The 41,211-nt window shown below is 69.2% G+C and carries 40 protein-coding genes and 2 pseudogenes; 22 read left to right on the forward strand and 20 right to left on the reverse strand.

Going from position 1 to position 41,211, the window contains the following annotated elements:
• Window positions 1-83: 83 nt before the first annotated feature.
• The 5 genes from RMT89_RS33235 to RMT89_RS33255 form a co-directional block, all read right to left on the reverse strand.
• Window positions 84-560, reverse strand: coding sequence for a MarR family transcriptional regulator (locus RMT89_RS33235; protein ID WP_315887458.1), 477 nt, complete (start codon window positions 558-560; stop codon window positions 84-86).
• Between the two features lie 95 nt (window positions 561-655).
• On the reverse strand, window positions 656-1,450 hold the full coding sequence (locus tag RMT89_RS33240; RefSeq protein WP_315887459.1) for an AIM24 family protein: 795 nt from the start codon (window positions 1,448-1,450) through the stop codon (window positions 656-658).
• On the reverse strand, window positions 1,447-2,097 hold the full coding sequence (locus RMT89_RS33245) for an AIM24 family protein (RefSeq protein ID WP_315887460.1): 651 nt from the start codon (window positions 2,095-2,097) through the stop codon (window positions 1,447-1,449). Before RMT89_RS33245 ends, RMT89_RS33240 begins: the two co-directional genes overlap by 4 nt.
• A gap of 1 nt (window position 2,098) precedes the next feature.
• On the reverse strand, window positions 2,099-2,731 hold the full coding sequence (locus tag RMT89_RS33250; protein WP_315887496.1) for an AIM24 family protein: 633 nt from the start codon (window positions 2,729-2,731) through the stop codon (window positions 2,099-2,101).
• A 77-nt stretch (window positions 2,732-2,808) separates the two neighbouring features.
• The gene (locus RMT89_RS33255; RefSeq protein ID WP_315887461.1) at window positions 2,809-3,141 is read right to left on the reverse strand and encodes a DUF6191 domain-containing protein; all 333 of its coding nucleotides are present in this window, start codon (window positions 3,139-3,141) and stop codon (window positions 2,809-2,811) included.
• 163 nt (window positions 3,142-3,304) lie between these two features.
• Between RMT89_RS33255 and RMT89_RS33260 the strand changes: the two genes are divergently transcribed.
• The 7 genes from RMT89_RS33260 (at window position 3,305) to RMT89_RS33290 (ending at window position 10,171) form a co-directional block, all read left to right on the forward strand.
• Window positions 3,305-3,655 carry a DUF3817 domain-containing protein gene (locus tag RMT89_RS33260; RefSeq protein WP_315887462.1) on the forward strand — a complete coding sequence of 117 codons (351 nt, stop codon included), beginning with the start codon at window positions 3,305-3,307 and terminating at the stop codon, window positions 3,653-3,655.
• Complete coding sequence (locus tag RMT89_RS33265) at window positions 3,652-3,948, forward strand: MTH1187 family thiamine-binding protein (protein ID WP_315887463.1); 297 nt, start codon at window positions 3,652-3,654, stop codon at window positions 3,946-3,948. Before RMT89_RS33260 ends, RMT89_RS33265 begins: the two co-directional genes overlap by 4 nt.
• 151 nt (window positions 3,949-4,099) lie before the next feature.
• Window positions 4,100-4,861 (forward strand): hypothetical protein, encoded by a 762-nt coding sequence (locus RMT89_RS33270; protein WP_315887464.1) that lies wholly within the window; start codon window positions 4,100-4,102, stop codon window positions 4,859-4,861.
• Window positions 4,858-5,538 carry a DUF4166 domain-containing protein gene (locus RMT89_RS33275; RefSeq protein WP_315887465.1) on the forward strand — a complete coding sequence of 227 codons (681 nt, stop codon included), beginning with the start codon at window positions 4,858-4,860 and terminating at the stop codon, window positions 5,536-5,538. The genes RMT89_RS33270 and RMT89_RS33275 overlap by 4 nt, the downstream gene beginning before the upstream one ends.
• A complete protein-coding gene (locus RMT89_RS33280) occupies window positions 5,535-6,182 on the forward strand; it encodes a TetR/AcrR family transcriptional regulator (RefSeq protein WP_315887466.1) in 648 nt (215 codons plus the stop codon). The genes RMT89_RS33275 and RMT89_RS33280 overlap by 4 nt, the downstream gene beginning before the upstream one ends.
• A 236-nt stretch (window positions 6,183-6,418) precedes the next feature.
• Complete coding sequence (locus RMT89_RS33285; RefSeq protein WP_315887467.1) at window positions 6,419-8,212, forward strand: cellulose synthase catalytic subunit; 1,794 nt, start codon at window positions 6,419-6,421, stop codon at window positions 8,210-8,212.
• A gap of 3 nt (window positions 8,213-8,215) precedes the next feature.
• On the forward strand, window positions 8,216-10,171 hold the full coding sequence (locus RMT89_RS33290) for a kelch motif-containing protein (protein ID WP_315887468.1): 1,956 nt from the start codon (window positions 8,216-8,218) through the stop codon (window positions 10,169-10,171).
• 161 nt (window positions 10,172-10,332) lie between these two features.
• On the opposite strand, the gene RMT89_RS33295 is transcribed toward RMT89_RS33290, so the two are convergent.
• The gene (locus tag RMT89_RS33295; RefSeq protein ID WP_315887469.1) at window positions 10,333-11,337 is read right to left on the reverse strand and encodes a glycoside hydrolase family 6 protein; all 1,005 of its coding nucleotides are present in this window, start codon (window positions 11,335-11,337) and stop codon (window positions 10,333-10,335) included.
• A gap of 176 nt (window positions 11,338-11,513) precedes the next feature.
• Here RMT89_RS33295 and RMT89_RS33300 point away from each other — a divergent pair, with 176 nt between their 5' ends.
• The 3 genes from RMT89_RS33300 to RMT89_RS33310 all read left to right on the forward strand — a co-directional run bounded on the left by RMT89_RS33300 (window position 11,514) and on the right by RMT89_RS33310 (window position 14,189).
• Window positions 11,514-12,023 (forward strand): MarR family transcriptional regulator, encoded by a 510-nt coding sequence (locus RMT89_RS33300; RefSeq protein ID WP_315887470.1) that lies wholly within the window; start codon window positions 11,514-11,516, stop codon window positions 12,021-12,023.
• A 56-nt stretch (window positions 12,024-12,079) separates the two neighbouring features.
• Window positions 12,080-12,412 (forward strand): DUF3817 domain-containing protein, encoded by a 333-nt coding sequence (locus RMT89_RS33305; protein ID WP_315887471.1) that lies wholly within the window; start codon window positions 12,080-12,082, stop codon window positions 12,410-12,412.
• Between the two features lie 76 nt (window positions 12,413-12,488).
• The gene (locus RMT89_RS33310) at window positions 12,489-14,189 is read left to right on the forward strand and encodes a methylmalonyl-CoA mutase family protein (protein ID WP_315887472.1); all 1,701 of its coding nucleotides are present in this window, start codon (window positions 12,489-12,491) and stop codon (window positions 14,187-14,189) included.
• An 87-nt stretch (window positions 14,190-14,276) separates the two neighbouring features.
• Here RMT89_RS33310 and RMT89_RS33315 read toward each other — a convergent pair whose 3' ends face one another.
• Window positions 14,277-14,903, reverse strand: coding sequence for a TetR/AcrR family transcriptional regulator (locus tag RMT89_RS33315; RefSeq protein ID WP_315887473.1), 627 nt, complete (start codon window positions 14,901-14,903; stop codon window positions 14,277-14,279).
• A gap of 204 nt (window positions 14,904-15,107) precedes the next feature.
• Between RMT89_RS33315 and RMT89_RS33320 the strand changes: the two genes are divergently transcribed.
• The 4 genes from RMT89_RS33320 to RMT89_RS33335 all read left to right on the forward strand — a co-directional run bounded on the left by RMT89_RS33320 (window position 15,108) and on the right by RMT89_RS33335 (window position 19,362).
• On the forward strand, window positions 15,108-16,088 hold the full coding sequence (locus RMT89_RS33320) for a tetratricopeptide repeat protein (protein WP_315887474.1): 981 nt from the start codon (window positions 15,108-15,110) through the stop codon (window positions 16,086-16,088).
• Window positions 16,089-16,740: 652 nt separating this feature from the next.
• Window positions 16,741-17,379, forward strand: coding sequence for a DUF6230 family protein (locus RMT89_RS33325; RefSeq protein WP_315887475.1), 639 nt, complete (start codon window positions 16,741-16,743; stop codon window positions 17,377-17,379).
• A gap of 128 nt (window positions 17,380-17,507) precedes the next feature.
• Window positions 17,508-18,068, forward strand: coding sequence for a DUF6114 domain-containing protein (locus RMT89_RS33330; RefSeq protein WP_315887476.1), 561 nt, complete (start codon window positions 17,508-17,510; stop codon window positions 18,066-18,068).
• Window positions 18,058-19,362, forward strand: a complete 1,305-nt coding sequence (locus RMT89_RS33335) for a hypothetical protein (protein WP_315887477.1) — start codon at window positions 18,058-18,060, stop codon at window positions 19,360-19,362. The genes RMT89_RS33330 and RMT89_RS33335 overlap by 11 nt, the downstream gene beginning before the upstream one ends.
• 261 nt (window positions 19,363-19,623) lie before the next feature.
• On the opposite strand, the gene pyk is transcribed toward RMT89_RS33335, so the two are convergent.
• The 3 genes from pyk to pta all read right to left on the reverse strand — a co-directional run bounded on the left by pyk (window position 19,624) and on the right by pta (window position 24,460).
• Complete coding sequence (gene pyk, locus RMT89_RS33340; RefSeq protein ID WP_315887478.1) at window positions 19,624-21,054, reverse strand: pyruvate kinase; 1,431 nt, start codon at window positions 21,052-21,054, stop codon at window positions 19,624-19,626.
• 74 nt (window positions 21,055-21,128) lie between these two features.
• Window positions 21,129-22,352 (reverse strand): acetate kinase, encoded by a 1,224-nt coding sequence (locus RMT89_RS33345; protein ID WP_315887479.1) that lies wholly within the window; start codon window positions 22,350-22,352, stop codon window positions 21,129-21,131.
• On the reverse strand, window positions 22,349-24,460 hold the full coding sequence (gene pta / locus RMT89_RS33350; protein WP_315887480.1) for a phosphate acetyltransferase: 2,112 nt from the start codon (window positions 24,458-24,460) through the stop codon (window positions 22,349-22,351). The genes RMT89_RS33345 and pta overlap by 4 nt, the downstream gene beginning before the upstream one ends.
• Window positions 24,461-24,700: 240 nt before the next feature.
• On the opposite strand from pta, the gene RMT89_RS33355 reads away from it, so the two are divergent.
• Together RMT89_RS33355 and RMT89_RS33360 are read left to right on the forward strand one after the other, a co-directional pair.
• The gene (locus tag RMT89_RS33355; RefSeq protein WP_315887481.1) at window positions 24,701-25,726 is read left to right on the forward strand and encodes an ATP-dependent 6-phosphofructokinase; all 1,026 of its coding nucleotides are present in this window, start codon (window positions 24,701-24,703) and stop codon (window positions 25,724-25,726) included.
• A gap of 61 nt (window positions 25,727-25,787) precedes the next feature.
• Window positions 25,788-26,171 carry a DUF3500 domain-containing protein gene (locus RMT89_RS33360; protein WP_315887482.1) on the forward strand — a complete coding sequence of 128 codons (384 nt, stop codon included), beginning with the start codon at window positions 25,788-25,790 and terminating at the stop codon, window positions 26,169-26,171.
• Here the strand turns inward: RMT89_RS33360 and RMT89_RS33365 are convergent.
• A complete protein-coding gene (locus tag RMT89_RS33365; RefSeq protein WP_399498510.1) occupies window positions 26,143-26,874 on the reverse strand; it encodes a helix-turn-helix domain-containing protein in 732 nt (243 codons plus the stop codon). The two genes, RMT89_RS33360 and RMT89_RS33365, sit on opposite strands and share 29 nt — an antisense overlap.
• A gap of 186 nt (window positions 26,875-27,060) precedes the next feature.
• Here RMT89_RS33365 and RMT89_RS33370 point away from each other — a divergent pair, with 186 nt between their 5' ends.
• Window positions 27,061-27,507, forward strand: a complete 447-nt coding sequence (locus RMT89_RS33370) for a PPOX class F420-dependent oxidoreductase (RefSeq protein ID WP_315887484.1) — start codon at window positions 27,061-27,063, stop codon at window positions 27,505-27,507.
• On the opposite strand, the gene RMT89_RS33375 is transcribed toward RMT89_RS33370, so the two are convergent.
• Window positions 27,504-27,932 carry a hypothetical protein gene (locus tag RMT89_RS33375; protein WP_315887485.1) on the reverse strand — a complete coding sequence of 143 codons (429 nt, stop codon included), beginning with the start codon at window positions 27,930-27,932 and terminating at the stop codon, window positions 27,504-27,506. The two genes, RMT89_RS33370 and RMT89_RS33375, sit on opposite strands and share 4 nt — an antisense overlap.
• Window positions 27,933-28,308: 376 nt before the next feature.
• Between RMT89_RS33375 and RMT89_RS46110 the strand changes: the two genes are divergently transcribed.
• Entirely contained in the window at window positions 28,309-28,584 is a 276-nt protein-coding gene (locus RMT89_RS46110) for a tetratricopeptide repeat protein (protein WP_399498512.1), read from the forward strand.
• Here the strand turns inward: RMT89_RS46110 and RMT89_RS33385 are convergent.
• The 5 genes and pseudogenes from RMT89_RS33385 to RMT89_RS33405 all read right to left on the reverse strand — a co-directional run bounded on the left by RMT89_RS33385 (window position 28,574) and on the right by RMT89_RS33405 (window position 33,369).
• The gene (locus RMT89_RS33385) at window positions 28,574-29,401 is read right to left on the reverse strand and encodes a carbohydrate ABC transporter permease (protein ID WP_315887486.1); all 828 of its coding nucleotides are present in this window, start codon (window positions 29,399-29,401) and stop codon (window positions 28,574-28,576) included. The genes RMT89_RS46110 and RMT89_RS33385 overlap by 11 nt on opposite strands.
• Window positions 29,402-29,406: 5 nt before the next feature.
• Window positions 29,407-30,261, reverse strand: coding sequence for a sugar ABC transporter permease (locus tag RMT89_RS33390; protein ID WP_315887487.1), 855 nt, complete (start codon window positions 30,259-30,261; stop codon window positions 29,407-29,409).
• A 10-nt stretch (window positions 30,262-30,271) separates the two neighbouring features.
• Entirely contained in the window at window positions 30,272-31,645 is a 1,374-nt protein-coding gene (locus RMT89_RS33395; RefSeq protein WP_315887488.1) for an ABC transporter substrate-binding protein, read from the reverse strand.
• Window positions 31,646-31,723: 78 nt separating this feature from the next.
• Window positions 31,724-32,185 (reverse strand): annotated as a pseudogene (locus tag RMT89_RS33400) (tetratricopeptide repeat protein); the annotation flags it as partial.
• 329 nt (window positions 32,186-32,514) lie between these two features.
• Window positions 32,515-33,369 (reverse strand): 5'-methylthioadenosine/S-adenosylhomocysteine nucleosidase, encoded by an 855-nt coding sequence (locus tag RMT89_RS33405; protein WP_315887490.1) that lies wholly within the window; start codon window positions 33,367-33,369, stop codon window positions 32,515-32,517.
• A gap of 46 nt (window positions 33,370-33,415) precedes the next feature.
• On the opposite strand from RMT89_RS33405, the gene RMT89_RS33410 reads away from it, so the two are divergent.
• Window positions 33,416-33,958 (forward strand): hypothetical protein, encoded by a 543-nt coding sequence (locus RMT89_RS33410; protein WP_315887491.1) that lies wholly within the window; start codon window positions 33,416-33,418, stop codon window positions 33,956-33,958.
• Here RMT89_RS33410 and RMT89_RS33415 read toward each other — a convergent pair.
• Both RMT89_RS33415 and RMT89_RS33420 read right to left on the reverse strand, forming a co-directional pair.
• A complete protein-coding gene (locus RMT89_RS33415) occupies window positions 33,955-34,641 on the reverse strand; it encodes a response regulator (protein WP_315887492.1) in 687 nt (228 codons plus the stop codon). The genes RMT89_RS33410 and RMT89_RS33415 overlap by 4 nt on opposite strands.
• Window positions 34,638-36,284: a sensor histidine kinase gene (locus RMT89_RS33420; protein ID WP_315887493.1), complete on the reverse strand. Its 1,647-nt coding sequence runs from the start codon at window positions 36,282-36,284 to the stop codon at window positions 34,638-34,640. The genes RMT89_RS33415 and RMT89_RS33420 overlap by 4 nt, the downstream gene beginning before the upstream one ends.
• Before the next feature lie 121 nt (window positions 36,285-36,405).
• Here RMT89_RS33420 and RMT89_RS33425 point away from each other — a divergent pair, with 121 nt between their 5' ends.
• A complete protein-coding gene (locus RMT89_RS33425) occupies window positions 36,406-37,815 on the forward strand; it encodes a cation:dicarboxylate symporter family transporter (RefSeq protein ID WP_315887497.1) in 1,410 nt (469 codons plus the stop codon).
• Between the two features lie 27 nt (window positions 37,816-37,842).
• Here the strand turns inward: RMT89_RS33425 and RMT89_RS33430 are convergent, their stop codons facing one another.
• Window positions 37,843-38,259, reverse strand: coding sequence for a hypothetical protein (locus tag RMT89_RS33430; RefSeq protein WP_315887494.1), 417 nt, complete (start codon window positions 38,257-38,259; stop codon window positions 37,843-37,845).
• Window positions 38,260-38,332: 73 nt separating this feature from the next.
• Between RMT89_RS33430 and RMT89_RS33435 the strand changes: the two are divergent.
• Both RMT89_RS33435 and RMT89_RS33440 read left to right on the forward strand, forming a co-directional pair.
• Window positions 38,333-38,569 (forward strand): annotated as a pseudogene (locus RMT89_RS33435) (MerR family DNA-binding protein); the annotation flags it as partial.
• Window positions 38,570-38,925: 356 nt separating this feature from the next.
• The gene (locus RMT89_RS33440) at window positions 38,926-41,148 is read left to right on the forward strand and encodes a UvrD-helicase domain-containing protein (protein WP_315887495.1); all 2,223 of its coding nucleotides are present in this window, start codon (window positions 38,926-38,928) and stop codon (window positions 41,146-41,148) included.
• The last annotated feature ends 63 nt before the right edge of the window (window positions 41,149-41,211 follow it).

Genomic DNA, 41,211 nt, shown 5'->3' on the forward strand with positions numbered 1-41,211 from the left:
GGGTCTTTGGCCGGTGCGGTGAGGGTGCGTGCCGGGCGCCGTGGGTGCTGTGCGGGACTTTCAAAACACCCCCTAGGAGGGGATCAGGGGCGGCCGCGCTGTCCGCGCAGGTGCTCCGCGATCGGCTTCAGCGCCTTGCTGAGCTCGGTCAGTGCCTCGGGGGAGAGCAGGTCGATGAAGTGCCTGCGCACGGACGCCACATGATGCGGCGCGACCTTCTTCATCGTCTCCAAGCCGTGCTCGGTGAGGACCGCGTAGAGCCCACGGCGGTCGGACTCGCAGTTCTCGCGGCGAACCAGGTTCGCGTTCTCCATGCGTGTGATCTGGTGGGAGAGGCGGCTCTTGGACTGGAGGGTGGCGGACGCCAGGTCGCTCATCCGCATCCGTACGTCCTCCGACTCGGAGAGGTTCACCAGGATCTCGTAGTCGTTCATTGTCAGGCCGAACGGCTGCAGGTCCTTTTCGAGCTGGTACGTCAACAGCCTGTTGACCTCCAGGTGGGTGCGCCAGGCGCACTGCTCCGCATCGGTCAGCCAGCGCGTGGCCGTCTCGGTCTCCATGAATGAAGTCTACCTAAAATGTTGAAAAGCGAACTAGTGAGGGCGGTGTGACAGTGCGCACGCGTTCGAAGTCGTCACACTCCGCAGACTACCGCTCACAGCCCGAAGCGACGCTGGAGGTCCCCCAGCTGTCCGGGAAGGCGCGGTGCGCCGGCTTGCGGTGAGCCACCTGTGGAACCACCGCTTCCGGGCACCCCCGCCTGGTGCGGAACCGTCCCCGTCGCCTGCTCGGCCATGAGTGCCTCGGAGGACTGCAGGAGCACGGTGCCGGCTCCCGCGAACTCGAACTGGTGCTCCTCTCCGGAGGCCCCGCCGAGGCCTGTCATCGCACGTAGACCGCCCATCAGGCCGGTCATATAGCCGTAGTCGTAGTGATGGCACGGGGAGGGGCAGTCGGCCCAGCCGACGAGCGCCTGTGGATCCACCCGGATCGGGGGCTCCATGAACACCACCGGACCGTTAGATGCAGCCACGAACTTTCCGGTTCCGATGAGTGTCAGAAAACCCGGCACGATCGACTGCTTCAGCGAAAGAGTTGGCTGAAAAGCGAGCAGGTTGCCTGAGCGAATGGTCAGGTTGCCGTCTTCGAGGTCGTACGAATTCACATCGAAGGCCCGGTCGGCGAGGAGCATCTTGCCCGAGCCCTCGGCCACGACCCAGTCGCTCGCGTGCAGAGGCGAATGGAACGACGTACGGACGAGACGGTCCAGCCGGCCGTGTCCGATGCCGTTGAAGTCGATCGTCCCGTAGTAGGCGATCATCTTCCCCTTCTGCAGGAACCACTGGCTCCCCTTGAGCTCGACGCAGAAGGTGTAGTTGTTGACGTTGTCGTCGGACGGCAGGGTCGTCGGGTCGTGGACCACGGGCCCCGCACCCGGGTAGGTGCTCACAGCTTCTCCTCCGAGGCCTGGACGTACACCGCACCGCTGCCGCTGAGCTCCAGCTGGAAGGCCTCTCCGGAGCCCCGGCCCACCATGTCCCGCCAGCCGAGCGCGGTCGACAGCTTGTTGCGCACGTCGCCGTGGTGGGCGACATAGGCCTGCGGGTCGACATGGACCGGGCGCTGGGGGGTGATGGGGATCTCCAGGACGCCGCCGTGCGCCATGACGGCGACCGAGCCGTGCCCCTTCAGGGTCGTGGTGAACAGTCCCTGGCCGGTGACCTGGCCGCGGACCATGCCCATCACACCGCCCTGCGAGCCCATGAACATCGTGCCCTGCTCCAGGGAGCCCTCGAAGGCCAGCAGCCGGTCCGCCTCGACGTACAGGGTGTCGCCGGTGAGGCCGATCACCTGGATGTGGTGGCCGCCGTGCCCGAACAGGACGGTGCCGCTGCCCTCGACGGTCATCAGCGGGGTCGCCTCATTGGCCACCCGGCGTCCGATCATCGACATCAGCCCGCCCTGGCCGCCCGAGGTGTTGGGCGTGAAGGACACCTCGCCCTTGTAGGCGAGCATCGCGCCCCGCTGGCTGAACAGCCGCAGGCCGGGCATCACGGTCGCCTCGACCATCTTGGAGTTGATCTCACGGAAGGCCATGTCAGACGTCCCCCGCGATCGTGTTCCGCTCGCTCGGCTGTACGTAGACCACGCCGTCGCCCTCGAACCGGATCTGGAAGGCCTCCCCGCCGCCCTCGCCCATCAGCGTCCGGAAGGTCACGCCGGACTGGAAGGACTGGCGGAGGTTGCCCTGATGGGCGATGTACGCCCCGGGGTCGACGGTCAGCGGGTACTGCGCGCTCACCCGCAGGACGACCGCCGGGCCGTCCGAGGTGATCGCCGCCTGTCCGTGCCCCTCCACGGTCGTGGTGAACAACCCATTGCCCTGCGAGGCCCCGCGCAGGCCCGTGAAGGTCGTGCCGGTGCGCAGGCCGCCGTCGGTCGCGAGCAGATTGCTCGACTCCACGTACAGCTTGTCCCCCTGGAGGCCGACGAGGTTGATCTCGGACGCCCGGTCCGCGAACCAGCAGGTCCCGTGCCCCTTCACCTCCATCACCGTCATCTGCTCGCCGGTGATGCGCCGGGTCACCATCCCCCGGATGCCCTCACCTCCGCCGCTGAGCTTCTTGAACGCCATCTGTCCGTCGTACGCGACCATCGAGCCGTTCTTCGCCTTCACGGCGTCCCCGGTCATCTCGACGGCGAGCACCTTGCTGCCTTGAAGTCGGAACATCGCCACGCAGCGAAGGTAGCCGCGGGGGGCTGGCGCCGAACAGAGCCCGTAGGCGGAGATGGACCCTGAATGTGCCCTTAGGGGAGGTGCGGTCCCGAATGGGCCCGGCTCAGCCGGATGACCGCCGTGCCCTGGGTCAGGTCGACGGCGGACCTCGGCGGGGCGCCGTCCTCCTCGTCGTCGCGCATCACGAGCGCGCTCTGCCGTTCCTTCAGCTCGTGCTGCTTGCCCGGCGACAGGGCGGCGTGCAACTGCTCGAAGCCGGTCGCGGAGATCTGGCCCTGCCGGGCCGAGTTCCGCCAGGGCAGCCGTCCGGCCCGTCCCGCGCGCATCAGCGCCTGGTCGACGAAGGCCACCACCGTCAGCACGATCACCAGACCCGGCAGGGTCATGAAGAAGACGAACTGCATGTGGGCTCCCCGGGTCGGCCGGCCCCAGTTTCGCCCGCGCCGGGCCGGACTGTCACCCCCAAACGGCCCCCCGGTCCGAACCATCCCCGGCCGTTTGCCACAATGGACGAACGTTTGTGCTTGCGTTCACAAACCTCGACGTCGATCCCACCGAAGGTGACCCGTGGACATCAAGACCGCCTCTGCCCTCCGCCGCCTCCGCCTCGTCTCCGTCCCGGAAGGCATTTCCTGGATCGTCCTGGCGGCCTGCACGATCATCAAGTACACGGTCGCCGAGGGCTTCGACGCCGCACCGGTGCTCGGCCCGATCCACGGCGTGCTGTTCGTCCTCTACCTGGTCTTCTGGCTGGACGCCTGGAACCGCGCGAAGTGGGACGTGAAGACGGGCGCGATGTACTTCGCGTACTCGATCATCCCGGGCGGCGGCTTTGTGGCCGAGCGCCGGCTGCGCCGGGCCAGCGAGGACGCGCTGATCGCGGACCGCGCTCGCAAGGAAGGCATCGTCAACGCATGATCGTCGCCTTCTCCGTGACGCCGCTCGGTGTCGGCGAGGATGTGGGGGAGTACGTCGCCGACGCCGTCCGCGTGGTCCGCGAGTCCGGCCTGCCCCACCGCACCGACGCGATGTTCACCTCGATCGAGGGTGAGTGGGACGAGGTCATGGACGTCGTGAAGCGAGCGGTCGCCGCCGTGGAGGCACGCGCCCCGCGCGTGTCCCTGGTCCTCAAGGCGGACGTCCGGCCCGGAGTGAGCGACGGACTCACCTCCAAGGTGGAGACGGTGGAGCGGTACCTCGCCGCCGAGTAGCCGGCCACCGCGCAGCACGTGAACCCCGGCCCCGCGCGGGGCCGGGGTTTTCTTGCGCCCCCTGTTTGAGCAGTCGCTCAAAAACGTGTACCTTCCTGTCCCAGTAGTTTGAGCAGTCGCTCAAACAACAGGCTGACCTGGGGGGATCAACATGGGTCACACCGGTCTCTATATAGAGGCGCGGATCCGCGCCGATCTCGACGACCTGTGGGCACGTACGCAGGAGCCGTCCCAGCACCAGCGCTGGGACCTTCGCTTCACCGAGATCGACCACCTCCCGCGCGCGGAGGGCGAACCGCGGCGCTTCCGCTACGCCACGCGCGTGCTGCCCTTCCTCACCGTCGCCGGCACCGGAGTCTCGGCCGGAGAGAAGGAGCGCCCCGACGGCACCCGCACCTCGGCCCTGCGCTTCTCCTCCCCGCACCCGCTCTCCCTGCTCGCCGAGGGCAGCGGCTACTGGCGCTACATCCCCGACGGCGACGGCGTCCGCTTCCTCACCGGCTACGATTACCGCCCCCGCTGGGGCGCGGTGGGCGCGCTCGCCGACCGGCTCCTGTTCCGCCCGCTCATGGGCTGGGCGACGGCCTGGTCCTTCGACCGGCTGCGGCTGTGGCTGGAGCAGGGCGTCACCCCCGAGCGCGCCCGCCTCAACTGGCTCACGGAGCTGACGCTCCGCGCGCTCGTCATCACCGTCGCCTGCACCGGCCTCGGCCTGGACTCCCTCCTGCGCCTGTTCGGCCCCTTCGCACCGGCGATGGCCTACTTCTGCCCCCTTCTGTTCGCCGTCGCCATCTGCGTGGCCCTGTTCAAGTCGCCGCTGTCCCGCACCCCGGCCGCCCGCCGCTGCCTGCGCCAGCCGCCCACACGCGCGCGTGCGCCCCGACTCCTGCGCACCCTGGAGAACCCGCGATGACCTCGATCTTCCGCACCGCGATGGGCGCCGACTTCGACCGCCTGCACCCGCAGCTCCAGCGCCGCTTCTCGGTGGGCCTGACGAGCGGGGAGGCCTGCACCGGCCGAGGCGTCATGGACCGCATCTGGCACGGCGGGGCCTTCGTGAAGCCGTTCCTGGCCCTTGGGACCACACGCAACATCCTCGTCCCGCGCGAAGGCCGCCAAGTGCCCTTCGTGATCGAGAATGTGCCGTACACCGACACCTTCGGGCGTGAGACGGTGAGCTTCGTGCGCACCTTCGATCTGCCCGGCCGTCCCCGCCGCTTCGACGCCCAGATGGTGCTGGCCCCCCAGGGCGACCGCGTCCTCGACTACCTCGGCACCCACCAACACCTCGCCACCGACCTGCACTTCAAGGCCGAGCCGGACGGCTCGCTGCTCATCCGCTCCGGCGAACACCGGTTCCGGGAAGGCATGGTGGACGTCCGGGTGCCCGAACTGGTCGGCGCCACCGCGGAAGTGCGCGAGTCCTACGACGACCGGGCGGGCCGCTTCCGTATCCAGGTCCGCGTGGTGAACCGCTGGTTCGGCCCCCTCTTCGGCTACGAGGGCTCCTTCCGTGCCGCCTACACCGACATCCGGCACCGCGGTGTGCGCCCGAGTCTGCGCCCGGTGCGCGAGGAGGCGCGCGCGTGAGCCCGGAGACGGCCAAGTCCCTGGAGACGAAGACCAAGCTCCTCGAAGGGGCGCTGCGCACGCTGACCGAGCAGGGGATCGCGAAGACCTCCGCGCGTACGGTCGCGGCGGCGGCCGGGGTCAACCAGGCGCTGGTCTTCTACCACTTCGGCTCCCTGAACGAGCTGCTGGCGGCGGCCTGCCGGTACGGCGCCGAGCAGCGGGTCTCCCGCTACCGGGCGCGGTTCGCCGCCATTGCCTCGCTCTCCGAGCTCCTCGCCTTCGGGCGTGAGATGCACGAGGAGGAGCGGGCGTCCGGCTATGTCTCCCTGCTGGGCCAGCTGCTGGCCGGCGCGCAGACCCACGAGAGCCTGGCCCCTGCCACGGCTGCCGGGCTCGATCTGTGGGTCGCCGAGATCGAGAACGTCCTGACGAGGGTCCTGGCCCAGGCGCCGTTCGGGGAGTTCGTGGATCCGGCCGGGCTGGCCCGGGCCGTGGCGGGGTCGTTCGTGGGGATCGAGCTGTACGAAGGGGTGGATGCCGAGGGGGCGGGTGCGGCTCTGGATGCCCTGGAACAACTCGGCCGGCTGGTGGCGGCGTTGGACGACCTGGGGCCGATGGCGCAGCGTGCGGTCCGGCACCATCTGCGGCGCACACAGCGCTGACGCCTCTCTCGCCCCCGCCGCCCCTACCGTCCCCCCCCCAGAGGGGGGACCCCCACTGAGGGCTCCGCCCCCACACCCCCGTATCGGCACGGAACGGGCCTCGTCCTCAGACGCCGGACGGGCTGGTGTACGCCACCCGCCCGATCAGACGCCCCCGACCCGCAACCCACCTGGACGCCCCCAGTTCGACACGCCCGCAAATCTCCACTTTTGTGGGGGTATCGGCGCGATCGTCGATGACTCCTAGATCACTGGAGGGCGCTGTGCGGCCGGAGGGCTATGACTACGACACCCACAGCCGACTCGCCGGACCGCTCACCGAGCCGGTCGGCGCGGCGTACCAGGTGCAGTACTCCTCGCTTCTCGCCCGCGAGCCGCACCGAATGCGCGCGATCCTCCTGATGACCCTGGCGCCGCTGCTCACCGGCGCCCTGCTCGTCTACCTCGTCTGGCCCACCCACTGGGTCGCACGCGAGGGCGGCGACCGCTGGCTGATCGGTCTCGACACCACCATGCTCATATCCATCGGGCTCATCGAGCTCTTCATGGTGGTCAACGTCGCCTCCGTCGCCCACGCCACCCTGGTGGCCCGCGACCCCGTACCGGTCGTCCCCGAACCCGGCACCCGCGTCGCCTTCCTCACGACCTACGTCCCGGGCAAGGAACCCCTCTCCATGGTCCGCGCCACCCTCGAAGGCGCGACCAGGATCACCCACCCCGGCCCCCTGGACGTCTGGCTTCTCGACGAGGGCGACGACGAACAGGCCAGAGCCCTCTGCGCCGAACTCGGGGTCCGCCACTTCACCCGTCTCGGCGTCCCGGAGTGGAACCGCCCCAAGGGCGTCCACAAGGCGAGCACCAAGCACGGCAACTACAACGCGTGGATCGCGATGCACGGCGGCGACTACGACTTCTTCGCCTCCGTCGACACCGACCACGTCCCGCTCCCGAACTTCCTGGAGCGGATGATGGGGTACTTCCGCGACCCCGACGTCGCCTTCGTCGTAGGACCGCAGGTCTACGGCAACTACCACAACCCCGTCACCAAGGCCGCCGAGTCCCAGCAGTTCCTCTTCCACGCGCTCATCCAGCGCGCCGGCAACCGCTACCGCGCCCCCATGTTCGTCGGCACCAACAACGTCGTACGGATCTCCGCCGTCAGACAGATCGGCGGCCTGTACGACTCCATCACCGAGGACATGGCCACCGGCTTCGAACTGCACCGGCACCGCAACCCCCGCACCGGGCACCACTGGCAGTCCGTGTACACCCCGGACGTCCTCGCCGTCGGCGAGGGTCCCGCCTCCTGGACCGACTTCTTCACCCAGCAGATGCGCTGGTCACGGGGGACCTACGAGACCCTGCTCAAGCAGTACTGGAGGGCGCCGTTCAGCATGCCGCCCGGCCGTCTCCTCTCGTACACCCTCATGCTCGTCTACTACCCGATGACCGCCGTCAACTGGCTCCTCGGCATCCTCAGCTGCTTCCTCTTCCTCTGGTTCGGCGCCTCCGGCACCCAGGTCGCCGCCTCCGTCTGGCTGATGCTCTACAGCGACGCCGCCGCCCTCCAGATCGGCCTCTACCTGTGGAACCGCCGGCACAACGTCTCGCCGCACGAACCGCAGGGCTCCGGCGGACTCGCCGGCATGGCGATGTCCGCGCTCTCCGCGCCGATCTACCTCAAGTCCTTCGGCGAGGCGCTGATCCGCCGCCCCAGCCGGTTCGTCGTCACCCCCAAGGGCGGGGACGCCAGCCCCGACCGGCTGCTCACCTTCCGGATCCATCTGGGCTGGGCGGCCCTGCTCGCCGTCTCGCTGGCCGCCTCGACGGTCCTCGGCCACACCCACGTCGCCATGCGCACCTGGGCCGTGCTCGCCATGGCGATCTCCCTGGCGCCGGTCGCGGTGTGGGTCTCCACGCTGCTCAAGGGGCGCCGCGAGCGCCAGTCGACGCGCTCGGTCCCACGGCCCGCCGACGGCACCGAGCCGGCTCTCGTGACTGCCCGCAGCAGCAGGACAGGAGGCAACTAAGCCATGGCCTACCAGCTCTCGCAGAAGACCAAGAAGACCGTCCTCGGCATCGGAGGCATCGCGGTCCTGGCCGGCCTCAACGCCCCGGCCGCGCTGGACTACGCGGGCGAGAAGTACCACGAGTACAAGATCGCCCAGCCCGGTTACCAGGCCCGGTACGGCTCCTGGACCCAGGTCGACATCCCCGAGGAGTACCGCACCAACGCCATCCACGCGGCCCTTCTGCACACCGGCAAGGTGCTGATCGTGGCCGGCTCGGGCAACGAGCAGAAGAAGTTCGACGCGGGCTCCTTCGACACCGTCCTGTGGGACCCCGAGAAGAACACCTTCAAGAAGATCCCCACGCCCGACGACTTCTTCTGCTCCGGCCACGCCCAACTCCCCGACGGACGCCTGCTGGTGGCCGGCGGCACCGCACGCTACGAGCTCCTCGACGGCGAGGTCGAGCGGGCCGGCGGCGGAATGCGGGTCAAGAACGAGAGCCCCGACAAGGCCGTCTTCCTGAAGAAGGGCACCCGCTTCCGCTCACCCGCGGGCGTCGAGTACGTCACCAGGTTCGACGTCACCGTCCCCAGGGCCAAGCGCGCCTTCAAGGTGACGTACAACGCGGCCGGAGCGATGCAGCCCTGGCAGACCAAGGTCACCGCCGGCGAGGCCCGCGTCTTCGTCGAGGCCGTCGAGAAGGGCCCCCTGTCCGTCACCGACAAGCAGGCGCAGTACGAGATCGTCGGGCTGACCGGCGAGGACGCGAGCAACACCTACGGCCTCTCCGAGAAGATCACCCTCGACAAGCAGGACTTCCAGGGCATCCGCGCCGCCTACGAGTTCGACCCCGTCGCCGAGAGATACATCCCGGTCGACCCCATGGACAAGGCCCGCTGGTATCCCACCCTGGTCGGCCTCGACGACGGACGGATCCTCGCCGTCTCAGGTCTTGACGACGTCGGCATCATCGACCCCGGCGACAACGAGATCTACGACCCGAAGACCAAGAAGTGGACCCGGGGCCCCAAGCGCTACTTCCCCACCTATCCCGCCCTGTTCCTCACCAAGGGCGGCAAGCTCTTCTACCCGGCGGCCAACGCCGGTTACGGACCCGACACCATGGGCCGCGAACCGGGCCTGTGGGACCTGAAGACCAACACCTTCACCAAGGTGCCGGGCCTGCGCGACCCCGACCAGACCGAGACCGCCGCCTCGCTCCTGCTTCCCCCCGCCCAGGACCAGAAGGTCATGATCCTCGGCGGCGGAGGCGTCGGCGAGTCGAAGAAGTCCACCCCGCGCACGGCCGTCATCGACCTGAAGAAGGCCAACCCCGCCTTCGAGGACGGCCCCGACCTCCCCCAGGGCACCCGCTACCTGAACAGCGTGATCATGCCGGACGACACCGTCTTCACGTCCAACGGCTCCGAGGACTACCGCGGCCGCAGCGCCAGCAACATCCGCAAGGCGCAGTTCTACCTCCCCAAGGACAACGTCTTCCGGGAGGCGGCCGCCCCCAAGGTGGGCCGCAACTACCACTCCGAGGCGCTGCTCCTGCCCGACGGCCGCATCGCCACGTTCGGCTCCGACCCGCTCTTCGACGACCAGCAGAACACCAAGCTCGGCCACTTCGAGCAGCGCATGGAGGTCTTCACCCCGCCCGCCCTGCACAAGAACGGCGCCGACCGCCCCGTACTGAAGGACGGACCGGAGCAACTCCCCGAGGACCGCCGGGCGACGTACCGCACCGACAACCCCGAACGCGTCGCGAGCGCCCGCCTGATGCGGCCCAGCGCGGTGACGCACACGACGGACGTCGAGCAGCGCTCCATCGCACTCGACATCACCAAGTCCGGGAACTCGGTCACGGTCACCGTGCCGAAGGATCCGGCGCTGGTACCGCCCGGCTGGTACATGCTCTTCGTCACCGACGCCGAGGGGACGCCGTCGAAGGCGAAGTGGATCCACGTGGCCTAGGGGGTGTTTTGAAAGTCCCGCACAGCACCCACGGCGCCCGGCACGCACCCTCGCCGCACCGGCCAAAGACCCAAGTACGTCCAGTACGAGGGCCTTCGTCCGGCACGCCGAGGGCACGCACCGAACACCGCGGGCACCGCACAGGACTTTCAAAACACCCCCTAGGAGCCCTGGGAGTTGCGCGCCAGCGCCAGCGCGTACTCCGGCCACCACCGCCCGGCGTCCGGACCGCCCTCGCACGTCCCGTCCGACTCGCCGGGCCGCTTCACCCACAGATAGGCGTCCAGTACGGGATCGCCGGTCTCCGTCGAGGGCGGGGTGCCGAGGGCGCGCCCCGGCGGGTTGCACCAGACACCGGGCAGCGGGCCGTTGCCGTTACGGCTGGTGTCGATGACGAAGTGCTTGCCGCCGAGGTCCCTGGACAGCCGGCGGCCGTACTCCTTGGTGACCTCGTTCGTCTGGAAGTTGGAGACGTTGAGAGCGAAGCCGTCCGCGTCCGCGATCCCGGCCCGCTGCAGCGGCTCCACCAGCTTCCCGGGCTCCTTGATCCAGGACGGGTTGCCGGCGTCCAGATACACCTTGGTGTTCGGCTGCTGCTTGAACCGGCGGATCGCCTCGCCCAGCAGCTGCTCCCGCTCGGCGCGGAACTCGCCCGGCGTGCAGCCGTCCACGATGTGCGCCACCGCGTCCGGCTCCAGTACGACCAGCGCCCTGCTCTCCCCGAGCGCCGCCGCGAACTTCCCGATCCAGTTCCGGTAGGCGTCCGCGTCCGCGGCCCCGCCTGCCGAGTGCTGCCCGCAGTCCCGCTGCGGGATGTCGTACGCCACGAACAGCGCGGTACGCCCCTGGGCGGAGGCCGCCGCGGTGGCCGTGCGGACCGTGGGCCCCGGGTCGATCTCGCCGGCCGGCCACAGCGCGGCGGGGCGGTCGGCGATGCGCTTGAGGAGGGTGGCGTCCTGGGTACGGCCCTCCCGCTTCCACCTCTCGATCTGCCGGGCGGCGGGGCTGTCGGGGTCGACCCAGAACGGGGAGTCGGGGAGTGCCGGGTCCGCCTTCCTGGAGGCGGCGCCGGCGACGGAGGCCTCGTCGACGTCGGGCGCGGACGTACAGCCCGCCGCGAGCCCGAGCACCGCGAGAGCCGCGAGGGTGTGGATCAGCCGGGGCATGCTGCTCCCTTGGTGGAGTGACGGTCGGTTGCGGTTGGTGACGATCGGTAATCAATCGTTGCATAACTGTGCGAACCGCTACGGAAAGGACATGGTCCGCCCTGGGCCGCGAGCCCCGGGACCGATGGGCGAGACAGGGCTGACCACCATATGACCGGCCGGTAAGGTCTGGTGCCGTGCCGAAGCCGCTCAGCCTTCCCTTCGATCCCATCGCCCGCGCCGACGAACTCTGGAAGCAGCGCTGGGGAAACGTGCCGTCCATGGCCGCGATCACCTCGATCATGCGCGCCCATCAGATCCTGCTCGCCGAGGTCGACGCGGTGGTCAAGCCGTACGGGCTGACCTTCGCGCGCTACGAGGCGCTGGTGCTGCTCAACTTCTCCAAGGCCGGCGAGCTGCCGATGTCCAAGATCGGCGAACGGCTGATGGTGCACCCCACCTCGGTGACGAACACCGTCGACCGGCTGGTCAGATCGGGCCTGGTCGACAAGCGCCCCAACCCCAACGACGGGCGCGGCACGCTCGCCTCCATCACGGAGAAGGGGCGCGAGGTGGTCGAGGCGGCCACGCGCGACCTGATGGCGATGGACTTCGGTCTCGGTGTGTACGACGCGGAGGAGTGCGCGGAGATCTTCGCGATGCTGCGGCCGCTGCGGATCGCGGCGCACGACTTCGAGGAGCAGTAGGGGTCGGCACGGGGGCGCCGGAAGATCGCCCGGGACGTGCCGTTACGCTCGACGGCATGAAATCCAGCGTGCTGACCCGCTACCGCGTCATGGCGTACGTGACCGCCGTCATGCTGCTCGTCCTGTGCACCTGCATGGTCTTCAAGTACGGGTTCGACATGGGCGAGGACGTGACCTTCGCGGTCTCCCAGGTCCACGGCATCCTCTACATCATCTACCTGATCTTCGCCTTCGACCTGGGCTCCAAGGCGAAGTGGCCGTTCGGCAAGCTGCTGTGGGTGCTGCTGTCCGGGACGATCCCGCTCGCCGCCTTCTTCGTCGAGCGCAAGGTGACCCGGGAGATGCTGCCTCTGGTCAACGGCGTGGCGGGCGCTCCCGTCAAGGCGTAAGCACACACCGTCGTGAGTGACTGCTCACGGCGGTTTCCCATCGACATTTACTAGGACGTCCTAGTAAATTCGAGGTATGGACGCTGACGCCATCGAAGAGGGCCGCCGACGCTGGCAGGCCCGGTACGACGCCTCGCGCAAGCGTGAGGCCGACTTCACCACGCTCTCCGGCGATCCCGTGGAGCCGGTGTACGGACCACGGCCCGGAGACACCTACGACGGCTTCGCGCGGATCGGCTGGCCCGGTGAGTACCCCTTCACGCGCGGGCTGTACCCGACCGGCTACCGCGGGCGTACCTGGACCATCCGGCAGTTCGCCGGGTTCGGCAACGCCGAGCAGACCAACGAGCGCTACAAGATGATCCTCGCCAACGGCGGGGGCGGTCTGTCGGTCGCCTTCGACATGCCGACGCTCATGGGCCGTGACTCCGACGACCCGCGCTCGCTGGGCGAGGTCGGGCACTGCGGCGTGGCGATCGACTCGGCGGCGGACATGGAGGTCCTGTTCAAGGACATCCCGCTGGGCGATGTCACGACCTCGATGACGATCAGCGGTCCGGCGGTGCCGGTGTTCTGTATGTACCTGGTCGCGGCGGAGCGGCAGGGCGTGGACCCCTCGGTCCTCAACGGCACGCTGCAGACGGACATCTTCAAGGAGTACATCGCCCAGAAGGAGTGGCTCTTCCAGCCCGAGCCGCATCTGCGGCTGATCGGCGACCTGATGGAGTACTGCGCGGCCGGCATCCCCGCGTACAAGCCGCTGTCCGTCTCCGGCTACCACATCCGCGAGGCCGGGGCGACGGCCGCGCAGGAGCTGGCGTACACGCTGGCGGACGGTTTCGGGTATGTGGAGCTGGGCCTGTCCCGCGGCCTGGACGTGGATGTCTTCGCGCCCGGGCTGTCCTTCTTCTTCGACGCGCATGTCGACTTCTTCGAGGAGATCGCCAAGTTCCGTGCGGCGCGGCGGATCTGGGCGCGGTGGATGCGGGACGTGTACGGCGCGCAGTCGGACAAGGCGCAGTGGCTGCGCTTCCACACGCAGACGGCGGGTGTCTCGCTGACGGCGCAGCAGCCGTACAACAACGTCGTGCGTACGGCGGTGGAGGCGCTGGCGGCGGTGCTGGGCGGCACGAACTCGCTGCACACGAACGCGCTGGACGAGACGCTGGCGCTGCCCTCCGAGCAGGCGGCGGAGATCGCGCTGCGTACGCAGCAGGTGCTGATGGAGGAGACCGGGGTCGCCAATGTCGCCGATCCGCTGGGCGGTTCCTGGTACGTCGAGCAGCTGACGGACCGGATCGAGGCGGACGCGGAGAAGATCTTCGAGCAGATCAGGGAGCGGGGCCTGCGGGCGCGCCCGGACGGGCGGCACCCCATCGGTCCGATCACCTCCGGCATCCTCCGGGGTATCGAGGACGGCTGGTTCACGGGCGAGATCGCGGAGTCCGCGTTCCAGTACCAGCGGGCTCTGGAGAAGGGCGACAAGAAGGTGGTGGGCGTGAACGTCCACACCGGGTCCGTCACCGGGGATCTGGAGATCCTGCGGGTGAGTCATGAGGTGGAGCGGGAGCAGGTGCGGGTGCTGGGCGGGCGTAAGTCCGCCCGGGACGAGGCGGCTGTGCGGGCCGCACTGGACGCGATGCTCGCCGCCGCGCGGGACGGTTCCAACATGATCGAGCCGATGCTGGACGCGGTACGGGCGGAGGCGACGCTCGGGGAGATCTGCGGGGTGCTGCGGGACGAGTGGGGGGTGTACACGGAGCCCGCGGGGTTCTGACGCCGCGACGGGCGGGGCTGGTCCCACCCGAGGGGCGCGGGGAACCGCGCGACCAGCCACGTACGGCCCGCGGACCGAAGCCGTCCGTCACCCCGCAGACGTTGCCGCCAACCCCGCCACCAACATCTTCGTAAAGCTCCGCACCCACTCCTCGTCCGCCGGTTCCGCGCTGACCAGGCAGCGGTGGACGACGGCCCCCGCCACCACGTCGAAGATGAGATCCACCGTGCGGGCCGCCTCCATCGGGTCCGCGGACGGGGGGAGTTCGCCGCGGGCCTGGGCTCGGGAGCGGCCCTCCAGGACCAGGCGCTTCTGGCGGTCGACGATGGACGCGCGGATGCGTTCGCGCAGTGCTTCGTCGCGGGTGGACTCCGCCACCACCGCCATCAGGCCGCTCTTCGCCTCCGGACGGGCCAGGATCGCCGCGAACTGCAGGACCACGCCCTCGATGTCCGCGCCCAGTGTTCCGCGGTCCGGCAGCTCCAACTCGTCGAAGAGTTCCGCCACCGCGTCGACCACCAACTCGTTCTTTCCCGACCAGCGGCGGTACAGCGTCGTCTTCGCGACCCCGGCCCGCACGGCCACGTCCGACAGCGTCAGTTTCGACCAGCCCAGCTCCACCAGCGCCTCCCGCGTCGCCGCGAGGATCGCGGCGTCCGCCGCTGCACTGCGGGGGCGCCCTGTGGCACGTGGGGCGGGAGTGCTGCTCTGCATCCCCAGACCATAACCACCGGCGGTTCCCGTCGACGCCGTGAGGGAGATCACCGGGGCGGGGTGGTCCGGAGGCACTCGGTGCCATTACGCTACGACTCGTAGCGAAACCACTGGCGTGGGGGTGGGGACCCCCCGGCAACCGAAAACACGACCGGCTTTCTCATCGCTTTTCATTCGCGCGCGAAGACGGGGGAGGATAGACGCATGCAGCCACGGAACATGTCCATGAGCGGAGTCGTCGACCTCGCCGCGGTGAAGGCGGCCCAGGAGGCCAAGGCGAAGGCGGAGCAGGCGCGCGCCGAAGCGGCCCGGCAGGGCGGCGGGGGAGGAGCCGTCTCGCCCGCCGATCTCGTCATCGATGTCGATGAGGCCGGTTTTGAACGAGACGTACTTCAGCGCTCCACCGAGGTCCCGGTCGTCATCGACTTCTGGGCCGAGTGGTGCCAGCCCTGCAAGCAGCTGAGCCCGGTCCTTGAGCGGCTCGCCGTCGAGTACAACGGCCGCTTCGTCCTCGCCAGGATCGACGTCGACGCCAACCAGATGCTGATGCAGCAGTTCGGGGTGCAGGGCATCCCGGCCGTCTTCGCGGTCGTCGCCGGCCAGGCGCTCCCGCTCTTCCAGGGCGCCGCCGGTGAGGCGCAGATCCGGCAGACCCTCGACCAGCTGGTGACCGTGGCCGAGCAGCGGTTCGGGCTCACCGGCCTGGCGGTCGACGCGGACGCCGAGCCCGGGAATGTCCCGCAGGCGGCGCCCGCGGCACCGGCCGGTCCTTATGACGCGCTGCTGGAGGCCGCCGTACAGGCGCTGGACGCGGGGGACTTGGGCGGGGCGGTGCAGGCGTACAAGAACGTGCTGAGCGACGACCCGGGGAACACCGAGGCCAAACTGGGCCTGGCGCAGGCCGAGTTGCTGCAGCGGGTGCAGAGTGCCGATCCGCAGCAGGTGCGCAAGGACGCCGCCGACAAGCCGGGCGACGCGCCGGCCCAGATCGCCGCCGCCGACCTGGACCTGGTGGGCGGTCATGTGGAGGACGCCTTCGGGCGGCTCATCGACACCGTGCAGCGCACCGCCGGTGACGAGCGGGAGGCCGTACGACTGCGGCTGCTCGAACTGTTCGAGGTCGTCGGAGCCGATGACCCGAGAGTGACGGCGGCGCGCAGGGCTCTGGCGCGCGCCCTCTTCTGATCGGGTCGGCAGCCCCGTTCTGACCAGTCACTAAACGCGAGGGCGTGTGTTGCCCGAGTGAAAGAACTGCCGACGGAGTGTCAATGCGGCCGCGCTTTACCAAATCTTGGTAATCGCGGCCGCTGTTACTGGCAGTAAATCGAGGGCGTAGTTCTGTCGGATTCTGTCCGGCCATTCATGGATATGTCCGCCCGCTTGACGCCACCCTGCGTTGCCGTCCGAGACCGACGGGTCGTTGTTCGGTTATCCGGCCGTTACTAGCGAGTAACGAACCCCCTTGTGCGGGCGGCGAGAATGCACCACGATCGGCGACGCTCGGTCCATTCCCGTACTACCCGACAGCCGGTCGGGCCACGGGAGTCCAGGGTCCCCACCGAGCAGAGCCGGCGGCAGTGGCGCCGGTTCTTGGGCAGGGGGGTCTTCGCCACCTGGCGAAGCCTGTCCAGCAAGGTTGTGCGTGATGCGTGTCAGGCGCGACCAGTGGTTGTCGCTCGGGGGTGATCGCCGGTGATTCGGGCGCGGTTCGCGCCGCCGAGCGCGGGCGCTCTCCTTCCCGAGGACGTAGCACTTCTCCCATCCCTGCCCGGCTGAGCCGTCGATTCCCGACGGGAGCAGTCAGGGCCAGGAGATGTACGTCCGAGAAGGAGGAAATATGGAGTCCCAGGTGCGTGGCGGGACCAGATGGAAGCGGTTCGCCGTCGTGATGGTGCCCAGCGTGGCCGCCACGGCTGCGATAGGTGTCGCCCTCGCGCAGGGCGCTCTCGCCGCGTCGTTCAGCGTGTCGGGCCAGTCGTTCAAGGTGACGACCAAGCAGCTCGACGGTACGGGCTTCAGCCAGTACGGCGCCCTCGACGAGGGCTACACGCTCAGCGGCAAGAAGACGGTTCGCCCCGTCGCGGTCTCGGCCTTCAAGTCCGCGACCATCAACAGCCTGTGCCAGTCGGTTGTCACCCCTGACATCCCGCTGCTCGGCAGCGTCAGCCTGATCCTGCGGGCGGGCCAGGACCCGGACAAGCCGGTCGAGGCCGAGAACCTGTACATCGACGTGGCCGAGCTTGAGGCCGACGCGACGTTCAAGGGCATCGACATCGGTGTGGCCGCCAAGGACGCCACCAAGGGTCCGGGCATGAAGGGCGGCAAGGAGCAGTCCAACCCGTTCGGGTTCGCTCAGCAGGCCGACTCGGTCGTGCTGAAGGACGTGAAGCAGACGGCGTGGGCGACCACCGCCGGAACCTTCAAGCTCAGCGGTCTGTCGATGAAGCTGTCGACGGGTGTCAAGGAGTGCTACTAAGCACTCACTGACGGGCGGGGGAGCCGGTGGCGCCCCCGCCCGTCCACACTCCGGCCGTGTCTTCACACGTCCGGCCCGAGCTTCACAACTCACCACCACAGCAAAGCCGTAGCAGGGAGCTGTTTTCCATGAGCGCCGAGACTCCTGCCGTACCCGGCCGCGACGAGCACAACCTCCGGGTCATCAGGCGGCACTTCCGCGCCTGGCGGGGCGAGAGGCCGTTCTGGGCCGGTCTGTTCGTCATCCTCGGCGGACTCCCCATCGCCTACTTCCCGTACGCGAACCTCCAGATCGGTCACCTGACGCTGGCGATGTCCACCACCGCGGGCGCCGGGTCGCTGATCATCGGCGTGCTGCTCGTCGTGCTCGGCGTCAGCCTCTGGTTCCAGAAGCATGTACGCACCTTCGCGGGTGTCGCGGCGATTCTGCTGGCGCTGGTGTCCATCCCCGTGTCGAACCTCGGTGGCTTCCTGATCGGCTTCCTGCTCGCCCTCGTCGGCGGCGCGATGGCCGTGTCGTGGGCGCCGGGTGCGCCGCCGGAGGCGCAGCCGGCCAAGGAGGCCACGGTGGCGCAGGACGACGCCCCCGAGGGCGCGGTGCCCGCTCCGCGGGACGCGGTGGACGAGCCGAACGATCTGTCAGGAACGAGCCCGGCGAACGGGGCGAACGGGAGGCACAGTGCCGGCTGACGAGGTGACCCACGGGACTGACGTGGATACGTCCCGTGCGAGAACCGGGCCGCGGCACGCGGCTCCCAAGAAGCCGCTGTTCACCAGGTTCCACATGCCGGCCGGCAAGGCGATAGCCCTGGCCGCGATGCCGACCGCGGTCCTCATGGGGATGGGGTTCACGCCGACGCTCGCCAACGCGGAGGACCAGCCGGCGTCCAGGAGTCTGACGGCCGACGAGTACAAGGACTGTGTGGCCGCCCTGGAGGGCGAGTCCGCGTCCCCCTCGCCGTCCGTGAGCGAGAGCGCGAGCGAGTCCCCCGCCGAGGACGACACGGCGGAGCCGACACCCACCCCGTCGGCCTCCACGGGCGGTGACTCTTCGTCGGATTCAGGTTCCGACGAAGAGGCCGAGCCCACGCCGTCCCCGTCGGAGACGTCGCAGAGCACGACCGCCGAGCCGCAGTCCGGTGCCGGCGGGACCGCCACGGCGTCCCCCTCGCCGTCGCCCTCCGAGTCCGACGGCAACCTGCTGGAGGACATCGGCGACGCCATCGAGGGCATCTTCACCCCCGGCGACGACGCCACGGCGAGCGCGAGCCCGTCGCCGTCGGCCACCCCGTCGGCCACCCCGTCGGCCTCCGAGTCGCCGAGCGCCGAAGGCTCCGACCCCGTGAAGGAGACCACCGACGAGGTCACCGGCACGGTCGGGGACGCGGTCAAGGACACCACCGACGCGGCGTCGGAGGCGGCCGAGGCCACCGGCAAGGCCGTCGAGGAAGCGGCCGAGGAGGTCACCGCGACCCCCAGCCCGTCGGCGAGCTCCACCACCGACCCCGGGGACTGCCCGGCCGCCACGGACGACAAGGGCGGTGTCGACAACACCGTCCCGCTGCCCGACGACCCGTGGTACCTGAACGCGAGCTCCCTGCTGCTCAAGGGCGCCGACTACCAGGGCATCGTCAAGGTGAGGACGGCCAACGGCACCACCAAGGACGTCCTGAAGTACGTCATCTCCGACGGCACCGACATCGGCGATCTGCACCAGACGGTGAAGGACCCGCAGTCGGGCAAGACGTACCACGTGCAGGCGGGCGCGGGGACGACGTCGACGATCCGCGACGGCAAGACGATCATGTACACCGAGTCCATCTCCGGCAATCTGCTGGGGCTGATCCCGGTGACGTTCAGCCCGGAGAACCCGCCGCCGCTGAACATCCCGCTGATCTACTTCACCAAGGTGAAGGTCGTGCAGGCCGGCCAGTTCGGCGGAACGCTGCACGTGCCCGGGCTGCGCCAGTTCACCACCGACTGAGCGCCCACCGAGGCCCGTTCGGGAGCCGCACAACGCCTGAGGGCGCCCCCTGATCCAGGGGGCGCCCTCAGCGCCTGTGTCACATGCCCGGCCGGGCGCACGTCGTCTGGCACGCACGCTCGCCGCGTTGCCGAACCGCCCACGTGGCTCCGCCACGAGGACGCTCCGGCGCCTTGCGATCGCACGCACCAGACGACGTGCGCTGATCCGACCGGGGATGTGACACAGGCGCAGCGCCGTGCAAGGCCCTTTACCGGGCCGTCAGTTGGCTTCGGCTCCACCGAGGTGGTGGACGCGGACCATGTTGGTGGTGCCGGGGACGCCGGGGGGCGAACCGGCCGTGATGATGAGGACGTCGCCCTCGTTGAAGCGGCCCAGCTTGAGCACCTCGCCGTCGACCAGGTCGACCATCTCGTCGGTGCTGTTCACGAACGGGACGACGTGCGACTCCACGCCCCAGCTGAGGGTGAGCTGGTTGCGGGTGGCCTCGTCGGTGGTGAAGGCCAGGATCGGCTGGGCGGCGCGGTAGCGGCACAGCCGGCGGGCGGTGTCACCGGACTTGGTGAAGGCGATCAGGCCCTTGCCGCCGAGGAAGTCGGCGATCTCGCAGGCGGCACGGGCGACCGAACCGCCCTGCGTGCGCGGCTTCTTGCCCGGGACCAGCGGCTGCAGGCCCTTGGCGAGCAGCTCCTGCTCGGCCGCCTGGACGATCTTCGACATCGTCTTGACGGTCTCGATCGGGTACGCGCCCACGCTGGACTCCGCCGACAGCATGACCGCGTCGGCGCCGTCCAGGATCGCGTTGGCCACGTCGGAGGCCTCGGCGCGGGTCGGGCGGGAGTTGGTGATCATCGACTCCATCATCTGGGTCGCCACGATCACCGGCTTGGCGTTGCGGCGGCACAGCTCGATGAGCCGCTTCTGCACCATGGGGACCTTTTCGAGGGGGTACTCGACGGCCAGGTCGCCACGGGCGACCATCACACCGTCGAACGCCATCACGACGTCCTCCATGTTGTTCACCGCCTGCGGCTTCTCCACCTTGGCGATGACCGGGACGCGGCGGCCGACCTCGTCCATGACCTTGTGCACGTCCTGGACGTCACTGGCGTCCCGCACGAAGGACAGCGCGACCAGGTCGCAGCCCATGCGCAGCGCGAACCGCAGGTCCTCGACGTCCTTCTCGGACAGCGCCGGCACGTTCACGGCCGCGCCCGGCAGGTTGATGCCCTTGTGGTCGGAGACGACACCGCCCTCGATGACGATCGTCTTGACCCGGGGGCCCTCGACGTCCAGGACCTTCAGCTCGACGTTGCCGTCGTTGATGAGGATCTGGTCGCCGCGCGAGACATCGCCCGGCAGGCCCTTGTAGGTGGTTCCGCAGATGTGCTTGTCACCCGGGACGTCCTCGGTGGTGATGACGAACTCGTCACCGCGCTCCAGCTCCACCGGGCCCTCGGCGAAGGTCTCCAGACGGATCTTGGGGCCCTGAAGGTCGGCGAGGACGCCGATCGCACGGCCGGTCTCCTGGGCGGCGGCCCGGACACGGTCGTAACGCCCCTGGTGCTCTTCGTGAGTGCCGTGGCTGAAGTTGAAGCGGGCCACGTTCATGCCGGCCTCGATCAGCGACACGAGCTGTTCTTGGGAGTCGACCGCGGGGCCGAGAGTACAGACGATTTTCGAACGGCGCATGGGGGCGATCCTATCGGTTTGTTTCGCTGCGGAATATTCCGTCTGGCGGAAAATACAAAGGGGCGGGATGCCGCTCAGGTGAGATTCCGTGAGCCATTTACAAGCGCGTACGTCTGAGTCGCAATCTCCAGTTCCTCGTCGGTCGGCACCACGGCCACGGCCACCCGCGCGGACTCCGGCGAGATCAGCCGCGGCTCATCGCTCCGTACGGCGTTCAGTTCGCCGTCCACCACCAGCCCGAGCTCCTCCAGGCCGGCGACGGCAGCTTCTCGCACGGGACTCGCGTTTTCCCCGACTCCCGCTGTGAAGGCGACCGCGTCCACCCGTCCGAGCACGGCGTAATAGGCGCCGATGTACTTCTTCAGGCGGTGAATGTAGATGTCGAAGGCGAGTTGCGCCTCTTGGTCACCCTCGTCGATCCTGCGCCGGATCTCGCGCATGTCGTTGTCACCGCACAGGCCGATCAGACCGCTCTTCTTGTTGAGAAGAGTGTCGATCTCATCGGTGGACATTCCGGCAACACGCATCAAATGGAAGATGACGGCCGGATCCATGTCTCCCGAGCGCGTACCCATCACCAGACCCTCCAAGGGCGTGAGTCCCATGGATGTGTCCACGCACCTCCCGCCCCGCACGGCGGAGGCGGACGCGCCGTTGCCGAGGTGCAGCACGATCACGTTCACCTCTTCCGGCGACCTGCCCAGCAGCTTCGCCGTCGCCCGGGAGACGTACGCGTGCGAGGTGCCGTGGAAGCCGTAGCGCCGGATGCGGTGCTCGTCGGCGGTCTTCACGTCGATCGCGTAGCGGGCGGCCGACTCCGGCATCGTCGTGTGGAACGCGGTGTCGAACACGGCGACCTGCGGCAGATCCGGCCGCAGTGTCTGGGCCGTGCGGATGCCGGTGAGGTTCGCCGGGTTGTGCAGCGGGGCGACCGGGATCAGCCGCTCGATCTCGGCGAGCACCGCGTCGTCGACGACGGTCGGCTCGGTGAAGTGCTTGCCGCCGTGCACCACCCGGTGCCCGATGGCGGCCAGCTCGGGAGAGTCGAGCCCGAGCCCGTCCTTGGCGAGTTCCTCCGACACGGCCTTCAGGGCGGCCTCGTGATCGGCGATGGGCCCGGTCCACTCCCGGGTCTCGGCGCCCATCGGGGTGTGCTTGAGCCGGGAGGTCTGCTCGCCGATGCGCTCGACGAGGCCCACCGCGAGCCGGCTGCCGTCGCTCATGTCGAGCAGCTGGTACTTCACCGACGAGGAGCCGGAGTTCAGGACGAGGACGCGGGTGCCACGCGTGGAGCTCACTGCTGGGACGCCTTCTCGATGGGGGACGACTGGGCCTGGATCGCCGTGATGGCGACGGTGTTGACGATGTCCTGCACGAGCGCGCCGCGGGACAGGTCGTTGACGGGCTTGCGCAGACCCTGCAGGACCGGGCCGACGGCGATGGCGCCGGCCGAGCGCTGCACGGCCTTGTAGGTGTTGTTGCCGGTGTTGAGGTCGGGGAAGATCAACACGCTCGCCTGGCCCGCGACTTCGGAGCCCGGCAGCTTGGTCGCGGCGACCGACGGCTCGACGGCGGCGTCGTACTGGATCGGACCCTCGATCCTCAGATCGGGCCTGCGCAGCCGCACCAGCTCGGTCGCCTCACGCACCTTGTCGACATCGGCGCCCGAACCGGAAGTGCCCGTGGAGTACGACAGCATCGCGATCCGCGGCTCCACGCCGAACTGCTCGGCGGTGGCCGCCGACTGGATGGCGATGTCGGCGAGCTGCTCGGCGTTCGGGTCGGGGTTGACCGCGCAGTCGCCGTAGACGAGGACCTTGTCGGCGAGGCACATGAAGAAGACCGACGACACGATCGAGGCTCCCCCAGAGGGGGGACCCCCGGGCTTGGTCTTGATGATCTCGAAGCCCGGGCGGATGGTGGCCGCCGTGGAGTGCACGGATCCGGACACCATGCCGTCGGCGAGGCCCTCCTGGACCATCAGGGTGCCGAAGTAGTTCACGTCCGAGACGACGTCGTAGGCCAGCTCCACGGTCACGCCCTTGTGGGCGCGCAGGGCGGCGTACTTCTCGGCGAAGGAGTCGCGCAGCTCGGAGGTCGCCGGGTCGATCAGCTGGGACTCGCCCAGGTCGATACCGAGGTCGGCGGCCTTCTTGCGGATCTGGTCCACCGGGCCGAGGAGAGTGAGGTCGCAGACACCGCGCCGCAGCAGCACCTCCGCGGCGTGCAGGACGCGGGGTTCGGTGCCCTCCGGGAGCACCACGCGCCGGAGGTCGGAGCGGGCCTGCTCGAGGAGCTTGTGCTCGAACATCATCGGTGTGACGCGGTCGCTGCTGGGGGCGCTCACGCGCTTGAGCAGGTCCCCGGTGTCGGCGTACCGCTCGAAGAGCCCGAGGGCCGTCTCGGCCTTCCGGGGCGTCGCCGCGTTGAGCTTGCCCTCCAGGGAGAAGAGCTGCTCGGCGGTCGGGAAGCTGTTGCCGTGCACCGAGATCACCGGCGTGCCGGGGGCGAGGCGGGCGGCGAGGGTGAGGACGTCGTCGCTGGGGACCTCGTTGAGGGTGAGCAGCACACCGGCGATCGGCGGGGTGCCGGCGCTGTGCGCGGCGAGCGCGCCGACGACCAGATCGGCACGGTCGCCCGGGGTCACGACCAGGCAGCCCGGGGTCAGGGCGCCCAGGAAGTTCGGCAGCATGGCACCGCCGAAGACGAAGTCGAGGGCGTCGCGGGCGAGCCCCGAGTCGTCGCCGAGGAGCGTCTTCGCGCCGAGGGCGTGGGCGATCTGCGCGACCGTGGGCGCGGACAGGGCGGGCTCGTCGGGCAGGACGTAACAGGGGACGGGCAGCCGGTTGGCGAGCCGCTCGGCGATCTCGTCACGGTCGGCCCGCGCGACCCGGTTGGTCACCATGGCGAGGACGTCGCAGCCGAGGCCGTCGTAGGCGCGGTAGGCGTTGCGGGTCTCGGCGAGCACCGACTCGGCGGTCTGCTTGCGGCCGCCGACGACGGGTATGACGGAGGCGCCGAACTCGTTGGCGAGCCGGGCGTTCAGGGAGAGCTCGTCCGGGAACTGCGTGTCGGCGTAGTCGGTGCCGAGGACGAGGACCACGTCGTAGTCGCGGGCGACCAGGTGGAAGCGGTCGACGAGGGTGGAGACCAGCTCGTCGGCGCCCCGCTCGGCCTGGAGCGCGGACGCCTCGTGGTAGTCCATGCCGTACACGGTCGCCGGGTCCTGCGCCAGCCGGTAGCGGGCGCGCAGCAGCTCGAAGAGGCGGTCGGGCCCGTCGTGGACGAGGGGCCGGAAGACACCCACTCGGTCGACCTGCCGGGTCAGGAGTTCCATGACCCCCAGTTCGACGACCTGGCGGCCGTCGCCGCGGTCGATACCGGTCACGTACACGCTGCGCGTCACGCGTGGTCTCCCCTTCATCCGTGTGGGCAAGGTGTCGGCTGGTCAATGTCATAAAAATCGCCCACCAAGGTGAGCAGAACCCTCTTGACAATACCTCTGTCGGTAGATAAGGCGCCCGTCAGGACCGAGGGCTGGAAAGGGTGGACCGGGACGCACCGGACGGAAGCGACATCGTCCTCGGGGACGTGAAACAATCGGACTGGCTCATTGGTGTCCACAGCGAGCAGGAGACACAGCACGATGCGTATCGGAGTTCTCACCGCAGGCGGCGACTGCCCCGGCCTGAACGCAGTGATCCGGTCGGTCGTGCACCGCGCCGTCACCCAGTACGGCGACGAGGTCATCGGCTTCGAAGACGGATACGCCGGTCTGCTGGACGGCCACTACCGCACCCTCGACCTCGACGGGGTGAGCGGCATCCTGGCCCGCGGCGGCACCATCCTCGGCTCCTCCCGCCTTGAGCGCGACCGGCTGCGGGAGGCCTGCGACAACGCTCCCGACATCGCCCGCGAGTTCGGCATCGACGCGCTGATCCCGATCGGCGGCGAGGGCACCCTGACGGCGGCCCGCATGCTCTACGACGCCGGCCTGCCGGTGGTCGGCGTCCCCAAGACGATCGACAACGACATCTCCTCCACCGACCGCACCTTCGGCTTCGACACGGCGGTCGGCGTCGCGACGGAGGCGATGGACCGCCTGAAGACGACGGCCGAGTCCCACCAGCGTGTGATGGTCGTCGAGGTCATGGGCCGCCACGCAGGCTGGATCGCCCTGGAGTCCGGCATGGCGGCCGGCGCCCACGGCATCTGCCTGCCCGAGCGCCCCTTCGACCCCGCCGACCTGGTCAAGATGGTCGAGGAGCGCTTCTCGCGCGGCAAGAAGTTCGCCGTCATCTGCGTGGCCGAGGGCGCCCACCCCGCCGAGGGCTCCATGGACTACGGCAAGGGCGCGATCGACCAGTTCGGCCACGAGCGCTTCCAGGGCATCGGTACGGCGCTGGCGTTCGAGCTGGAGCGGCGGCTCGGCAAGGAGGCCAAGCCGGTCATCCTCGGCCACGTCCAGCGCGGTGGCGTACCGACGGCCTACGACCGCGTCCTCGCCACCCGCTTCGGCTGGCACGCCGTGGAGGCGGCGCACCGGGGCGAGTTCGGCAGGATGACCGCCCTGCGCGGGACGGACATCGTGACGGTGCCGCTGGCGGAAGCGGTGACCGAGCTGAAGACGGTGCCGAAGGACCGGATGGACGAGGCGGAGTCGGTCTTCTAGACCCTGGGTTCTCACAGCTTCGGCCCAGGGGCGCTTCAGGTACGGCCGGGACGGTGTGCCCATGCACGCACACCACACACCACGCACCCCTGAGGCCGAACGCACCCGCCGCTGGTTCATGAACAGGTCGCTGCTGCTCGGCGGCGCGGCGGCTATGGCGACGATGACCGGCTGTTCGAGCGGTTCGAGCGGTTCGAGCGGTTCGAGCGGTTCCACCTCGCCCACCGCTTCCTCCTCGGCGTTCTACTACCGGGTGCGCAGCCCCGTGGTCCTGATCGAGTACGACGCGCAGTCGCCGCTGGCCTACGGCAATGAGAACGGGGGAGGGGCGGGCGGCCCCGGCGGAACGCCGACGCAGCAGCGCATCCACACCGTCATCCGCACCCCGAACGGCGGCGACTACGGCGTGGACCTGCTCAGACTGCACCTGGAGAACGATCACTGACCCTGGTCCAGAAGTGGTTCACGATCCGGTCCAGGAACTCCCTGCCGGACGCGCTGGAACCGCCACTGTCGCCGCCGCCCCAGTTCAGGGTGGCGACCATCTGCCCCTGGTACTCCCGGTGCAGCTCCTGGAGGGCGTCCTCCAGGAGCCGGCGGTCGAGCGGGACGAGCTTGCCGACCGGGCGGACGTACGCCTGCCAGCGCGTGGTCACCGCGCTGCGCAGCAGATCGCCGAGCTTGGTGTCCCGCCCGGTGACGGTGACGAAGTCCGGCAGGGAGAGCCCGAGCAGATCGACGAGGGCGGAGGTCTGACGCTCGGTGCCACGCCAGTCGTCGCTCTCCTCCATCCGCAGATAGGCGTGGAGCTCGTGCCCGACGGCACGGGCGACGTCCTCGGGAGCCAGCCCGCGGGCCATGCGGTGCTCACGCAGGGTCCGCGGACGGCCGAGCAGTTCACCGGGGGAGCACCACAACACGCCCGCGAGAGCGGTGAGTTCGGGATTGGAGGGGGAGGCGACCCCGCGTTCCCAGGCGATGACGAGGTCCGGGGTGACGTAAGGGAGGCCGTAGGACACCCGCATGCCGTAGGCGACATGTTCGGGACCCATGTTCAGGGCGGCACGGAGCCTTCGGGCGGCGGGGGCGTTGAAGGGCGGTGTCGGTGGGACGGCGGGCTGGTTCGGTTGAGCTGGGGGTCGGCGCACGGTGGCCAAGCTATGGCCGACGGCCGGTGGTGACTACGGTCTGTTCGGCCAGGATCACGGATTGTAGGAACGTACGGTTCCAGCCGCGGGGGTGGGGTGGCCGAAGATCGTCGGTTAGTGGGGGCGGAGGCGGGTGAGGATCACGCCGGGGCGCTCGCGCGGGCGCCCCGGGAAGGTGGTCCCTCGATGAACGGCAAGCTCAGCGGGCATATTCGTGAGCGTCTCCTGGCCCCGAACTTCTGGCACCTCGCGACGGTGGGTCCCGACGGCGCGCCCCACGTTTCGCCCATGTGGGCGGACATCGAAGACGAGTACGTCATGGTCAACACGTCGATCGGACGCGTGAAGATCGACAACCTGCGGCGCAATCCGTACGTCTCGCTGTCCCACATCGACCCCGAGAACCCGTACGACCGGGCCGAGGTCCGGGGGCGGGTGGTGCGGTTCGTGGAGGGGGAGCCGGCGGAGCGGGCGATGGATCGACTGGCGATGAAGTACATCGGGGAGGTGCGGTATCCGTGGTTGTTGCCGGGGGAGCGGAGGGTGATGGTGCTCATCGAGGCTGAGCGGGTGCGGAGGGTTGTGGGGGTGGAGGTGTTCCGGAAGGGGGTTTTGCCGGAGGCGGGGGATTAGGGGAGGGTCTCGGCTTGGGCGCGGGCTTGGGCGGCTTCAGTGGGGCCGTTGGCCCGGTCGAGGACGTCGGCGGCCTGTGCGTAGTGGCTGCGGGCATCCTCAGTACGTGAGGCCTCCTCGTAGGTGAGGGCCAGATTCATGAGTGTCCGACCCAAGAGGTACGTTCCCCGGTTGCCCTTGTCGAGGACGACCGTCGGGTCCCCGGCCCTCTTGATCTCGGCCACCAGCGACGCGATGCCCCGATGCCGGCGTCTGCGCAGCATCGCGGCGGCGACCTGGAGCGCGAGGGGCAAGTGACCGCAGAGGGCGGCCAGTTCGCGGAGGGCTTCCGGTTCGCGGGAAGGGCGAGGGTCGTTGCCGAGGGCTGTGGTCACCAGGGCGGTCGAGTCGTCCTCGGAGAGGGTCTCCAGGCCGACGATGTGCAACGGGAGCGAGTCAGGCCGGTCGCGGGACGTGATCAGTACCCGGTGGTCCCCGGTGCCGGGCAGGAGCGACAGGAACTGGCCTACTGCCGGTGGGCTGATGCGGACGATGACCGGTTGGGGTGGCTGCCGGGGAGGCCGGAGCCGGAGCGGTTCGCGGACCGGACACAGGCGCTGGCATGGCTGGACGGTGAGCGGGGCGGGCTGGTGGCGGCCGTGCAGTGGGCGGGCGAGGCACGGTATGCGCGGCAGGCGGTGAGATTGGCCGGATGCCTGGGGGCGTACCTGGAGTGGCGGCGGTATTTCGACGACGCAATCAGTGTTTCGCGTGTCGCGCAGGAGGCCTGCTCACCGGGGCGGGGACCGCCGTGGCGAGGCCATGGCGTGGAACAACCTCGGCAGCGCCCTGCAGAAGGCGGGCCGCGTGGGGGAGGCAGTCGAGGCCCATAGCAAGGCTTGGGGGATCTATCACGAGTACGAGGACTGGTATCGGGCTGGAACGGCCCTCCAGAACCTGGCCTTCGCCCACGAGGCCGCTCGACGCCCCGCCGAGGCCCGCGCCCACTACCTCCAAGCCGCCGACGCCTACTCCCGGGCCAACGCCCCCGCCGAAGCCGCCGAAGCCCGAGCCCAAGCCGACGAACTCACCCCTTGACCGCCCCACCCAAAGCAAACCCCCCACCCAACCGCCTCGCCACCCCCACATAAAGCAAAATCACCGGCGTCGAATAAATAACCGAGAACGCGGCCAACTGCCCATAAACCACCGTCCCCCGATTCCCGAAGAACTCATTGATGCTCACCGCTGCCGGCATCTGATCCGGTGTGAGCAGCAGCATGAACGGGACGAAGAAGTTCCCCCACATCATCACGAAGGAGAACACCGTCACCACCGCCACCCCCGGCCCCATCAGCGGCAGTACGATCCGCACCAGTGACTGGAACGACGACGCCCCGTCCGTCCAGGCCGCCTCTTCCAGTTCCTTCGGCACACCATCCATGAAGTTCTTCATCAGCCAAATGGCGAACGGCAGTTGAGACGCGGCGAAGAAGAAGATCGTGCCCTGCATCGTGTCGATCAGATTCACCTGGACGAACAACGCGTACACCGGGACCATCACGGCAGTGATCGGCAGGCACGTGGCGAAAAGTACCGTCAGCAGGAACGGGCGGTTCAGGCGGGAGCGGAAGCGGGACAGCGGGTACGCCGCCAGCGCCGCGCACGCCACCGTCACAAGCGTGCCGCCCCCGCACAGCAGCAGACTGTTCAGCAGCGGTGTGAACGTGATGTCCTCCGTCAGCACCGCGTCGAAGTTGTCCCAGGTCACGCCGTCCGGAACCTTCACCGTCAGGTCCGCGCGCGGGTCCAGGGACGACAGGATCACCCACGCCAGCGGGAGTACGAAGGCAGCCGCGACAGCCAGCAGACCCGCGTCGGCGGCCAGTCGGCGTGTGGTTCTGCGGGATCGCACAGGCCCTACACCTCCGTCCGTAGCAACCGCAGGTAGACCAGCGAGAACAGCGAACCCACCACCAACAACAGCAGCGCCACCGCCGTGCCGTACCCGATCATGCTCTTCTGGAATGCCTCCTCGTACATGAACAGGGGGAGGGTCTGGCTTTTCCCACCCGGGCCGCCTCTCGTCATCACCCAGATCAGGCCGAAGACGGACAGGGTCTGGAGGGTGATCAGCATCAGGTTCGTGCCGATGGAGCGGCGGATCATCGGGAGCGTGATGTGCCACATACGGCGCCAGCCGCCCGCGCCGTCCACTTCCGCCGCCTCCGTTATCTCCTTCGGGATTTCATTCAGGGCCGCCGAGTACACCAGCATCGAGAAGGCCGTACCCCTCCACACATTCGCGAACGACACCGCCAGGATGGGGAGGGTGAACAGCCAGTCCTGGGACGGGAGATGGAGCCAGTCCAGGACGGCGTTCAGGGTTCCTTCGCGGCGGAAGAAGGCGTAGAGCAGGAAACCCGCCACCACCTCCGGGAGCACCCACGCGGCGATGACGATCCCGCCCGTCAGGGTGCGGACCGGCTTCGACGCCCGTTGCATCAGGGCCGCGAGCGCCAGGCCCAGTGTGTTCTGGCCGATCAGTGCCGATACGACCGTGAAGACGAGCGTCAGCCATACGGCGTTCAGGAAGGCCTCGTCCCCGAACGCCGTACGGAAGTTCTCGAAGCCGATGAACGACTCCTCGGCCTGGCCGGTGAGTTGGAGGTCGGTGAAGGCGATGTAGGCGCAGTAGGCGATCGGGCCGGCGAGGAAGAGGAGCAGGAGGACGACGGCGGGTGCGACCGGGAGGGCGCGGGTGAGCGTCCTCATGCGCGGGGACTCATTTCTGGATCACCTGGTCGTCGGTGGCCCTCTTCAGTTCCTCGTCGTAGTTCTTCGCCGCCTCCTCCACGGACGCGTCGCCCGTCGTCACGCTCTCCATCGCCTCCTGGATGGCCGTGGAGACCTTCGGGTACGCCGGGTACGCGGGCCGGTAGTGCGTGCTCGCGACCAGGTCCGTGAAGAACTTGATGCCGGGCTGGGCCTCGGCGTACGCGGGGTCGTTCGCGACGTCCTCGCGGACCGCGATGCCGGAGTTGGCGACGTACCACTTCTGCGCGTTCGCCTTGGTCTGCATGGTCTTGATGAAGTCGAAGGCGAGGTCGGGGTTGGCCGCCTTGTCGGGGATCGCCCAGGTCCAGCCGCCGGACATGCTCACCTTGCCCGGGGCCTGGCCGTGCTGGGTCGGCATGGCGGCGAGGCCGAGTTTCTCCGACCACTCGGGCCACTCGTGGCCGCTGCCCTCCAGCCAGTCCTGCGGGAGCCAGGAGCCGTCGAGGTCGATGCCGAGCTTGCCCTGGGGGAGGAGTTCGCCCCGGACCCGGGTGCCGAAGTTGGGGTCGAGGGCGTCGGAGACGTCGGGGCCGAGTTTCTCCTTGTAGACCGTCTCGACGAAGGCGAGGGCGTCCTTGAAGCCCTGGCTTCCGGCGATCCACTTCTTCGACGAGGAGTCGTAGAGCGGGTCCGTCTTGCCGTCGTTGGTGCCGTACAGGAGCATTTCGAAGCCCTGCATGGTGGCCGCCTCGCCCGCGGGCTTGCCGGTGTAGACGTTCATGGGCGTGACGTCCGGGACCTTCTCCTTGATCGTGCGGGCTGCTTCGAGCACGTCGTCCCAGGTCTTCGGCTGCCAGGTGGCGGGGAGGCCGGCCTTCTTGAAGATGGCCTTGTCGTACCAGAGTCCGCGGGTGTCGGTGCCGTCCGGGACGCCGTACGTCTTGCCGTCCTCGCCCTTCGCCGCGGCCTTCGCGGTGTCGATGAACTGGTCCCAGTCCGGCCACTTGGCGAGATAGTCGTCGAGGGGTTTGAGGTAGCCGCTGGTGATGTCCGAGTTGATGAGGAAGGTGTCCTCGTAGACCAGGTCCGGGGCGGTCTTGGGGGAGCGGAGCATCTGCTGGAGCTTGGTGTAGTACTCCGAGTCCGGGGCCTTGACGGGGATGAACTCGACCTTCTTCCCCGGGTACTTCTTCTCGAAATCCTTCTTGATGTCCGCGAGGAAGTTGTCCATCACCTTGATGTTGTTGTCCGTGGACTGCTTGAAGGAGACCTTCACGGTGTCCGGGTCGTCTCCGGAGCCGGATCCGCAGGCGGTGAGGGTGGTCGCGGCGGCGAGGACGAGGGCGGCTGTTGTCAGAGCGGCGGTGGGGCGCACGGGCATGACGGCATGACCTCCTGCGGGCTCACGTCGTTGTGGCGCGGGGATGGCTGCCCGGTGAACGTAGGTGGAGTGGTCTAGTCAGGTCAATGCGTCTGCGGAGGATTGGGCTTGAGCGGCTTCGGCGGGGGCATTGGCTCGGGTGAACGCTTGGACAGCTCGGAGGTAGTGGGCGCGGGCTCCGGGAAGGTCGTGGATGTCCTGGTGGACGAAGGCCAGACCTACGAGGGCATGCCCTGCCCAGTAGCAGTCCTCGAACTCCTGATAGACCTCCAGAGCCTTGCCGTACGCCTCGATCGCCTCCTCCGCACTCCCCGCATCCAGAAGACATGCGGCGAGGTTGTGCCACGTCATGCCCTCGCCGTGGCGGTCCCCTGTGACCTGGCACAGGTCACGGTCTCGGATGTGGGCGTCGATCGCCTCCTCGACCCGGCCCACCTCTCGAAAGGCCATGCCGAGGTTGTTCCACACCGAAGACTCGCCGTGGCGGTTTCCGATGGCCTGGTACAGGTCCCGGGCGTGGTTGAGGGCGTGGATCGCCTGCTCGACGCGGCCTGCCTATCGAAGTGCGATGCCGAGGTTGTTCCACACTGCGGATTCGCCGGGACGGTCTTCGGTGGCCTGGTACAGATCACGGCGTGGTTGAGCGCGTCGATCGCTTCCTCGAAGTGGCCCGCCTCTCGGAGGGCCATGCCGAGGTGGGTCAACGAGCCGGCCTCGACTCCCAGGGCCCCGAGACGGTGGGCGCCCTCCTGCGCGGCACGCGCCACGGTGATCGCGTCGTCGAAGTACCGCCGCCAGCGCAGGTATACCGCGAGGCATGCGGCGGCAGCGTCGCCGTAGCCCGAGGCACCGGGCCATGGACCGTTCCCCTACCGCTCCCGGTCGACCCGCTTGCCGATAACAGGCCCGTTGAAGACCCCGCCCCGGAAATCGATGTGATCGCCGCCGTATTGGGGCCCCTCCTTGGATCCGGAGGAGGACCCGCTGGAACCCGCGCCGCGAGGCCGGTGCTTGCGCAGCACCCCCACCGCCACCGCCGCCGCCTGCGCAGCCGCCCGCTTCTGCGAACCGCCCTTGTCCGCATTCGACTTCCCGGGGTTCGCCCGGTCGCTGATCCCGCGGATCACCAGCGCGTCCAACTGCCCGCTGACATGCGCCGCGTGGACCGCGCCGGCGCCCTCCATCTCGATGGCGTTCGCGTCGTTGTAGTGGCGCTTGATGAACTCGGCGAAGGCCGACCTGTCGTCGGTCAGGACCACGTCCCCGCAGGCGATCGGCTTCAGATGCCCCTGTACCTCTTCCAGCCCCCGCAACGCCGACCGCGCCGCCTGCACCAGCCGGTTCGACCCGTGCCAGACCTCCGGACGGGCCTGGAAACCGGAAGGCGTCACCTTGCCCCCCTGCACCGCGTACACCTTCGTGCCGACGACGACGTCACCGATCGCGACATCGGGCTTCAGCGAACCGGCCACGCCCACGAAGAGCATCGCCTCCGGCCGGAGCCAGCCCAGGATCTGTGTCGTCAGCGCGGACGCGTTCACCGCGCCCTCGCCCAACTCCGCGACGGCCAGCGTCCATTCCGTGCCCGGCAGCCGCCCCCGCTCCACCCGCGTCCCGTCCTCATGGACCAACTCCTCGACATCCTCGCCGAGATGGGCGCGCACGGCGTCGTACTCGACAGCCAGCGCGGTAAGGACGACAACAGTCTGTGAAGTCTGCGGCACGCATTTAAGGTACTGCCAAGCACTGTCACCGGGGGAAGGAATATCCGTGGCCGAGCATGCGGAGCCAGACGTCACCGTCAGCCAGCTCCTCCTCGCCGAGTACCAGACCGTCAAGGACGAGCAGAAGACCCGTATCGGCTTCCGCGACAACCTCCTGTACGTCACCCTCGCCGTCGTCGCCGCGGTCATCGCCGCCGCCGCGCAGGCCGAGCGGTCCGCCATGCTGCTGGCCATTCCGCCGGTCTGTGTCGTCCTCGGCTGGACCTACCTCGTCAACGACGAGAAGATCTCCGCGATCGGGAAGTACATACGCGACGACCTCGGCCCCCGCCTCGCTCAACTCGTTCAGGCCGAGCGGGCGTTCGGCTGGGAGACCGCCCACCGCACCGACGCCCGCCGCCGCACCCGCAAGGCCCTTCAGTGCGCCATCGACCTGCTGGCCTTCTGTGTCGTGCCGCTCGCCGGGCTCGCCGTCTACTGGAGTGCCGGACAGACCTCCACCGGACTCCTCGTCGTGTCCGTCTTCGAAGCCATCGGCCTCGTGGGACTCGCCGCCCAAGTCGTCCTCTACGCACGGCCGTTCAGCTAAGGCCCGCTCACCCACCGATACCGCAGCTCCGGTCGCCCCACCGTCCCGTACTGCGGACTCCGCGCCGCCCTCCCCGCATCCACCAGATGCTCCAGATAGCGGCGGGCCGTGATCCGCGAAATACCCACCGCCTCCGCCACGCCTGTCGCGGTCAGCCCCTCCGCGCAGTCCCGCAGCGTCACGGTGACCCGCTCCAGCGTCGGCGCGCTCAACCCCTTCGGCAGCGCCGCCGGGCCCGGCGCACGCAGGGTCGCCAGCGCCCGGTCGACCTCGTCCTGGCCGCTCGCCTCGCCCGCCGTCGCGTGGAACTCGGCGTACCGCACGAGACGGTCCCGCAGGGTCGCGAAGGTGAACGGCTTCAGGACGTACTGGACGACGCCCAGCGACACCCCCTCCCGCACCACCGCCAGGTCCCGCGCCGACGTCACCGCGATCACGTCCGCGTGATGGCCCAACGCCCGGAGGGAGCGGGCTAGTTGCAGGCCGTGCACATCCGGGAGGTGGAGGTCCAGCAGCAACAGGTCCACCGGCGTACGGTCCAGCGCGCGGCGCGCCTCCGCCCCCGTGTGCGCCTTGCCGACCGCCGTGAATCCGGGGACCCGGTTGACGTACATGACATGCGCGTCGGCGGCGACGGGATCGTCCTCCACGACCAGGACACGGATCCGCTTTTCGGTGGTCATACGTCGCCTCCAGAGACCGCGCCCCCGGAAACTACGCCCTTACGCCGTACCGCGTTCCTCAGCGGCAGCCGTACCTCGAACTCCGCGCCACCCCCGGCGGCCCCGGTCACCGTCAGCGAACCCTCGTGCCGGCTCGCCGCCTGCCGCACCAGTGCCAGCCCCAGCCCCCGCCCGCCAGGCCCCGCCGGCTTCGTCGAGAACCCCCGCTCGAACACCACCTCGGCATACGCCGGATCCACCCCCGCCCCCGTGTCCGACACCCTCAGGACCAGGTAGGAGGCCTCCGCGTACGCCGTCACCGTCACCCGCGCCCGCACACTGCCCTGGGCCGCGTCCACCGCGTTGTCGATCAGGTTGCCGAGGATGGTCACCAGGTCCCGGGCGGGCAGCGACGGTGGCAGGAGTCCGTCGTCGAGCCGGCTGTCCTCCGACACCACCAGCTCTACGCCCCGCTCGTTCGCCTGGGCCGTCTTGCCCAGCAACAGGGCCGCCAGCACCGGCTCGCTCACCGCCGCCACCACCTGATCGGTCAGAGCCTGCGCCAGCTCCAGTTCGGCCGTCGCGAACTCCACCGCCTCCTCGGCCCGCCCCAGCTCGATCAGCGACACGACCGTATGCAATCGATTGGCCGCCTCGTGCGCCTGCGAGCGCAGCGCCTGGGTGAATCCGCGCTCGGAGTCCAACTCGCCCATCAGGGACTGGAGTTCCGTGACATCGCGCAGTGTGACCACGGTGCCCTGGCGCTCGCCGCCCGACACCGGGGAGGTGTTCACCACCAGCACCCGGTCCGCCGTCAGATGCACCTCGTCCACCCTCGGCTCCGACGCCAGCAGCGCGCCCGTGAGCGACGGTGGCAGCCCCAGGTCGGCCACCGATGTGCCGACCGCCGCCTCCGACACGCCCAGCAGCTCCCGGCCGCCGTCGTTGATCAGCGCCACCCGGAACTGTCCGTCGAGCATCAGCAGGCCCTCGCGCACGGCGTGCAGGGCGGCCTGGTGGTAGTCGTGCATACGGCTGAGCTCGGCGGCGTTCATGCCATGGGTGTGCCGGCGCAGGCGGGCGTTGATGACGTACGTGCCGACCGCCCCGAGCGCGAGCGCGCCGCCCGCCACGCCGAGCAGTGCGGTCAGCTGGTCCTGCACCCGCTTGCTGATCTCCTCGACCTTGATGCCCGCGCTGACCAGGCCGACGATCTTCCCGCCGTCCCAGATGGGCGTGACCGCGCGGACGGAGGGGCCGAGGGTGCCGGTGTACGTCTCGGTGAAGGACTCGCCCTTCAAGGCGTCGTCGATATGGCCGATGAAGCGCTGCCCGATCTCGTCGGGGTTGGGGTGGGTCCAGCGGATGCCCTTGGTGTCCATGATCGTGACGAAGTCGACCCCGGTGTCCTGCTGGACGTGCGACGCGTACGGCTGGAGGGAGGAGGAGGGGTCGTCGGTGCGGATCGCCTGCCGTACCGACGGGGAGTCGGCGACCGAGCGGGCCACGGCCAGCGCCTGGCGGTCGGCGGCGTCCTCGGCCTGGCTGCGGTCACTGACGTACGTGAACAGCGCGTACCCGGCGACGAGCACCGCTATCAGCACGGCCTGCATGGCGAAGAGCTGGCCGGCCAGGCTGCGGGGTCGGGGGACGGGGAAGCGCATGTCGTCAGTGTGCCTCCCCGGTTGAGCGTGAACTAAATGAACGGAAGGGTGACCGCCCTCACAGGGCGGGAGATAGTCACGGCATTCCTCAAATCCCCCGGACGTGAGCCGCACGCCGGTGATGCCGACGAAGACGTCAAGGAGGGCAGCCGTGGCCGCCAGTACCCCCGATACGGCCCCCGCAGCCAAGCGGGACCGCACGCACTATCTCTACATCGCGGTGATCGTCGCGGTCGCCCTGGGCATCACCGTCGGTCTGGTCGCACCCGACTTCGCGGTGGAGCTGAAGCCGATCGGTACCGGCTTTGTGAACCTGATCAAGATGATGATCTCGCCGATCATCTTCTGCACGATCGTTCTCGGCATCGGCTCGGTCCGCAAGGCCGCGAAGGTCGGCGCCGTGGGCGGTATCGCGCTGGTCTACTTCACGATCATGTCGCTGGTCGCGCTGGGCATCGGCCTGGTAGTCGGCAACATCCTGGAGCCGGGCACCGGCCTCGCGGTGACCGACGCGGTCAAGGACGCGGGCCAGGCCCAGGTCGACGCCGAGGCGAAGGACACCACCGAGTTCCTGCTCGGCATCATCCCGACCACGATCGTCTCCGCGTTCACCGGCGGCGAGGTGCTCCAGACCCTGCTCGTCGCGCTGCTCGCCGGGTTCGCGCTGCAGGCGATGGGGCAGGCCGGACAGCCGATCCTGCGCGGTGTCGAGCACATCCAGCGGCTGGTCTTCCGCATCCTCGCGATGGTCATGTGGGCCGCGCCGATCGGCGCCTTCGGTGCCATCGCGGCGGTCACCGGCTCGGCCGGACTGGACGCGCTGAAGAGCCTCGCCGTGCTGATGCTCGGCTTCTACGTCACCTGCTTCCTGTTCGTCTTCATCGTGCTCGCCGCGCTGCTGCGGATCGTCGCGGGCCTGAACATCCTCACGTTCTTCAAGTACCTGGGCCGGGAGTTCCTGCTGATCCTGTCGACGTCCTCGTCCGAGTCCGCGCTGCCGCGGCTCATCGCGAAGATGGAGCACCTCGGCGTCAGCAAGCCGGTGGTCGGCATCACGGTGCCGACGGGGTACTCCTTCAACCTCGACGGCACGATGATCTACATGACGATGGCCTCGCTGTTCATCGCCGACGCCATGGGTACGCCGATGTCGATCGGCGAGCAGATCCCGCTGCTGCTGTTCCTGCTGGTCGCCTCGAAGGGCGCGGCGGGTGTCACCGGTGCCGGACTCGCGACGCTGGCCGGTGGCCTCCAGTCGCACAAGCCCGCGCTGGTGGACGGCATCGGACTCATCGTCGGCATCGACCGGTTCATGAGCGAGGCGCGCGCCCTGACGAACTTCGCGGGCAACGCCGTCGCCACGGTCCTGATCGGGACGTGGACCAAGGAGATCGACCGGGGCCGGGTGGACCAGGTGCTGGCCGGTCAGATCCCGTTCGAGGAGAAGACGCTGCTCGACGACGGAGCCGCGGAGGAGGCTCCCGCGGAGGTTCCCGAGCAGGGCGGCGAGAAGGAGCTGGCGAAGGCCTGACGCAGGCTCCGACCGAACCCCGAGCGGTCAGGCACTCCCCCCGTTGGCCTGACCGCTCGGCTTGTTCGCTTCCTGCGCGGCCCACGGGTCGGTGATCTCCCGCAGCAGGATGAGCGCCTCGCGCAGCTGCTTCATACGCCGCTTGCCGAGGTGCTCCTCCCATTCCCGCTCGACTTCGGCCACGACGGCGTCGGCGACCTCCTTGGCCGTCCAGGCCCTCGCCGCGCCGCGCACCAGCCGGGCCCGCCTGTCGGTGGGGTCCGGCACCCGCGAGATGCCGGTGGCGGCCGCCCGGGACGCGGCGGACAGGGTCTGGACGATGCGCTTCCCTCCGCGCCCCTGGCCCCTCCCGCAAGCGAGGCTGGTGGCGACGGACATCGAGTGGACGAGGGGGAGCGGCGAGGAAGTGCGGGCACCGATGGCGGACTTGCTGATGAGGCTCACGGGGCGCGCTGCCGGCCCGTCCGGCGTTTGAGGCCGAGGCCGTTCAGGCCGAAGCGGGGGCGAAGGAAATCCCCTGCGGCAGATCAGGACGCTCCAGGACTTCGGGTTCGACCTGGAGGAGACCCGGCCGTTCGTGGAGTGTCTGCGGGCCGGGCACCCCGAGGGCGACGCGTGCCCGGCCTCGCTCGCGGTCTACCGGCGCAAGCTGGACGAACTCGACGCGCTGATCGGCGAGTTGCAGGCCGTGCGGGCGCAGATCGGGGTGCGTCTCGCACTCGCCGGGGATCCGAAGTGCGAACTGGGAGGGTAGCCGTGGTGAGTGAAGTGACCGACGCGGACTTCGAGGCGGAAGTCATCGGGTCCGACCTGCCGGTGCAGGTAGCTGGCCTCGCCTCCTGCGCTGCCACCCCGCGGCGCCGTGTTGATCAAGGGCTACGGGGCATCCGCCCTGCCCATGTACCCGCCCCACGGCGGGCGGCGAAGCCGCCCTGGGTCGCTGACCTGAGCGGACGTAAAGAAATCCCCCGAGCAATTGCGCTCGGGGGATTTCTCTGCGTATATTCAATGATTCGCGACTTCGAGAAAATGGGGCCGCGAAGAAGCTGGTAGACGCAGTATATCCGGGCGGGAGTGGAATTGTCAAACAGCGAATTTCCGGACGATGAAATGCGCCGCGAGCAGGAATTCATCGACGGCCTGTATGCGCGCGTCGACGCGCTGCGCGGTGACACGGAGACCTCCGTCCAGGACGCGCTCGCCCAGGGCAACACGCCCATGCAGGCCCGCCTGGAGCGGGACATCCTCGTCGCCGAGCGCTCGGGGCTGCTCGCCGCGCTCAACGCGGTCGACGGTTCCCTCTGCTTCGGCCGGATCGACCTCGCCTCCGGCGTCACCCACCACATCGGCCGGATCGGACTGCGCACCGAGGACGCGGCCCGCACCCCGATCCTCATCGACTGGCGGGCCGATGTCGCCCGCCCCTTCTACCTCGCCACCGGGCACACCCCGATGGGCCTGCGCCGGCGGCGGCACATCAGCACCAGCGGCCGTACGGTGACCGCGCTGCACGACGAGATCCTCGACCTCGGGGACCAGGAGCGCACGGGCCACGAGGACCCGAGCGGCGACGCCGTGCTGCTCGCCGCCCTCAACTCGGCGCGCACCGGCCGCATGGGCGACATCGTGCAGACCATCCAGGCCGAACAGGACGAGATCATCCGCGCCCCGCACCGCGGAGTCCTGGTGGTGGAGGGCGGCCCGGGCACGGGCAAGACGGCGGTGGCCCTGCACCGGGCCGCGTACTTGTTGTACGAACACCGGGAACTGCTCGCCAAGCGGGCCGTCCTGATCGTCGGCCCCAACCCCGCCTTCCTCGGCTACATCGGCGAGGTGCTGCCCTCCCTCGGTGAGACGGGCGTCCTGCTGGCGACGGTCGGCGAACTGTTCCCCGGCGTACGGGCCAAGGCCACGGACACCCCGGAGGCGGCGGCGGTCAAGGGCCGCGCCGACATGGCGGAGGTGCTCGCCGCCGTCGTACGCGACCGGCAGGCGCTGCCCGACCCCGTGATCGCGATCGAGCACGACCGCGAGATCCTGATGCTCGACGACGGCCTGGTGAGCGTCGCCCGCGAGCGCACTCGCGCGGCGCGGCTCCCGCACAACGCGGCGCGCGAGTACTTCGAGGGCCACATCCTCAACACCCTCACCGACATGGTCGCCGAGCGCATCGGCACCGACCCCTACGACGGTACGAACCTGCTCGACCCGAGCGACATCACCCAGATCCGCGACGATCTCGCCGAGAACCCCGAAGTCCGGTCCGCGATCGACCGGTTGTGGCCGGTGCTGACACCGCAGCGCGTCGTCGCCGACTTCCTGGCCGAGCCGGAGGGATACCTCTCCGACGCCGACGCGGCCGCCGTCCGCCGCCCGACGACCCGCGCGTGGACGGTCTCGGACGTACCGCTGCTCGACGAGGCCGCCGAACTGCTCGGTGACGACGACCGGGCGGCACGGTTGCGGGCGGAGCGGGAGCGGGAGACGCAGATCGCCTACGCGCAGGGCGTGCTGGACGTGTCGTACGCCTCGCGCACCTACGAGTTCGACGACAAACACGACGAGGACTCCGAGGTGCTCTCCGCGCACGACATCATCGACGCCGAGCGGTTCGCCGAGCGGCAGGAGGAGGACGACCACCGCAGCGCCGCCGAACGGGCGGCGGCCGACCGCACCTGGGCGTTCGGGCACATCATCGTCGACGAGGCGCAGGAACTGTCGCCGATGGCATGGCGCCTGCTGATGCGGCGCAGCCCGACCCGCTCGATGACCCTGGTCGGCGACCCGGCCCAGACGGCGGAGGCGGCGGGCGTCGGCTCCTGGTCCGGCATCCTCCAGCCGTACGTGGAGGATCGCTGGGAACACACCCGCCTGGGTGTCAACTACCGCACCCCGGCCGAGATCATGGACCTCGCGGCGGCGGTCGTCCGCGCCGAGAACCCCGCCTTCGAACCACCGAGCTCGGTGCGCTCGACGGGCGTACGGCCATGGATCCGCGCGACGGACGACCTTCCCGGTGCCGTGGCCAGGGCGGTCCCGGAACTGACCCCGGCGGAGGGCCGCCTGGCGATCATCGCCCCCCGCGCCCTCCACCGCCGCCTCGCCGCCCACCTGGACGGAGTGACGGCGGACACGGAACCGGACCTCACCCGGACCGTGGTCCTGCTCGACCCACGCCAGGCCAAGGGCGTGGAGTTCGACTCGGTCCTGGTAGTGGAACCCGGCAGCTACGGCACCAGCGACCTCTACGTCGCCTTGACACGGGCGACGCAGAGGCTGGGGGTGCTGCACACGGGCCCGCTGCCGAGGGGACTGAACCAGGGGGTGTTTTGAAAGTCCTGTGCGGTGCCCGCGGTGTTCGGTGCGTGCCCTCGGCGTGCCGGACGAAGGCCCTCG

This window comes from Streptomyces sp. P17, from assembly GCF_032436805.1.
Taxonomy (GTDB): domain Bacteria; phylum Actinomycetota; class Actinomycetes; order Streptomycetales; family Streptomycetaceae; genus Streptomyces.

What these genes read in the sequence shown, in the direction of transcription:
- RMT89_RS33235 (WP_315887458.1), bottom strand. Translation starts at nt 560, where the DNA reads ATGGAGACCGAGACGGCCACGCGCTGGCTGACCGATGCGGAGCAGTGC.
- RMT89_RS33245 (WP_315887460.1), bottom strand. Translation starts at nt 2,097, where the DNA reads ATGGCCTTCCGTGAGATCAACTCCAAGATGGTCGAGGCGACCGTGATG.
- RMT89_RS33250 (WP_315887496.1), bottom strand. Translation starts at nt 2,731, where the DNA reads ATGTTCCGACTTCAAGGCAGCAAGGTGCTCGCCGTCGAGATGACCGGG.
- RMT89_RS33255 (WP_315887461.1), bottom strand. Translation starts at nt 3,141, where the DNA reads ATGCAGTTCGTCTTCTTCATGACCCTGCCGGGTCTGGTGATCGTGCTG.
- RMT89_RS33265 (WP_315887463.1), top strand. Translation starts at nt 3,652, where the DNA reads ATGATCGTCGCCTTCTCCGTGACGCCGCTCGGTGTCGGCGAGGATGTG.
- RMT89_RS33270 (WP_315887464.1), top strand. Translation starts at nt 4,100, where the DNA reads ATGGGTCACACCGGTCTCTATATAGAGGCGCGGATCCGCGCCGATCTC.
- RMT89_RS33275 (WP_315887465.1), top strand. Translation starts at nt 4,858, where the DNA reads ATGACCTCGATCTTCCGCACCGCGATGGGCGCCGACTTCGACCGCCTG.
- RMT89_RS33285 (WP_315887467.1), top strand. Translation starts at nt 6,419, where the DNA reads ATGACTCCTAGATCACTGGAGGGCGCTGTGCGGCCGGAGGGCTATGAC.
- RMT89_RS33290 (WP_315887468.1), top strand. Translation starts at nt 8,216, where the DNA reads ATGGCCTACCAGCTCTCGCAGAAGACCAAGAAGACCGTCCTCGGCATC.
- RMT89_RS33295 (WP_315887469.1), bottom strand. Translation starts at nt 11,337, where the DNA reads ATGCCCCGGCTGATCCACACCCTCGCGGCTCTCGCGGTGCTCGGGCTC.
- RMT89_RS33305 (WP_315887471.1), top strand. Translation starts at nt 12,080, where the DNA reads ATGAAATCCAGCGTGCTGACCCGCTACCGCGTCATGGCGTACGTGACC.
- RMT89_RS33310 (WP_315887472.1), top strand. Translation starts at nt 12,489, where the DNA reads ATGGACGCTGACGCCATCGAAGAGGGCCGCCGACGCTGGCAGGCCCGG.
- RMT89_RS33315 (WP_315887473.1), bottom strand. Translation starts at nt 14,903, where the DNA reads ATGCAGAGCAGCACTCCCGCCCCACGTGCCACAGGGCGCCCCCGCAGT.
- RMT89_RS33320 (WP_315887474.1), top strand. Translation starts at nt 15,108, where the DNA reads ATGCAGCCACGGAACATGTCCATGAGCGGAGTCGTCGACCTCGCCGCG.
- RMT89_RS33325 (WP_315887475.1), top strand. Translation starts at nt 16,741, where the DNA reads ATGGAGTCCCAGGTGCGTGGCGGGACCAGATGGAAGCGGTTCGCCGTC.
- RMT89_RS33330 (WP_315887476.1), top strand. Translation starts at nt 17,508, where the DNA reads ATGAGCGCCGAGACTCCTGCCGTACCCGGCCGCGACGAGCACAACCTC.
- pyk (WP_315887478.1), bottom strand. Translation starts at nt 21,054, where the DNA reads ATGCGCCGTTCGAAAATCGTCTGTACTCTCGGCCCCGCGGTCGACTCC.
- RMT89_RS33355 (WP_315887481.1), top strand. Translation starts at nt 24,701, where the DNA reads ATGCGTATCGGAGTTCTCACCGCAGGCGGCGACTGCCCCGGCCTGAAC.
- RMT89_RS33360 (WP_315887482.1), top strand. Translation starts at nt 25,788, where the DNA reads ATGCACGCACACCACACACCACGCACCCCTGAGGCCGAACGCACCCGC.
- RMT89_RS33370 (WP_315887484.1), top strand. Translation starts at nt 27,061, where the DNA reads ATGAACGGCAAGCTCAGCGGGCATATTCGTGAGCGTCTCCTGGCCCCG.
- RMT89_RS46110 (WP_399498512.1), top strand. Translation starts at nt 28,309, where the DNA reads ATGGCGTGGAACAACCTCGGCAGCGCCCTGCAGAAGGCGGGCCGCGTG.
- RMT89_RS33390 (WP_315887487.1), bottom strand. Translation starts at nt 30,261, where the DNA reads ATGAGGACGCTCACCCGCGCCCTCCCGGTCGCACCCGCCGTCGTCCTC.
- RMT89_RS33395 (WP_315887488.1), bottom strand. Translation starts at nt 31,645, where the DNA reads ATGCCCGTGCGCCCCACCGCCGCTCTGACAACAGCCGCCCTCGTCCTC.
- RMT89_RS33415 (WP_315887492.1), bottom strand. Translation starts at nt 34,641, where the DNA reads ATGACCACCGAAAAGCGGATCCGTGTCCTGGTCGTGGAGGACGATCCC.
- RMT89_RS33420 (WP_315887493.1), bottom strand. Translation starts at nt 36,284, where the DNA reads ATGCGCTTCCCCGTCCCCCGACCCCGCAGCCTGGCCGGCCAGCTCTTC.
- RMT89_RS33425 (WP_315887497.1), top strand. Translation starts at nt 36,406, where the DNA reads ATGCCGACGAAGACGTCAAGGAGGGCAGCCGTGGCCGCCAGTACCCCC.
- RMT89_RS33440 (WP_315887495.1), top strand. Translation starts at nt 38,926, where the DNA reads ATGCGCCGCGAGCAGGAATTCATCGACGGCCTGTATGCGCGCGTCGAC.